Here is a 54,937-nt window from a genome sequence, read left to right as displayed (position 1 = left end):
TACGTGGTCACGGTGCTGGTGCTGGCCGTGCTCGCGTTCCTCACGCTTCGGTCGCTCGTGTTCCACCCAGCTGAGGGATGAGGGCGGCCTCGGCGGCAGGGTCGACGCCGTCGCGGTGGCGCATGGCCAGCAGCCAGCGTCCGAAGGCGTACAGGTAGTCGCCGAGCACGCGGTCATACAGCGGCGCCATGTTGATCCAGATCAGCGCATCGACCGTTCCGATCGCGCGCAGGTCGAAGTCCCGTTCGGCGCACCAGACCCAGAGCGCGGCGCGGCCGTCGGCGCGCAGCGCCGTGTCCGGATGGCCAATCGCCAGCGCGCCGTCGGCGTGGTCGACGCGCTCGAACGTGCGCGCGTGCATCACCGACTCCGGCAGCTCGAGCGAGTGCAGGAGCTTGGCGAGGTCGTAGAGCTGGTCGCCGCGGTCGGCGAGGCCGCCGAACTCGTCGCGCCAGTCGATCAGGCGGTAGCCGCCGTCGCCGGCGATGATGTTGCCCTCGTGCAGGTCGCCGTGAAAGACGGTCGGGATCGCGGCGGCGACCATGCCGTCGAGCTCGCGCTCCAGCGCCTCGGCGACGGTGGCGGTCGGCACGCCGTTGATCTCGGTGCCGCTCGACGGCTCGGCGGTGTCGCGGTCGTCGAGGTAGGCGCTCAGGCGTGCGAGCGTCTTGTCGCCGTAGAAGCGGCGGGCCGCGTCGCGGAAGGCCTGGCCGTCGGCCCGGTCGCGCCACAGGGCGGTCGAGACCCAGTCCAGGACGCCGACGACCTCGGGCCCGTCGAGGCGGTCGCAGAGCACCGAGCCGCGCGCCTTCTCATAGGCCAACCAGCCGGACGGCGACGCGACGATGGGCGGGATCGCGCCCGTCAGCTCGGCGGCGCGCGCGGTGCGGCGGTCGGCGCCCTGCGGATCGCGAAACCACTTCACGACGCGGTCGGGCAGCAGGTAGGTGACGTCGATCGCGGCGCGGCCCGCGGTGTCGTACTCGGCAAACGCGCGCCGGGCGGCCGCGTAGGTCTCGGTCGTGCCGGCGTCGGTCCAGTCACAGGGCGCGCTGCGAACGCGCGCGCCCGCGTCGAGCAGCGCCTGGAAGCCCTGGGTGACCTGCAGTTCGCCGGAGACGACGCCGCGCCGCAGGCCCGCGAAGAACGTCGCCGGGTCTGCGATCCACGCGACGCCGTTGTAGGCCAGCCGCGACGGACCGGTCCGCTCCTGCAGGCCGCGCACGTCGCCGTCGGCGTCGGTCTCCAGCGTCAGGTAGGAGGTCGGGTCCTCGACCAGGGTCGCGCCCATCCACGTCTCGCCGGCCAGCGGCGGCATCGTGTGGACGATGCCGTCGGCGGCGGCCAGCGCGAACGGCTCGTCGGACCCGAGCGCTTCGGCGCACGCGAACACCGACAGACCCGGACCGGAGCCTGGGCCGTCGTAGTTGTCCACCGTGACGAACGTGATCTCGCGATCGGGATGGGCGAGGGCGACATAGGCGCGCAGCTGATCGGCGCGGTGGCCGACGGCCATGACGAAGCGCGCGTCGGACGGGAAGCTCTCGAGCACGTGGGTCAGCACGGCGCGGTTGCTCAGCGGTGCGAGCGCCTTGTGCAGCTCACCGTCGGCGAAGCCCATCCGCGTGCCGCGCCCGGCGGCGATGATGCAGACCAGCGGGCCGCTCACCAGATCTCCACCTCGGGTGCGAGCGCGCGCAACTGCTCGGTGATCTCCGCCGTGTAATGCGTGGCGCGCACGATCACCGCGGCGGGGCCGGCGTCGGCGATCACCGCGGGCGATCGCACGGTCAGCGGTGTGCCGTAGAGCCGCAGACCCTGCTTGGCCGGATCGTTGTCCAGGACGGCCGTCGCGCGCTGCGCCGGGAAGCCGCAGCCAACCAGGAACTGAGAGAAGACATGCGCGCCGAAGAGGTAGACGGGCCGGTCATAGGCCTCGGTCCGCGCCATCAACTCCTTGGCGTCGGCGCGCGCGGTCTCCACGAAGCGGACGAACGCACGGGTGCCGTCACCGGCGTCGGGCGGCGGCCCAGCGGCGCCCGGCTCGGTGTCGGGCCGGGCCTCCACGAAGAAGCTGTGGTGCTCGAAGCGCTGGGGCTCGATCACCGTGTACCCGGCGTCGCGGAGCATCCACACCAACAACTCGATGCTGAAGAAGTAGGTGTGCTCGAAGTTCAGCGCGTTGGCGCCCGACTGAGCCAGCAGCGAGGCGAGGTCGGGGACCGACAGCAACATCGGCGCGTCGCGGCGGGCCTGCTCGCGGATCCCGCGCAAGAACGCGCGTGGCTCGTAGAGGTGCTCCAGCAGGTGGCTGTGGACGACCGCGTCGGCCTCGGCGACCACGCCGTCGACCTCCTCGACGTAGGCGGCGACGAGGTTGATCGGCGGCTGTGGCGTGAACGTCGGGTTGGGCTCCACGACGGTCCACGACGCGACGTCGTGCTCGGCGACGTACTCCCGGGCCAGCGCGCCTGAGGCGCCACCGATCTCGACGACGTTCTGCGGCGCGCGCGCTGCGACGAACTCCGCGAGCGCTGTGTGGTGGCGGGCCCAAACGCCGCCGACCGCGCCGTTGTGCTGGGTCTGGTAGACGAGGTCCAACGGCGCGAGCGCCGCGAGCTGCACGCTGCCGCAGCGCCCGCAGGTCGCCCAGCGCTGGTCGAAGAACGCGTCGTCCTGCGCCGGCTGGTCGGTGCAGCCCATGTGCACCGGGACGCCGGCGATCTCCAGGAGTGGATCCAGACCATCCGCGCCGCAGGCCGCACAGCGAAGTCGCTCTTGGAGGGGGACCACCGCTGCCGCGCCGGTCGCCTGCGCACCGCTCACGGACCCGGCACCATGATGCGCTCGTGCTCAGCATCGGGCGGGACCGCGCGCGGTCCGGCGACGTGGTCTTCAGGCAACAACCGGTATTCGGTCAGCCACGGATGCAGGACGAAGAAGCGGTCATACCAGAGGCGCGCGTACTCCTGAAACTGCAGCCGCGTCGTGAACCCGTACTTGCGGCGCATCCACTGAAAGCCCTCGTCGAAGACCTTGCGCGCGTTGACGTCGTAGGGGTCGGTGCGGATCAGATCGGCCCGCGTCTTGAGCAGCTCCGGGTCTTCGCTCAGCGCGCACGCGGTGCTCAGCGCCGTTGCGTAATCGTTGATGTAGCCCTTGACGATCAGCTCCGTGTCGGTGCCGTAGCTGCGGAAGTTCGAGCCGTCGAAGACCGGGCCGTTATCGGCCGTGCCCTGGTGGTCGATGATGCGATCGACGAACGAGCGGCGCAGCATCCACGCGTGGTGGTTGATGTGCCAGACGTAGCGCAATGAGTCGGGGCCGATCAGCTCGCGCTCGGGCCAGGTGTCGCCGCAGGGCGAGATGATCCCAACGCGCGGGTGCTCTTCCAGTTGATCGAGCAAACGGCTGACGACCGGGCCGTCGAAGTGGACCGTCGCACGCATGAGGAAGAGGTAGTCGTACTCGTGCAGGCGCCCGCCGTTGATGAGCTCGCGGATCCCGAGGTTGAAGCCGCGCGCCGGCCGCAGGCCCTCCTGCATCGCCTCCGGCCAGTTGGCCCAGGTGGTGTGGTGCTCTGACAGCTTGTCGCGGTCGGTCCCCGCCTCGATGACGTAGATGTCGGTGTCGTCGAGGTCGAACCGGCGGATGCCGCGCACGAGGCGGTCGACCGCCTCGGGCAGGTTGCGCGACAGGATGATGACGGCGACGCGGCGTCTCATGAGGGGACCACCCGGAAGGCTTGGAGGTGACGGAGCAGGCACGCCTTGATGCGCTTGCGCAGCGCGACGTCGAGCTCTCGCGAGGTCATGTGCACCCGTTGAATGAGATCCGCGCGGATGCGCAGGAACTCGGGTTCGGAGAAGACGTAGTGGCCGGCCCAGATCGCCCGATCGCGGTCGGTCGCGTCGGAGCCGTCGAGCTCCCACTTCTCCCACTTGCGGGTGTCGTAGGCGAGCGTGAGGAAGCGCTCGGCGAGGTCGCTTGCGCCACGCCCTTCCATGACCGACAACAAGCCCAGTGACTCCTCGACGCCGTACTCCGGCGCGATGTTCGCCGCGTGGATGCCCAGCAGTGGGTGCCACTGCAGGATCTCGTCGGGCAGGTAGTCGGTGTTGTGCTGGCGCAGGTGCGTGCCGAAGGCGTTGATCATGGCCATTAACTGCGGCAGGTGGATCTGCGAGGGCATCTGCTCGTCGATGCGATACGGCGCCGAGAGCGAGCCGACGTTGCGGCGCTCCATGACCTTGGTGCCGGTCTGGACGACGACGAACAGCGGCGCGGGCGTGCCCTGGCTCTCGCGCCGCTCGGCCAGCGCCTCCAGCAGCTTGCGCGGCTGCTCGAGCCCCTCGGTGACGCTGCTCTGTTCCTCGTCGCCGACCTCGAAGGCGATCGCGTGGTCGCCGGCGACGGCCTGCTCCCAGCAGTCCTCATAGAGATCCAGCAGCCGCTGCTTGGGCACGTCAGGATCGGTTGCCGACGGGCAGACGCACGTGTCGATGTGCAGGAGGTCGAAGCCCGCGTCGAGGTCGGCGAAGAACGACATCCGCGCCTCCTCCATCGCTCGCTCGGGCGAGGTCTCGGCGCTGTTGTTGGTGCCCTGCCACGGGCCGCCGTGGTCACGGCAGATCACGACGCGGTTGCGGTGGTCGCGCGAGCGCACGCGCTCGGTCAGACCGTGTGGCGTGAGCCCCTCGACGTAGCCGCCGCCGAACTCCGCGGCGTCGATCTGCCGGCGGCTGGCGATGAGCATCAGCGAGACGTCGTGCTCCTGGGCGACCTCGACGGCGGCGTCGACGACATTAAGGCTCACCACCCCGACGCCGATCTGCGTGCTCGGCCAGGCGTTGGCCTGCGCGGCCATCGCGGCCAGCCGCGGGTTCTGGTTGGCACCTTCTGGAAGCTTGATCACACGATCCCCGCCCATTCGGTCCGGCCGAACTGCTCGACCAAGAGGTAGAAGCACGCCTCGGCGACCGCGCGGTCGCCTCCGCGTCGCTGCGTCACGTACGTCGCCGCCTCCCGCACCCCGGGGAGCGCGTCGGCCGTCGTGATCCCGACGCCGACCTCCCGCAGGACCGGGATGTCGGTGAAGCTGTCGCCCATGTAGGCGATGCGTTGAAGTGGCGTGCGCGCGCCCATCCACGCCAGCCGCCGGTCGCTGCTGACGAGCGTGAGCTCATGGCCCATGTCGCCGTCGATGCGCCGCTTGCTGATCGGGAAGCCGCGATGGTCGGCCGAGACGAACACGACCGGCGCGACGGCCGTCAGCAGCCGCAGCGCGTCGGCGTCGTCGGGGCCAAAGGACTTCGTCTGCTTGCCCTCGCGGCCGTAAGCGAAGCGCCCGTCGGTGAGCACGCCGTCGACGTCGAAGACGATCAGATCGATGGGAGTTGTGTCGTTCATCAATGCACGGCCCTGATCAGGTAATCCGCGTTGCGGGCGAGCTGGGGGAAGACATGGCTGCTGGCCAGCGGGATGACGGTCCAGGCGACGAGGACGCTGCCACCGGCCCATGCCGTCACGCGGTTGGGTGAACCTACGAAGGCCACGGCCGCGAAGCCGAGCAGGGCGTAGTAGGGGATCTCGATGAACCGGGTCAGGATCCAGGCGGTGATCTGGTCGGCGCCGGTGAAGTCGACCAGCGCGAAGGAGGCGACCAAGGTTGCCACGGTCACCAGGAACGCCGCCCGGCGCGGGCCGGGGTCTACTGTGGTCTCGCGTAGGCCGAGGGCCAGCCAGGTCGCCAGCGCGAGGATCGTCAGGAAGCCGTAGGCTGCCAGGAAGTAGGGAAAGCTCACGCAGTGACCCGTGAACTGACATTCCTGGCCGGTGAACGTCGGGAAGGCGATGGGGGTGGTCGTGATGTCGCGGGTCTGGAGCGTGCTCCCGTAGCCCGGCAGGATCGACGCAAGCGTCTCGCGAACCTGCCCGTGGGCGAAGCCGCCGACCAGGTTGTTGGACAACAGGAAGCCGACGCCAAGGGCGGCGAGCAAGACACCGACGCGTGGTGCCACGTGTGTGAGCTGCGGCAGCAGCGACGAGTCCGACCCCGACAGGGCCAGCAGCGTCGCCGCGACGATCGCGGCGGCGCTCCCGGCCAGCAGCACCCAGCCAAGGCTGTTCGGTGAGCTGACGTGGTGCAGGTCCCAGAAGACGAACGCGGGCGTCAGGACCGCGATCACGCCAAGCGCGGGGACGAGCCAGGTCCGGACGAGCCCGCGCAGCCGCGCCGGTCCGCGGCCGCGGAGCAGGTGCCAGGAGCCCGCGCAGACCAGCGCCACGCCGATGTAGGCCGTGCCGCTGATGGTCGTGAAGCCCAGCCCCGCGGTCGCCAGCACGATCGTGACCGCCGTCCGCGGCGACAGCCGGCCGATCAACAGGAGTGCCACCCACGGGCCGACGATCCCCATCAGGCGCCCGGGAAGCTCAAGCCACATCGCGGGGTTCTGCCCACCGATGAGCGAGACGTGGTCCCAGGGGTAGATCGTCGCCGAGGACGCGAGCACGGCGCCCATCGCCAGCGTGCCCGAAATCCGGGGGCGACGCACCGCGAAGCTGTGCACGATGCCGAAGACCAGCGCGGCGAAGGACGCGAGCGCGACGAACCCGGTCGCGTAGAAGGCGAACAGGTAGTCCTGGCTCTGGGTCGAGGTGAATATCAGCGGTGCATTGAACACCCACTCGTCAGACTGCTGGTCCCATTGCGCGAGGTGCGAGCCGAAGACCCCGCGCAGCTGCTCTCCGGCCGTGTTGAGGAAGGCCGTGATCGAGTCGGGCACCATGAAGTAGCGCCCCGCCTGGAGGCGATACACCCCGCAGAGCACCAGGATGCTGCTGATGATCGCCGCGGTCCGCAGTAGCTCACGTTGCCGGCCGGGGTCGCTGCGCAGGTCGGTAATGCCGACCGTCAGCGACCGGCGGTGCAGGAGCAGCGCGATGATCGGCAGCGTCACGAGGCTGATCCAGGCTGCCGTCACGAAGTACACCCCGGCGAACAGCACTTGCAGCGGCACCAGCACGATGAGGTATCCGGGCAGGAAGCCGGCGAGCACGCGGACCGTCCGCGGCCAGCCCTCCACGCCACGGATCGTCCCGACGAGCGTTGCGCCGATCGCCGTCACCGAGGTCAGGTAGACGATGGACGCGAGCAGCGTGAGGATGCGGAAGCGATCCTCGACGAAGGGGTTCCAGTCCGGGCTAACCCACCCGGCGACGTAGACCCCGCCGACCTCGTGCAGCATCGTGCCGTCGCCATGGATCTGGCGGAGCGCGCTGACGGACACGTCCGGCGCCTTGGCCACGATCACCGCCGCGAGCGCGAGCCCAGCGACCAGCACGGCGCCGGGCACCCATCCTCCCGGCACCCGCGGACGGGCGGTCTCAGCTGCGCGGTGAGGGGGTGCGAGCGTTGGTGCGCCGCTCACCGACCTCGCCCGTAGTCATCGTCGTACCGCGTGATGTCTTCGTCGCTGGGCGGAGAGGCGACTTCGAAGATGTAGGAGTCCTCGATGGCGTGGACGCGATGGACCACGGTCGGGGCGACGCGGTAGACCGCGCCGGCCGTGAACGTGTGCACCTCGAGCCCGTGGACGTCGGGCCCCATTGTGATCTCGACCGTGCCCTCCTCCACGCGCACCCACTCGCGCTTGAACTCGTGAGACTGCAGGCTCGTGCGGCTGCCCGCGCTGATGAAGATGCGCTTGACCACGAAGAGCTCGTTGCGCTCGAGGATCAGCTCGCTGCCCCAGGGCTTGTCGATGAGGACCGGCTCGGTGATCATGCGCCCGCTCCGGAGAAGGGGAGGACGACGGCGTCGGCAGCGTCCCGTCGCAGGATCCTGCGACGCCAGCCGAAGCGCAGCAGCATGCGCGTCAGCACGAGGCCGTAGCGGACGAGGCTGAAGCGCACGGAGGTCTCGGCGTCACGCCACTCCATCGGCACCTCGGCGATCGTCAGGTCGGGATCGCTGTGGAAGAGCAGGTTGAGCTGCGGATGGAACTGGTAGCCGCTGGTCAGCCGCTCCAGCGGCATGCGCTGCACGGCCTCGGTCCGCGCGAGCATGATGCCCGTCCCCGCGTCGGACATGCTCACGCCGCAGACGATGCGCGTGAAGCCGTTGAAGAAGCGGTTGGCCCAGCTGCGGACGAAGTTGTAGTCGCTGGTGTCGGCGCCGGCGACGAAGCGCGAGGCGAGCACGACGTCAGGCTCCGGGTCGCGGCCGAACATCTCGACCATGTCGAGGATCGTCCCGGCCGCCTCGCACTGAGCATCGCTGTGCATCACGGCGATGTAGGGGGCGATCACCTCGAGATGGCGGAAGCCGCGCTTGATGCTGCCGCCGTAGCCGAGGTTGGTCGGGTTCTCCAGCATCCGGATCCGCTTGGCCATCAAGGGCGATTCGGCGATCAACGCACGCACGACCTCCGGCGTCCCGTCGGTGCTGGCGTTGTCGATCACCAGAACCTCGTCGATGGCGCCCTCGGTCTCCTCCACCAGGGCACGCAGAACAGGCGCGATGACCGTTGAGGTGTTGTAACACGGCACGACGACCGAGACGGCGCCGAGCAGCTCGTCCGGAACGCGTCCCGGCGGCTCGTTGGCCGCTCGCGCGGCCCTTCGGCGACGCACATGGAGGGCAGGGGTGCGCTCGACGGTGCTCATGACCCAACATCTACACCGACCCCCCGCACGGCCGCCAGAGCCAGGGCGGCAAGGGCCGAACTATTGCCGTCCGACGGGCGCGTCTCAGTGGAAGACGCCGACGCGCAGCGTGATGAACAGGATCACGGGCGCAGCGGCGATCGCGATCAGGTAAGCGGGCCGGTCGCCGAGGCCGGCGACGTGGACCAGCAGCGCGGTCGCCGCGGCGATGCAGCCGTACTGCGCGATCGCCACGACGAGGTAACGGCGCAGTTGCTTGCCCACCGCCAGCGTGTAGACGTCGCGATCGGCGAAGACAAAGTACCGCTGCAACGAGAAATGGACGGCCAGGTTCAGGGGGTAGGCGAGCAAGATCGCGAGCTGGATCGCTAGTCTTCCGGGGCCGGTGAGCAGGAAGACGGCGCCTATGCCGACGACCGCGGTGACAACGCCGGCGATCGCGTACCGCGTCATCTGCGCGGTGAGCGGATGCCGAAGCCGTGCGCTCACTACCGACCGGCTCGCGCGCAGGGCGTTCACAGGACGCCGACCAAAGCGTCGGTGTGGGCCGCCATGCGCTGAGCCTAGCCCACCATCTGCGGGCTCTCGGGCGACCCTGCCAATGAGCAACCCCCGGCCGGCCCGGTCAGGCGGCGGTCGGCGCGCCGGCGCTGACGAGCGTGCCCGGCTCGACGATGCGAGCAGTGACGTCGAGCGCCGCGGCCTCGCGCAGGAAGGTGCCGGCCGGGTCCTCGAGCTGGGCGTAGATCGGCGGGTTGTCGATGGTGTCGTAGTGGATCGGGATCGCCTCGCGCGCGCCGAGGAGGTGGGCCGCCGCGGCCGCCTCGGCCGGGGTCATCACCGCGTTGCGCGGCGATGAGGGCTGGCGGTGGGGAAGATCGACGCGCGGCCCGTTGACGGGCAGGAAGGCATAGTCGATGTCGCCGGTCCGCATCCGTGCGCGCCACCACCAGCCGTGAAAGAGCGTGTCGCCGGCGTGGTAGATCCGCGTGCCGGCAGCTTCGACGATCCACGAGACCTGCACGTCGCCGAAGCCGTCGACGGCCGGGACCGCGGTCGCGCGAAACGGGCCGACCTCCACGGTCTCCCAGACCGCGACGGTCTGTTGACGGACTCCGAGCTCGGTCAGGCGCTTCTCAGCACCCTGCTGGGCGGCGACCTCCAGGAACTCGCCGGTGTCGGGCGCGGGACGCAGCAGCACGCCGTCGGGGCCCAGCGCGCCGGCGATCGCCTCGGCGTCGGTGTGGTCCTCGTGCAGATGGGTGACGAGCGCGAGCGCCGCCGTGCCAGGGCGCGTCATCGGCGGCAGCTCGGTGTGCGGCTCGCCCATGAACTGCCGCATCGGCGCGGTGCTGTGCAGCAAGTCGATGGTCGCGATCTCGCCGGCTGCTTGGAGTTCGAGGCCGGCCCATCCCAGACGTGTGATCTTCATGAGGCGGCATTTAACGATCGATCGGTCGCTATGTCAATAGCAACCGACCGGACGCTAAACTTTGCGCACCATGCCCCGCCGCTCCGCCGCCGACGCCGCCCGCACCCGCGCCGCGATCCTCGAGCGCTCCATCGACCTTGCCTCGCTCGAGGGACTGGAAGGCCTGACGATCGGGCGCCTGGCCGCCGACCTGGAGATGAGCAAGGGCGGCGTGCTCGGCCACTTCGGCACCAAGGAGGAGTTGCAGCTGGCGGCGCTGGGCACGGCGCGCGAGGTCTACCGCCGCGAGATCTGGGAGCGGGCGCAGAGCGCCGCCCCGGGCCGTGCGCGGCTGCTGGCCATCGCCGATGCGTGGCTCTCCTACCTTGGCCGCGACGTCTTCCCCGGCGGCTGCTTCGTGGCCGCCGCATCGTGTGAGTTCGATGATCGGCCGGGCCGCGTGCACGATGCCGTCGTCGCGATGCACACTGAGTGGATGGGCGTACTGGCCCGCGAGGCGCGGATCGCCATCAAGAACGGCGAGCTGCCGCGGGCGACGGACGCCGAGGACCTTGCCTTCGGGCTCAACGCCATCGCGATGGGCGTCAACCAGGCACGCCGCCTGCTGGGCGATGCGGCCGCGGCGGACCGCGGTTGGCGCGCCATGCGCGCGCTGCTCGGCGCGCCACGGGCGCGGCGACGGTACCCCGCCGCTGCCACACCCGCGACTGCCTGAGTCTCAGTCGGTCCCTAAACGGGACGAACGCCGACGGCCTTGGGGCCCTTGGCCCCGGCCTCGGTGCTGTACTCCACCCGCGCGCCCTCGGCGAGGGTGCGGAAGCCGTCGGCTTCGATGTCGGAGTGGTGGACGAAGAGATCCTTGCCCGACTCGTCGGGGGTGATGAAACCGAACCCCTTCTCGTCGCTGAACCACTTCACAACGCCCTGCGCCATAGGTCTTGCTCTCCCACGTACTTGTAGCTGTTGGCCTGGTTGGCGGGCACCGTAGCAACCTCCCGCGCCGGTGGGAAGGGTTTCCCCACCGGCGCGGGAGGTATGTGCACTCAGGCTGCGAGAAGCTGCTCGGCCACGCGATCGGTCGCGTCGCCGTGGCCGCCGATGAGGCGGCGGGTCAGCTGGGCGCGGCGGAAGTACAGCGGGGCGTCGTGCTCCCACGTCGCGCCGATGCCGCCGTGCACGTTGATGTTCGAGCGCGCGGCGAAGTCCAGCGCGCCGCCGGCGGCCGAGCGTGCGGCGCTTGCCGCGAGCGGGAACTCGTCGGGTGCGTCGGCCCGTGACCACCCGGCGTAGAAGAGCAGCGAGCGGCCGTTCTCCAGCCGTCGCAGCACCTCGGTGAGCTCGTGCTTGACCGCCTGGTAGGAGCCGATGGCACGCCCGAAGGTGAACCGCTCCTTGGCGTATTGCACGCTCATCTCCAGCGTGGTCTGGACCGTGCCGACGGCTTCGGCGGCGATGAGCGCCTGGGCCACGTACCACGCATCGGCAGCGACAGCCGCCATGGAAGCGGGAGCGCCTGCCGCCGATGTGGCCGCATCGGCAGCGACAGCCGGGTCAACGGCCAGCCGCGTGCCGGGTGCGTTGTCCAGCGTCACGTGCGCGAGCGAACGCGTGACGTCGTAGCGCACGATCTGCTCGACCTTGACGCCTGCGGCGCCCGCGTCGACCACCGCGACCGTTCCGTCCACACCGGTGACGACCAGCAGATCGGCGCCCGGCGCGTCCACCACATAAGCGGCGTGGCCGGTCACCGTGACGCCGTCGCCCTCGCCCGTGATCGTCGGGGCCGCCGGCCGCGCTGCGCCCGGACCGTCGACGGTCCAGTTCGGCTCGAGGTCCCCTGGCGGCCGGGTCGGGATCCAGACCGGGCGGACCTCGCCGGAGGCGATCGCCGCCAGCCCGTCATAGCCCGCGGCGTCGAGGATGGCCGTGGCCGGCACCAGGCCCAGGAACGGCACCGGCGCCAACACGCGGCCCGTCTCCTCGGCGACCAGCATGGCGTCGAAGACGTCCAGGCCCGCGCCGCCGTGCTCCTCGGAAATCAGCAGCCCCGCCCAGCCGGCCTCGCGCGCGGCGGGCCAGAGGTCGGGCAGCTCGGACAAACCCTTGTCCTGTGCCTCACGTGCGGCCTCGATGATCTTGAACCGCGACAGCGTGCCGCGGGCGGCCTCGCGCAGGAACTCCTGCTCCTCGGTCAATGAGAGGTCCATTAGACGGCCGCCCCTTCCTTCTCCTTGGCACGCAACTCACTGAACGGGATGCCCTTGTCCAACCGCGGCTCGGGCGGCAGCCCCAGAACGCGCTCGCCGATCGTGTTGCGCAGGATCTGCTCGGTGCCGCCGGCCGACTTCAGGCCCGGCAGGAACGAGATCATGTAGGCCCACTCGTTGGCCTCGTTCAGCGCGTCGGGGCCGACGACGTCGGCGATCAGGTCGCCGGCCGCGATCGCCGCGTTGACCGTCGTCACCTTCGCCAGGCCCGACTCGGGGCCCGGGATCTGCCCTTGGGAGAGCGCCGACAGCGTCCGGTAGGAGGCAAAGCGCAACGCCAGCAAGTCGGTGCCGATCTCGCCCAGCGACTTGCGGACGGCCTTGTCCTTGGCGGCCACGGGGTCGCTCGCCAGCGCCGCGGCAAAGCGCGCGGCGTTGTAGCCAAAGCCTTCGGAGCCCAGCCCGATCGTCAGGCGCTCGAACATCAGGACGGTCAGCGCCGTGCCCCAGCCGTTGTCGACACCGCCGACCACGTTCTCGGCGCCGATGCGGACGTCGTCGAGGAAGACCTCGTTGAACTCCGCCTCACCGGAGATCTGGCGCAGGCCGCGTGTCGTGACGCCCGCTGCATCCATCGGGACGATGAACATGGTCATGCCCTTGTGCTTGGGCACGTCGACGTTGGTGCGCGCGAGCACCAGGCCGTAGGAGGAGAACTGCGCGTTGGTCGTCCAGACCTTCTGTCCGTTGAGGACGAAGGAGCCGTCGTCCTGCACAACCGCGCGCATCTGCACGGCGGCCAGGTCCGAGCCGGCGGCCGGCTCGCTGAACATCTGACACCAGACCTCGTCGCCGTGCAGCATCGGGCCGAGGTAGCGCGTCTTCTGCTCATCGCTGCCGTGGGCGATCAGGCACGGGCCGAGCATGCCGAGGCCGATGACGTCGAGGATGCCGGGAACGCCGGCGCGGCCGAGCTCCTGGTTGACGATGACCTGCTCGATCGGCCCGAGGCCCTGCCCGCCGAACTCCTGCGGCCAGGTGACCCCGGCCAGCCCGCCTTCGGCGAGCTTGCCTTGCCACGCGCGGCGCGCGGCCAGGTACCCGGCGTCTTCGGCGCCGGCGCGCGTCGAACGAACGGCGGGCGCCTCGGCGCTGTGGGCCTCAAGCCAGCTGCGGACCTTCTCGCGGTACGCGGCCTGCTCGGGCGTGTCGTTGAGATCCACGCGGAGCCTCCAATTTGGCTGACCAGCCAGTCGATGAGGCGTCGACTTTACGTCACCGAGCAGCTCAAGGCGAAACCGATGGCTACGTCCGACATCTCCGCCGTCAAGGGATATGTACGGACAAATTACGATCGGCGCGACTTATCAATTGTCGTATCGCGCCTTGCCGTTCCGGCTCTGGCAACTAACAGTGGTCCGGTGTAGACCAGCTTTGTCCGACGTACCGCAACCTTGATCAAGGCATTCCACTTTGACCACGTCGCCTGCAAACCGACCTTCCCGTCGAACGCCGCTGGATAGCGCTGAACAGATGGCAAATCCCGGAGATCCGTCCGTCGGAATACCGCACCCCGACCACCCCACCGCCTATGGCTTCGATCGTCTGCCCGGTCTGGCGGCACTCGGGATGCACCTCCGTCACCGCCCGGTCGTCAACCACGTGCGGCGCCATAGGCCGGCGGGCATGCTGGACCTCGGCTGCGGCTATCGCGCGGATCTGCTCACACTCGTACACAAGGAAGTGCAAATGGCCGTGGGTGTCGATCTTGAGGTCGACCACGACCACGGCGCAACTCACGGACTCACCCTTGTGGACGGCGAGATCGTCGCGATCCTCGACACGTTCGACGCCGACTCGTTCGACTACATCACGATGATGTCTGTGCTTGAGCATCTGCCGGATCCCCAGGATGTGCTCAATGGCATCCACCGCGTGCTCGCCCCCGGCGGCATGGCGGTTGTCCACGTACCGACCTGGCTGGGCAAGCCCGTGCTCGAGGCCGTGGCCTTCCGACGCGGAATCAGTACCGAGAGCATCGACGACCACCGCACCTATTACCGCATCGCCGAGCTGTGGCCGATGGTGATCCACGCCGGCTTCCGTCCGATGAACACCAAGATGCGATACAGCATGCTCGGCTTCGCGCTACGCGCCGAACTCCGAAAGCCCGCTGCCTGACTCGACGTTAGGCGATCGACCGGAAGCCGCGGTCAAAGAGCTTCTCGGCCTGCCCGCCGGGGTCGGGCGAGTGCAGCAGGACGACCCCGAGGCGATGGCCGTTGCGCTTGACCGCGGCGACGAGGCAGCGGCCGGCAGCGTCGGTGAAGCCGGTCTTGATGCCGAGCGTGCCGGGATAGCGGGCCTTCAGCAGCGGGTTGTGGTTGTAGAGGTAGAGCCGGCCGCCCTTGATCGGGAACGGCAGGATCGCCTGGCGGCGGGCGACGATCTTCGCCAGCCGCGGCTCGTCCAGCAGCGCGCGCGCCTCCACGGCGAGATCGGCGGCGCACGAGTGGTTGCCGCGGTCGGTGAAGCCGCTGGGGGTGGAGTAGCGCGTGCAGGTCAGGCCCATGGCGCCGGCGCGCGCGTTCATCATCGCCACGAAGTCCGGCACGGTCTTGCCGGCGCGCTGGGCCAGCGCGATCGCCGCGTCGTTGCCCGACGGCAGCAGCAGCCCGTAGAGCATCGCCGAGACCCCGACCCACTTGTTCTTGGGCAGCACGCCGACGCCGGAGCCCTGGTAGGCCAGCGCCTGCTTGGTGATACGGACCTTCGAGCCCTCCGGCACGCGGTCGGCGACGACCAGCGCGGTCATGATCTTCGTGACGCTGGCGATCGGCAGGATCCGCGTCGGGTCCTTGCGCCACAGCACGCGGCCGGTGTCGAGGTCGAAGAGCAGCCCAGCACGTGGCTGATGGCCGAAGCGGATCTGCACAGGGTCGGGCGCGCCGTGGAGCGCCAGCGTCAGCGGTGACGTGGCGGCGGCAGGCGCGACCGGCCCGTTGGCTGCCTGGAGTGGGATGCTGTCCCCGCCCACCCCGCCGTCGGCCTGGCCGGTCGGTGTGGCGTCGCCACTGGTCCCGCATCCGACGGCGCCGCCCAGCAGCGCCAGCGCGGCGGCCGTCGCCACCAGCGCGCGCCTCATCGAGGCGGCTCCTTCAGCGCTCCGAAGATGCCGAGTCCGAGCATCGCGAGGATCATCAACGACAAGACGGTCAACACATCCGGTCCGTTGCGGATCGCGACATAAATGGTCAGGCCGGCGAGGACGGCGACGAGCAGGAATGCTCCGAGCAGAACGGGGCGCGGGTCCACGCCGTCAGGCCGCCATCGTGCTCGCCGGGCGCGGCGGGTAGTTGGGGTTCTTGTTGCGCGCGAAGGCGCGGATCAGCAACAGCCCGAAGAAGAAGCCGCCGATGTGGGCGAAATACGCGACGCCACCACCACCGCCGGTCGGGTCGCTCAACCCCCAGACACCGAAGAGCAGTTGCTGCAGGAACCAGATGCCCAGGACGATCGTGGCCGGGATCTCGATGATCGTGAAGAACAAGATGATGAAGAACAGCGTCAGGACCCGGGCACGGGGATAGAGCACGATGTAGCCGCCGAGCACGGCAGCGATCGCACCCGAGGCGCCGACGAGCGGGACCGCGTTGCCGCTGCCGCTGGCCACCAGCGTCTGGCCCGCCAGCGCTGCCAGGCCACCGAGCAGGTAGAAGATGATGAACTTGGGCTTGCCCATGCTGTCTTCGACGTTGTTGCCGAAGATCCAGAGGAAGAGCATGTTGCCGGCCAGGTGCAGGATCGAGCCGTGCATGAACATCGAGGTGAACGCGGTGACGAGCACCGACGGCTGCCCGCTGACGTCGCCGCAGGCGATCCCGCCGCCTTGGGCCACGCACTGCTGCCCGGGGTGCTTGATCTCGTAGGGGATCCAGCCGTAGTCGATGACGTTTGCGTCGGACGGGCCGTGCAGGATCCCGCCCTTCTGCCAGAGGAAATAGGCGAGCACGTTGGCCACGATCAGCACGATCGTGACCGCCGGGAACCGCAGCGTCGGGATGTTGTCGCGGAGCGGGATCAAGGGCCCGCGTTGACCCTAGTGGGCCGACCCACTAGCTCGCGGACGCGGCCGCAAGCGGCCCGACGCCCGGCTCGGGCTGCGGCACGTGCTCGTCGGCGTGGTAGGAGCTGCGCACCAGTGGCCCGGCGGCTACATGGTCGAAGCCCATCGCCATGCCGGCGGCCGCGAGCGCGTCGAACTCTTCGGGATGCCAGTAGCGCACCAGCGGCAGGTGGCGCTCGGTGGGGCGCAGGTACTGGCCGATCGTGATGACCTGGACGTCGTGCGCGCGCAGCTGGCCGAGCGCGTCGACCATCTCCTCGAAGGACTCGCCGAGGCCCACCATCAGCCCGGACTTGGTGACGACCTCGTGGCCGCCCATCTCCTTCGCGGTCTGCAGGACGCGCAGCGAGCGCTCCCAGGTCGAGCCGCGGCGGGCGATCGAGTACAGCCGCGGGGCGACCTCGACGTTGTGGTTGAACACGTCGGGGCGCTCGGCGATGACCTTGGCCAGCGGCATGTCGAGCCCCTGGAAGTCGGGCGTCAGCACCTCGATCTTGCACTTGGGCGCCTGGCGGCGGATCTGGCGGATGACCCCGACGAAGGCGTGCGCGCCCTTGTCGGGCATGTCGTCGCGGTCGACGCTGGTGATCACGGCGTGGCGCAGGCCCATGCGCGCGACCTGGCGGGCGACGCGGGCGGGCTCCAGCGGGTCGTTCCAGGTCGGCTTGCCGGTCTTGACGTGGCAGAAGCCGCAGCGTCGCGTGCACGTGTCGCCGAGGATCATGAACGTCGCGGTGCCGCGCTCCCAGCACTCGCCGATGTTCGGGCAGGCGGCCTCCTGGCACACGGTGTGCAGGTTGTCGTCGGCGATCTTGGCCTTGAGCTCGCGGTACTTCGGGCCGCCGGGCATCGGGACCTTGAACCACTTCGGCTTGCGCTCGCGGATGTCGAGGACGTCGGGTCCGAGGACCTTCAGGACATCCATCCCGCCGGGGTTGGCGCGCGAGCGGGTCTTGTGCTCGCGCTGCTGCGTCGTCGGTTCGGCGGCCATCGCCGACCGTAGGCTACCGAGCGGCTGAGACCAGCTTCGGGGCTGGTCGGTGGCCGTGGGCGCGCACGAGGTCGGCGCTGGAGCGCACCAGGGCGACGAGGGCGAACACGAAGAGCGCGAGCTGCAGCGTGGCGTGCTCGTTGGGCCCGCCGCGCCAGGTGATCGCCGCGGCGCAGGCGGCGAGGAAGCAGAGGTCGCCGGCCAGCGGGCCGGTCAGCAGGATCGCGGTCTGGCGGCGCCGCGAGGTCGTGGGCGCGTGGAGGCACTCGCCGCCCCAGAGCCAGGTCCGGGTCGGGCCGATCAGCAGCCGGCCGAGGCGCACGCTGAACAGTGGGCGGCCGGAGCCGAGCAGGACGCAGACGCGGCCCTTGGTCAGCGCCAGCGCGACCGCCGCGCGGCCGAACTCATGGATGAGCGCCGCGGGGATCGTGGCCGCGACGATGACGAGGAGAATGCGCAAGGTGCCGTCCATGGCGGAGTGCGCATCGGCACGTCCGCGCGCGGACTTGACTATCTGACGCAGAACTCAGCCGACGGGCGAGGGCACGGCGTCCAGCGCGCGCTCCAGGGCCTGCGGTGCGACGAGCCGTTGTCGGGCATTCAGCGCTTGCGCCAGGCCGTGGGCGACGCGTTTGCGGAGGCAGGCAAGGCGGTCGCTTTTGCCGGTTTCGTTGTAGACGGAGGTCATCGCGACACCGCCCAGCCCGCACGGGACGATCCACTCGAAGGGCGCCAAGTCGCCGTCGACGTTGAGGCTCAGCCCGTGCGTCGTCACCCCGTGGGAGATGTGCAGGCCGATCGAGCCGATCTTGCGCTCGCCGACCCAGACGCCGGTGAAGTCGCGGCCGTCGGCGGCGCGGCCGCGCGCCGCGATGCCTTCCTCGCTGAGGGCGTCCACCATCACCTGCTCGAGCTGGGAGACGAAGGCCATCACGTCGGTCACGCCGACGATCGGGTAGGCGACGAGCTGGCCGGGCCCGTGGTAGGTGACCTTGCCGCCGCGGTCGACGTCGACGATCTCGATCCCCTGCTGTGTGTAGTACTCCTCACCGAAGGGCAGCTCGCCTGCGACGCTGCGGCGTCCGCGCGTGTAGACGGGCGGATGCTCGAGCAGCAGGACGGTGTCGGGGATCGCGCCCGCTTGGCGGGCCGCGCGCACGCGGTGCTGGAGCGCCAGCGCCTCGGCGTAGGGCACGCGGCCCAGGTGCACGGTCCAGAGGTCCACCTGGCAGATGGTAGGCCGCGACAGGGCGCTCGGGAATCGGACCCGCCCGCCCGCGTGCGACACTCGCCCTCGTGGCCGAACGCCCGGCGATGGCCGTATGGCGCACCCGCCTGCGCTGGCGGTTGAGCGGCGCGTGGCAGTGGCCGACCTTCGCGGTCCTGACGGCGGTCGACGCGGTGGTCCTCGCGCGACTCCCGTTCTCCGGCGGGCGCGCCAACCTGCTCGGCTGCCTGTTGGCGGCGGGGCTGCTCAACCTGATGGTGATCGCGGTGATCTCGCGGCTAGGCGGCTGGCTCGTGCGGCGCCGTCGGCCGGATTTGCCACGCGAGATCGCGGCCGACCAGGCGGGAACGATCGGGCTGGTCGCGTTGTGCGTGCTCTTGGTCGTGGGCGGCCTGCTGCACCGGCCGGCGCTCACAGCCAACGATGCGCTGGCGGCGACCGTCATGCGCGAGGCGCGCGTCTTTGCCGCCCACCGGGCGCCGGCGCGGTACCTGCCGCTGCACGGCTCCGACACCGTCCAGCAGGGGCCAGATGTCTTTCGCACCTGCTTCTCGGGGCCCGACCCGCGCCGCGACTTCTGCGTCTTCATCCGCACCGACGAGCCGACGCTGATCAAGCGCGTCGACCCGGATCAGCGGCCCAACGCGACGATCGCGGGGCTCGATAATCCGGGTCGTGTCGACCACTGAGCCGCCGTATGTCGGCCTGCGGACATCAAGGATCGTTCGGGGCCGACCGATGCGGAGACGGGAATGCGCTTCTTGCGGGCATTTGTCGGGGTCGTGGGAGCTTCAGGCTCCATCATCGGCGCGGGCGGGCTCATCATCGCGATCTTCTCGATGGCCTTTGCGTTCCACAGCTGGCCAGATGTCCGATCGGCGCGCGGGCCCGGGATCGGCGTGATCGACCTGGCTGATGGTTCCCCCGCGCACGCGGGCGGTGGAGCGGCCGCGATGCGCCACGTGACCACGCTGCCGGCGGTGCCTGTGGCCATGGTGAGCCGTTCGGCGCGCGGGGCGGGGCGTCAGCAGCGGCGCAGGCGGTCGCTGCGACGTGTGCCGTCCACCGTCGCACGGCCCACGCAGGGGCACGGCGGTGACGGTGCGCCGGCGGCGGGCGACCCGGCGCCCGCGGCGACGGCGCCCAGTGCTGGCGGCGGCACGCCCTCAAGCTCGAGTGGCGGCGACGGCACGCGGCCCACGTCGGGCGGATCTGGCGGGTCGGGCGCGGGCGTGTCCGGCCCAGCCGCGCCATCCTCCACGCCGGCGCCGGCATCAGCGGCACCCGCGACCCCTCCTCCGGTCGGATCTCCTCCCGCGGCGGGCGTGACCGACACCGCGGCCCAGGCCGTGCAGGACACCACCCAGGCGGCCGGCGGCGTGGTCGCCGGCGCCACGAGCGGCGCTGCACAGGCCCTCGGCCCGGTCGCACCATCGGTGGCGACCACCGTGACGCAGGCCGGGCAGACGGTCGATCAGACCCTCACCGGTGTCGGTCAGGCGGTCGGCGGGATTCTCGGCGGCCTCGGCCACCGCCCGCGCTGAACGCCCTGCAGGCGGGATCGTTCACGTCGCGTCTCTGTGTCGAGCTATGGGTGTCATGGACCCTTTGCTCGACACGGACGGTCGATGACGGCTTACGTCGTGCCCTCTAGCCGCGCGCGGAGCGCGGTGAAGAGGGTCTCGGCGTCGGTGGGTGTTGCGGTGATGCGGACGGTGAGGGGTGCGAGGTGGCGGATGGTCACGGCGCCGGCGCGCGCGGTGGGGCGGGTGGTGGTGGGGCCGAAGGTGAGGGTGGCCGTGGGGTGGGGTGTGCGTGGGGTGCCCATGAGGGTGACGGTGCCGTCGGGGAGGACGATGGCGGCGTCGGTGAGGAGCGGTGCGATCGCGGTGGAGATCGCGTCTGCGAGTGGCGTGCCGGTGCGGCGCGCGGCGAGCAATGCCTCCATGTCGATCTCGGTCGACATGGTGTGGTCGGTCGCGCCGTCGCTGGACCGCGGGCCAAGGAGCTTGAGCACGGCCGCGACGATCGCCGCCTCGTCGGGGATAGCGAGCTGTTCGAGCGTGCGCGCGTAGGGCATCGGGATGTCGGCGCCGGTGACGCGGGCAACGGGTCGGGCAGACGTGGCGGCTGCCACGCGGGCCGCGAGCGTGGCGCCGATGCCGCCATCGGGCCAGCCCTCCTCGACGATGACGGCGCGGCCGGTCCGTCGCACCGACGCCGCGATCGTGGCGTGGTCGAGCGGGCGGACCGCACGCAGGTCGATCACCTCGGCGTCGACGCCGTGCTCGTCGGCTAGGCGCGCGGCGGCCGCGGCGGCCACGACAGCCATGCGCGAGCTCGCGACGATGCTGACGTCGCTGCCGGCACGTCGCACGACCGCCCGGCCAAGCGGTGCGACGTCGTCCTCGCCGACGGTCCCGCGTGTGTCGTAGAGGGCCGTGTGCTCAAGCACGACGACGGGATCGTCAGAGTGGATCGCCGCGGCCAGCAGCCCCTTGGCGTCGGCCGCTGTCGCCGGCACCGCGACGACCAGGCCCGGGATGTGATGCAACAACGCCTCTAGCGTCTGCGAGTGGATCGGCCCGAGGCGCGCACCGCCGCCCTGGGGCGTCCGCACCACGAGCGGTGCCGTCAGCCGGTCGCCCGAGAGCGCGCGCAGCGGCGCTGCGTGGTGGATCAACTGGTCGAGCGCAAGGACGCCGTAGCTCGCCGTCGTCAGCTCCACCACGGGTCGCAGACCCGCCAGCGCGGCGCCGATGCCGATGCCGACCAGCGCCGCCTCCGAGCTCGGCGCATCGCGCACACGCGTCGGGCCGAAGGCCTCCAACAACCCGGCCGTCACCCCGAACGCGCCGCCGCGGATGCCGATGTCCTGGCCCATGAGGACCACGCGCTCGTCGCGCTCCAGCGCCTCACGCAGCGCCTCGCCGAGCGCCTCGCGATAGGTGATCTCGCGGTCGCTCACGGCGCGACGGTGTGCTCGTGCAGCGTGCTGGCCTCCGGCTCCGGCGACGCCTCGGCCAGCGCCACCGCCAGGCCGATGCGGTCGCGTACGCCGGCATCGATCGCGTCGCGCTGGTCGTCGACCAACACGCCCTCGCGCTCCAGGCGGTCACCGAAGGCTGCGACCGGATCCGCGGGCCGACTGATCACCGCCTCCACGAGCGTCGGGCGCCGCTCTTCTCGCGCGCGACGCACCGCCTCGCCGACCACGTGATGCGTGTCGATCACGTCGGTCCCGTCGCAGCGCAGGCCCGCCACCCCGAACGCGGCGCTGCGCTGGAACAGCGCGGTCAGGGCCGGTGCGACGTCCAGCTCGCCGTGGTTGGTCACGAGGAACACCACCGGCAGCTCCCACATCGCCGCGAGGCCCAGCGTCTCGGCGAAGACGCCCTCGGCCGTCGCGCCGAGCGTCAGTTGACACAGCGTCACCGCGCCGGTCGACCGTGCAGCAGCGCTCAGCGCGACGCCCGCCGCGATCGGCGCATGGCCGGCCGGGATGCCGAAGCCGCCGAGCACACCGCGCTCGGGGTCGACGATGTGCGTCGACCCGCCACGACCGCCCGACGTCCCGCCAACCCGACCCATCAGCTCGGCCAGCACGAGGTCCGGCGGCGTGCCGCGCACCAGCGCGTGGGCATGCGCACGGAACGTCGACAGCACCGCGTCGCGCTCCTCCAACGCCCGCAGCGCGCCGACGATCACGGCCTCCTCGCTGCGCGCCGAATGCAGGAACCCGCCGATCGCACCCTTGGCGTACAACTCGGTCGAACGCTCCTCGAACCGGCGTATCAGGAGCATCGCCGTCCACCACTCCTTGGCCACGGCGGCGTCGGGGAGCGGATGGTCGGGCATCGCCGCGCGAGCCTACCGATTGTGTGCCCGCCCGCCCCGCAGCCGTCCGTCCGTAGCGGCTGCGGCGGACGGGCCCACATCGTCACCAGGGGTCAGAGGGTCTAGAGGAGCGTCACAACCGACTTGACCTCCGTGTACAGCTCGAGCGCCTCGGCGCCCATCTCGCGGCCCCACCCGGATTCCTTGTAGCCGCCGAACGGCAGGGCGGCGTCGAACACGTTGTAGCAGTTGATCCACACGGTGCCGGCCCGCAGGCGCTTGGCGGTGCGGTGGGCCTTGCTGAGGTCCTTCGTCCACACGCCTGACGCAAGGCCGAACGCGGTGCCGTTGGCCTGCCCGACGAGCTCGGACGGGTCCTTGAACGGCCGCACGGTGACGACCGGCCCAAAGATCTCCTCGGCCTCGACCTTCATCTGCGGGTTGGTGCCCGCGAGCACCGTCGGCTCCACGAAGTAGCCGCGGTCGCCGTGGCGCTTGCCGCCCGCGAGCGTCTCGGCGCCCTCGGTCTCACCGGAGGCCAGAAAGCCACAGACGCGGTCCAACTGCTCCTGGGAGACGAGCGGGCCCATCTCGGTGGCTGGGTCGAGGCCCGGCCCCACGTTGATGGACTTGGCATGGTCGGAGACGCCGCTGACGACCTCGTCGTAGACCGACTGCTCGACGAACAGCCGCGACCCGGCCGCGCAGCATTGGCCGTGGTTGAAGAAGATCGCGTTGGCCGCGCCCGGGATCGCCGTCTCCAGATCCGCGTCGGCGTAGACCACGTTGGGGGACTTGCCGCCGAGCTCCAACGACACCTTCTTGAGGTTGCCGGCGGCCGCCTGGAGGATGAGCCGGCCAACCTCGGTGGAGCCCGTGAAGGCGACCTTGTCGACGTCGGGATGCGCGGCCAGCGGCGCGCCGGTCTCCTCACCGAAGCCCGTGACGACGTTGACCACGCCTGGCGGGATGCCGGCCTCGAGGCACAGCTCGCCGAGGCGCAGCGCGCTCAGCGGGGTCTGCTCGGCGGGCTTGAGGATCACCGTGCAGCCGGTCGCCAGCGCGGGCCCGAGCTTCCACGCGGCCATCAGCAGTGGGAAGTTCCACGGGATGATCTGGCCGACGACGCCGACGGGATCGTGCAACGTGTAGGCATGCCACTCGGCGCCTGGCATGTAGGGCACCGAGATCTGCAGCGTCGAGCCGCCGCTCTTGGTCGTCCAACCCGACATGTAGTGGAACAGGTCGGCGGCGAGCGGGACGTCGGCGGCCTTGGCGATCGTCAGCGGCTTGCCGTTGTCCAGGGTCTCCAGCGTGGCGAGCTCGTCGCCATGCTCGAGGATCAGGTCGCCGAGGCGATGGATGGCGCGCCCGCGTTCGCTGGGCGACATGCGGCGCCACGGGCCGTCCGGGTCAAACGCCGCGCGGGCGGTCTTGACGGCACGGTCGATGTCTTCGGATGAGCCCCGCGGCACCGTTGCGAGGACATCGCCCGTCGCCGGGTCGTAGGTCTCGAAGGTCTGGCCGGACGCGGCCTGCACCCAGTCGCCACCGATGAGCATCCGGTGGTCGCGGGTCACGAAGTCGCGGGCGTGCTGGTCGATCTGGGCGTCAAGCGCCATGGTCTCTCCTCCGGGTTCGGACAGTTGGCACGACGCTACGCGCCAAGGGGTTGCAACTGGGTTGCGTGAGGCGTACAACCGAGGGTGGGTTTGATGAATTCCTGGGTTGCGATCCCCTCGACGGGCGATCGGCGCGGGCGCGCGCTGCGGTTGGCGCGAGCACACGACGCCGTGCTGTCGGGCGCGCCGCCGCCGGCCGAGCTGCGCGGCGTCATCGCCGATTCCTGGCGCCGCTGCACTGCTGCCGGCTTCGACGCGCAGCGCGGCTTGGCACCGCTGGCGCTGGCGGGCGACGAGGCGTCGGAGCGCTGGGCGCGTTCGCCGCTGGCGGCAGCCGAAGGCGTCCTGCGCGAGCTGCTCGACGACGTGCGCGCCGAGGGCGAGCAGGTGCTGCTGGTCTGCGACGCCGACGGGACGCTGCTGTGGATCGACGGCGACGAGCAGATGCTGCACGATGCGACCAGCGTGCACCTGATGCGCGGCGCGCGCTGGAGCGAGGCCGACGCGGGCACCAACGCGATGGGCACCGCGCTGGCCGTCGACCACTCCCTGCAGGTGTTCAGCGCCGAGCACTTCGCGACGCCCGTCCACGGCTGGACCTGCAGCGCGGCGCCGCTGCACGATCCGGTCAGCGGACAGTTGCTCGGCGTCCTCGATCTTTCCGGTCCGCTGCAGACCGCGCATCCGCACTCGCTCGCGCTGGTGACCGCGGCCGCGCGGATGGTCGAGGCGGTGCTGCTGCGCGAGGCGGCACAGCGCGCGGCGCGGGAGGCCGAGCTGGCCCGCACCTTCGCGCTGGCCCCACGGCCGCGCGCGGCCTCCGCCGGCCTCGCGCTCCGGGTGCTCGGGCGCGACCGCGCCGAGGTCGACCTCGGCGATCAGACCGTCACCCTCTCGCGGCGTCACAGCGAGTTGATGGTCTTGCTCGCGCTGCGGCCGGAGGGCATGTCGGCCGAGGAGGTCGCGATCGCCACGCACGGCGACTTCGGCAAGCCGGTGACCGCACGCGCGGAGCTCTCGCGCCTGCGGCGCATCCTCGGCCCGCGGCTGCTGGCCGAGCCCTACCGCCTGGACACCTCCCCGCATGCGGACTTCCTGACCGCGGGAGAGCTTGCCGGCGCAGGCGCGCTGCACGCCGCGCTGGATGCCTACCCCGGCCCGCTGCTGCCGCGCTCCGAGCTGCCGCTGGTCGTCGAAGCGCGCGAGAGCCTCGACCACCGCGTGCGCTCGGCGATCCTGCGCTCCGGCACCCCGGACCTCCTACACCGCTGGGTCCATTCCGTCGCCGGCCGCGACGACCTCCAGGCCTGCCGTCACCTGGTCGCGACACTGGGCGAGGACGACGACCGCCGCCCTGCAGCGCTCTCACACCTGCGCCAGCTGGTCCTGATCGACTGAACGCGTCAGTCGAACTGCCGCGGCTCGGCGACGGCCCACTCATACAAGAAGTCCTCGGGGCTGAGGCGGTCGAGGTCGCGGATCAGCGCCTCGACCATCCGGCGGCGCTGGCGCGAGGTGCAGTCCCAGAAGAGCACGCCCTCGCCCTGGTCGCGGTCGACGACCTCGATCGTGTCGCGGACGACGAGCACCTCATAGCGGGAGCGGGCTCTCACGGGGCACTCACCGTATCCAGCGCGGCGTCTCCTTCCAGCAAGGTCTCCTGCGGCGTCCAGACGGTCGGACACGACACGACCCCGCGCGCCACCGCCAGCGCGGTCGCCTCGTCCAGCACGCGGCCCACCGCGTCGCGCTCGATCGCCTGCAGCACCGCTCGCGGATGCATCTCGCACGCCGACGCGGCGATCAGCACCACGTCGGTGTCGCCGAGGTCGGCGCCGCCTGCGTAGGCCTGGCGGAAGGCGGCCAGCCCGAAGGCCACGACGCGCCCGATCTGCTTGGCGTAGGTCGCGGCGCGCAGTGCCAGCTCGCTGTCGAAGGGCGGCGGCCAGCGCAGGTTCTGCAGCGTCCGCGCCGCCGCAACCCGCTCGATCTCCAACCGCGCGATGTCGCGCTCCTGCGCGCACCGGAAGCCGTCATCCCACGCGCGCGACGCGCGAATCGGGATCCACTCCGCGGCGAACGGCAGCGTCTGGATCACTCGCTCGGCGGCGAGGTACGCGTCGGGCGAGGAGAAGTCGAAGTAGAAGGCCGCCCGCTCTTCCGGCGGCGTCGGTTCGGCGCCGGCGTGCTGGGTGACGTCGAAGCCCATGGGCTTGCTACCGCCGCGATCAGCCGTGGATGAGCCAGCCGTCGGCGGCCCGCGCGGCCTCCATCACGCCCTCCGACAGGGTCGGGTGGCCGTGGATGATGCGCGCCACCTCGGGGTAGCCGCCCTCAAGCAGCCGCACGTTGACGAGCTCCTGGATCAGCTCGGTGGCGCGGGTGCCGACGATGTGGCCGCCGAGCATCTCGCCGTACTGCTTGTCGCCGATGATCTTGATGACGCCGGTGCGGTCGCCGTAGACCGTGCCCGCGCCGACCGCGCCGTACTGGACCTTGCCGACGGTCACGTCGTAGCCCTGCTCGCGCGCCTGCTCCTCGGTCAGCCCGAACGAGCCGACGTTGGGCGTGCAGAACGTCGCGCGCGGGATGTCGAGGTAGGCGATCGGGTGCGTCTTCAGCCCGGCCGCGTCCTCGACGGCGATGACGCCCTCGTCGCTGGCCTTGTGCGCCAGCGCGGGGCCGGGGACGAGGTCGCCGATGGCATACACCTTGGGTCGCGAGGTGCGCAGCGCGCCGTCGACCTTGATGAGGCCGGCCTCGGTCAGCTCGATCCCCGCCGCGTCCAGACCAAGTGCTGCAACATCCGGTCCGCGGCCGGCGGCGATGACGACCCAGTCGGCCTCCTGGCCTTCGTAGAAGGTGCCGACCTTGACCTCGATGCCCTGCTTCTTGAAGCCGCGCGCGGCGGCCTTGGAGATGTCGGCGTCCTCGGTCGGTAGCACGCGGTCCAGGCCCTCATACAAGGTGACCTGCGTGCCGAGGCGCTGGTAGGCGCTGGCGATCTCGGTGCCTGACGCGCCCGCGCCGATGACCACCATGGTGGCCGGCAGCTCGGTGAGCGCCCAGGCCTCCTCGGTGCCGATGACGTTGCCGCCGAAGTCCAGTCCGGGCAGCGGCTTCTTCACGCTGCCGGTCGCGAGGATGACGGCCTTCTCGGCCTTGTACACCGTGTCGCCGACCTTGACGTCGCCGTCGGCGGTCAGCGACGCCTCGCCGGAGATGACCTCGATGTTGTTCTTCTTGAACAACCCGGCGACGCCGCCGGTGAGCGTGCCGATGACCTTCTTGCGCCGCTCGCCGATCGCGCCGAAGTCGACGGTCGGCTCGGTGCCGTTCAAGTTGATGCCGTACTCGCCCGCCTCGCGGACCTCGGACAGGATGTCGGCGCTGCGCAGCACCGCCTTGGCCGGGATGCACGCGTAGTTCAGGCAGCGGCCGCCGACCACGTCGTCGCGTTCGATCACCACCGTGCGCAACCCGAGCTGCGCCGAGCGGATCGCGGCGACATAGCCCCCGGGACCCGAGCCGATGACGATGGTGTCGAAGCTTTCTGCCATACCTCGGAATGTAGCGAACGGGTGGTAGGACCCTACCTACGGTCAGACGGGGTCATCGAGCGGCACCTGGAGCCGCGCGAGGACGCGCACCAACTTCCAGAACAACCACCCGGCCGGGACGATCACGGCGAAGCTCAACGCGACGTCGCCGACCGACGACGCGCGCAGCAGGAACAGGAAGAAGAAGACCACCAGGATCGCCAGCAGGATCTGGAAGAGCAGGACCGCGATGTAGTGCTTGGTCCACATGCCCCAGGCCGCGGCGAACATCAGCGCGCAGTAGACGAGCAGCGTGCCGGCGCCGCCCTTGCCGCTGTAGCCGGTCGCGGCGAGCACGAGGTTGATGGTGCCGAGCAGGAGCGCGGTCGCGACCGCGACGACCAGCGGCGTGGGGCGCTCTCCGGGCCCGATCGGATCGAGCGCAGCGCGCAGCTCGGCGTTGCGCTCTTCGGAGGACTTGCGCGGACGACGGACGCCCGGAGGTCCTTCGTCGAGCGCGTGGGCGAGGCGGCGCGTCGCGGCCTCGGGATCCTCGGCCTCGGCGATCGCTCGTACGATCGCGGCGCGGTTGGCGCCCGCGGCCATCACCGTGTTGATCGTCGCCTCGTCGACCCCGCCGATTGCAAACCACGGCACCTTGGCGTTGCGCGCCGCGTAGGTGACGAGCTCCAGGCCGACGGCGGGTCGACCGGGCTTGGTCGGCGTCGTGTGGACCGGGCCGACGCCGATGTAGTCGGCCTCGGCACCCGCTTCGACCTGCTCGGGGCTGTGGGTGGACTGGCCGACGAGCGCGTCGGGGCCGGCGATCGCGCGCGCCTGGGCGACCGACGCGTCGTCCTGGCCCACATGCACGCCGTCGGCGCCGGTGGCGGCGACGAGGTCGGGCCGGTCGTTGAGGATGAAGAGCGCGCCGGCGACCTCGCACCACTCGCGCGCGACGGCGGCTGCGGCGAGGATCTCCTCGTCGGAGGCGTCTTTGCAGCGCAGCTGGAAGATGTCGACGCCGCCGCGCAGCGCGGGCGCGAGCACCGACTCCAGCGGGCGCCCGCCGGGCGTGGCGTCGCAGATCAGGTACAGGCGCGCGGCCGACAGCCGCGCACGCCGGCGCTCCAGGAGGGACATCGGCGGCGAAGTGTGCCAGCGCGGGCGTCGAGGGACGACTGATGGTCGCTATCCGGCCATGAGTCGTCCCTCGATGGTGCGGCCGTCGCGGTACGCTCGATGTCGGGTGAGCACCCAGCTTCCGCACGCAGACGTGGCCGTGGTCGGTGGCGGCGTCATCGGCCTCGCGGCCGCGTGGCGCGCGCGCCAGCGCGGGCTGGAGGTCGTCGTGCTCGATCGCGCCGACTTCGGCGCCGGCGCCTCGCGCGCGGCCGCCGGGATGCTGGCGCCGGTCGCCGAGGCCGACGCCCAGGAGCGCGCGCTGCTCGTGCACAACCTGGAGAGCGCGCGGCGCTGGCCGGCGTTCGCCGCCGAGCTGGCCGATGTCACGGGCCTGGACGTCGGCTACCGCGCCTGCGGCTCGCTGCTGCTCGCGCGCGATCGCGACGAGGCCGAGCACGTCGAGCGCGAGCGCGCGCTGCGGGAGCGGATGGGCTTGGCCGTCGAGCGTCTGCTGGGCTCCGAGGCGCGGCGGCGCGAGCCGGCGCTGGCGCCGTCGTTGCGGCTGGCACTTGCGCTGCCCGACGACCACGCGGTCGAGCCGGCGCGGCTGGTCGCGGCGCTGCTGGAGGCGTGCTCGCGCGCGGGCGTGCACCTGTACCCGCACTCAGTTGTTGAGGACATTGCCACGCTGGACGCGGAGCGGATCGTCATCGCCGCCGGCGCGTGGTCGGGGTCGTTGGGCGCCGTCCCCGTCCGTCCGGTCAAGGGCCAGGCGCTGCGCCTGCGCGACCCGTCCGGTCCCGGGCTCTGCGACCATGTCCTGCGCTTCGAAGGCGGTTATCTCGTCCCGCGCGGCGACGGCCGCTACTACCTCGGCGCGACGATGGAGGAGCGCGGCTTCGACACCGCGGTCACCGCGCTCGGCGTCTACGAGCTGTTGCGGGATGCCGCCGAGGTGCTGCCCGGGATCCTCGAGCTGGAGATCGACGAGGCCTTCGCGGGCCTGCGCCCCGGGACGCCCGACAACGCGCCGATCGTCGGGACCGATCCCGTCGATGAACGCATCGTCTGGGCGACCGGCCACTTTCGCAACGGCATCCTGCTCTGCCCGATCACCGCTGAGCTGGTTGCCGATGAGCTGACCGGCGGCCGCCCCGACCACGCGTTTCGTCCGGAGCGCTTCGCGGCCACCACGGAGGCCACCCCAGCATGATCATCATCAACGGCGAGCCGTCTGACATCGTGCCCGGAGCGACCGTCGCGGCGCTCCTGGCCCATCTCGACGTCCCGGAGCGCGGTGTCGCCGTCGCCGTTGACGCCGAGGTCGTCCCGCGCGGAGAGTGGCCGACGTTCGCCGTCGTCGACGGCGCGCGGGTGGAAGTCCTGATCGCGGTCCAGGGAGGATGAACGACGCCATGCGCATCGCCGGCCAGCAGTTCTCATCGCGGTTGATCCTCGGCACGGGCGGCTTCCCGCGGCTGGAGACGCTGGCCGAGGCGATTCGCGAGTCGGGCACCGAGATGGTGACCGTGGCGCTGCGGAGAATTGATCCGGGGGCCCGTGGTTCGCTTGTTGATGTTCTTGATGCGTGCGGCGTCCGGATCCTGCCGAACACCGCCGGCTGTTACACGGCGCGGGATGCGGTGCTCACCGCCAAGCTCGCCCGCGACGCGTTCGCCACCGAGTGGATCAAGTTGGAGGTCATCGGCGACGAGCGCACGCTGCTGCCCGATGCGGTCGAGCTCGTCGCGGCGGCCGAAGAGCTGGTCGATGCGGGCTTCGTCGTGCTGCCGTACACGACCGACGACCCGGTGCTCGCGCGGCGGCTGGAGGACGTCGGCTGCGCGGCGATCATGCCGCTGGGCTCGCCGATCGGCTCGGGCATGGGCATCAACAACGTCTACAACCTGCGGTTGATCCGTGAGCAGACCGCGCTGCCGGTGATCCTCGACGCCGGCGTGGGGACCGCGAGCGACGCGGCGCTGGCGCTGGAGCTCGGCTGCGACGCCGTGCTATGCGCCAGCGCGATCTCGCGCGCGGAGGATCCCGTCGCGATGGCGCGCGCGATGCGCCTGGCCGTCGAGGCCGGCCTGCTCGCGCGCGGCGCCGGCCGGATTCCGCAGCGGCTGCACGCGACCGCGAGCACCGCTGAGGCCGGGACCGCCGAGTTCGTGCATCCGAGCGACCCCGCGGCGCCGATCCCTGCGAGCGACCCCGCGGAGACGGCTCCCACCGACCCCGCGCAGGCGATCCCACCATCCTCGTGATCGACCCGCTCGTCGACAGCTTCCAGGCCGCGCTCGTCGGCCGGGACCGCTCGGCCTTCGCCGCCTGCTGCGCGCTCGACGTCCATTACGAGGATCCGCTGACCGGGCCGGCGCTCCGCGGCTGCGACGCGCTCGGCGATCACGCGGCGCGCCTCTGGGTCGCCTCGCCCAACGCGAAGATCGAGCAGGCCGGCGAGCGCTTGGGCAATGGGCGCTACCTCGCGGCGCCGATTCGTCTGACCGGCACCCACACCGGCGAGCTGCCCGGCATGCCGCCGACGCGCAAGGCGTACTCGGTCCACGCCGTCCTGTACTGCGAGCTCGACCCGCCGCGCGAGCGCCTCTGGCGCATCCGCGCCTTCTTCGACCTCTACGACGCCTCGGTCCAACTTGGTGTGCTTCCCGCGCACGGCGGCGTCGGCGAGCGGGCGCTGATGCTCCTGCGCGGCTTCGGGCTGCGCGCGCGGTCCTAGCTCGTCGCCTCCTTGGCGACGACGTCGATGGTGCCCTCCATGCCGGGGTGCAGCGTGCACTCGTACTTGACGGTGCCCGCCTTGTCCGGGGTCCAGGTGTAGGACTTGTCCTTGCCGAAGGTCTCCGAGCTGAACGAGGCGCCGCTGTCGGCCTTGACGTCGTGGGGGACGGACTCGTCGTTGTGCCAGGTGATCTGCTGGCCGACCGCGACCTGGACGTGGTCGGGCTTGAAGTGCAAGGACTTCATCTCGATCGGGTCGCCGGCCTTCAACACCTCCGCCTTGCCGCCTCCACCGCCATCGGAGCTGCCGCATCCCGCGAGCAGAACGGCGAGGGCGAGGGTGGGGAGGAGGCGGCGCATGGCCTGGCGCAGCCTACGACGTGCGGAGCTCGATCAGCACCGGCGCGTGGTCGGAGAGACCGCCGCGCTCGAGTGTCCTCGGCGACACCGTGACGGTCAGTGCCCCGCGGGTGAAGAAGCGGTCGATGTGGTGGCCGCCGGCGTCGGTGAAGCCGGGCACGGTCGGGTCTGGCACGTTGGCGTCGCCGCCCAGCAGCGCGGGCGCGCCGGCGGCCCAGCGGCCGAGCGTCTCGCCGCAGCGCACCATGTCCGCGCGCGCGAGCGGCTTCGGGTTGGCGGTGGCGTGGACGTTGGCCACCCAGATCCCGGCCGCCGCGAGGTGCACGGCGTGGAGCATCCGGCGCTCGGGGCGCCAGCGCAGGCGCAGCGCGGCGTGGGCGGCGATCCGGTCGCCGCGGACGAGGATCGCGTTGGAACCGCCGCCGTTGGACTTGATCAGGTCCGGGCGCCGCTCTGCGATCCAGCGGCGGATCGGCAGGAGCGCGTTGCGCGACGTCAACACCGTGCGCTCGTCGGCGCCCGCGGCGCGCGCCAGGACCGGCGGCCACCACGGCGGGACCTCCTGCAGCAGCGCGACGTCCCAATCCCATCCCGAGATCTTGTCCGTGAACTCGTCGAGCAGCGCGTGCTCGGTCTCCGGGACCGACCGCCCGTGGAAGAGATTCCAGGTGAGGACCTTCATCACGGCTTATGATGCCGCGCTTCCCATGCGCCACTTGCTGACCGGCACCGAGCTCACCTCCGACGACCTCCACGCGATCCTCGATCGCGCCGCCGCGCTGAAGCTCGCGCCGCGCTCGAGCAATGTCCTGGAGGGCCGCACGGTCGCGCTCGTCTTCCAGAAGCCGAGCACCCGGACGCGCGTGAGCTTCGAGGCAGGCATCGTCGAGATGGGCGGCCACCCGATGGTCCTGCGCCCGGGCGAGACGCAGCTCGGGCGGGGCGAGTCGCTGCGCGACACCGCACGCGTCCTCGGTCGCCACGTCGCCGCGGTCGGGGTCCGGACGCATGCCGACAGCGAGCTGGAGGGGCTCGCGGCCGAGGACCAGCTGCCGGTCTTCAACATGCTCACCCAGAACGCGCATCCCTGCCAGGTGCTGGCCGACCTGTTGACGCTGCGCGAGGCGTTCGGCGCGTTGGAGGGCCTGAAGCTGACCTACGTCGGCGACGGCAACAACATGGCGCGGTCGCTGCTGGACATGGGGACGATCGCTGGCGTCGAGGTCGTGCTGAGCACCCCGCCGGAGTTCTCGCTGCCGGGCGTGGCGAGCGTCACCGATCCGCACGAGGCCGTCGCCGGCGCCAACGCGATCTCCACCGACGTGTGGGTGTCGATGGGCGACGAGGACACCGCCGACGCACGCCGCGCGGCGCTGGGCCCGTACCGGATCGACGACGCGCTGCTGGACGCCGCGGCGCCGGGGGCGATCGCTTTGCACTGCCTGCCTGCGCATCAGGGTGAGGAGATCACCGATTCGGTGCTCTACGGCCATCGCCAGCGCATCTGGGATGAGGCGGAGAACCGCCGCCACGCCCAGAAGGCGATGCTCGAGTGGCTGCTGGCCGGCTGAGCACCTGCTGAAGTCCCGGAGCGAGCCGCCGCCGGATGGGTCGGTGTGTGGGTTCCGGCGGCGGCGTCGCATTCCGGGGGGCTGGACCCGGTGTGGGGATGTGGCATCGGCTGGAACGTCGCCTGCCGCAAGAACTTGCGGCGATCTGAGCGGGTAGGGTCGCGGCGAGGACCTTGCCCCACCCCTGAAGGGATCTCTCTCCGCCATGCCGCAGCCCAAGAAGACCTCCGCGTCGGCGCGCAAGCCGGCGGCCCCCAAGAAGCCGGCGGTGGCGCGAAAGCCTGCGACGAAGAAGGCCAAGGCGACGAGGAAGCCCGCGGCGGCCAAGGCCAAGCCCGCGGCGGCCGCGGCGGTCCCTTCCACCGATGAGCTCACCGCCCACCTCGGCGCGCTGCGCGAGCGGCTCGTCTCCTCGCTGACGCTCACCAGCGACCGCCTGCAGGAGACCGTCGACGACGCGGTGCGCCGCGGGCGGATGACGCGCAAGGACGCCGAGGAGCTGCTGTCGACTTTGGTCACCGCGGGCCGCGCGCAGACCGACGCGCTGCTGGCCGACGTCGAGCAGCTGCTCGGCCGGGGCGCCGGCGACGCGGTCCTGCGCACCGTCGACCGGGCGCGCCGCCGTGTGGGCGCGGGCGTCGGCGGCAGCTTCCCGATCCTCGGCTACGACGACCTCACCGCGGCGCAGATCACCAAGCGCTTGACCGACCTCACGCCTGCGCAGCTGCGCAAGGTCCGCGACCACGAGCGCCGCCACGGGGCGCGCAAGTCGGTGTTGAACGCGATTGAGCGCAAGCTCGGGTGAGCGACACCTATACCTTGGTTCCGATCGGCCACGTGGTCGGCGGCCGCGACGTGGTGCGCGACGACGACTGGGGCGCCGAGCGGGCGACGATCCGCCTCGACGGTGAGCGCTTCACGCCTGACTCCGTCGCGGGCCTCGACGCTTTCTCACACCTCGAGGTCGTCTACCTCTTTGACCGCGTCGACCCCGACGCCGTCGAGCTCGGCGCCCGCCACCCACGCCGCAACACCGACTGGCCCCGCGTCGGGATCTTCGCCCAGCGCGCCAAGGACCGTCCGAACCGCCTCGGCGTCTCCCGCTGCGCGCTGCTGGCCATCGACGGACTCGACCTCGCCGTCGCCGGCCTCGACGCGGTCGCCGGCACGCCCGTCCTCGACATCAAGCCCTACATGAACGAGTTCGGCCCGCAGGGGCCGGTCCGTCAGCCGGCTTGGGCAAGCGAGCTGATGGCGGGGTACTGGTAGCTGTCGCTCAGGTGGTCAGCGCCGCGACCAGCGCGTCGGGATCGCTGAGCGTCCGTGCGCGGGCGAGCGCCCGGAGGTAGTCGGCGCTGGAGAGCAGCGGGTCGGCCACGGTGAGCCATGGTGCTGAGGGCCAGGTCAGGCCGGTCGCGGAGGCCATGCGGCGGGCGTAGCGCTCGCGCAGCGCTTGATCGGGCCCGTGGTCGAGCAGGTCGAGGTCGTGCAGGAGTGAGGCCGCGACCTGGCGCAGGCGCAGCCGCGCCATCGCGGCACGATGGTTCGCGAGGCGCTCGTCGGTGATCCCGTCGGTCGCCCGCGCCTCCAGCGCGAAGGCCAGCGCCTCGGCGTGCGCGCGGTCGGTCAGATGGCGATCCTCGAAGGGGGCGCGCGGATCGCGATGGCTGAGGTGGATCGCGTGGCCGGCCTCGTGGAAGAGCGCTTCGAGATCGGCCAGCCCGCCGCGCGGGGCGACGACGAGATGGACATCGTCGGGCACGGCGACCGCGGCGCAGAAGGCGCGCGGCGACTTGCCGGTGCGCGGTGCGGCGTCGAGGGTGAAGCGCTCCTCGATTCCCAGCACGGCCAGCTCGGCACGCAGGTGGGCGACGGGATCGGCCGGCAGCAGCGCGTCGGCCCACGCGGCGCGATGCACGCGCGGGAGGTCGAAGCGCGCGGTGACCGGGCCGCCGTCGCCGCCGTCCAGCGCGGGCGCTTGCGTCGCGCGCAGCAGCGCCTCGGCCTCAGCTGCCAGCGCGCCAGGATCGCGGCCATGCAAGGCGGCGAGCAGCGCACGCGTCGACGGCCAGCCCAGCGCCCGAGTCTCGGCGCGGACGCGCTCCAGGCCCTCGGCGGCCAAGGGCGTGAGTCGCCGGGTGACGATGTCCAGGCGCTGCTCCTCCAGCTCGACGCGCCGCGCGACGGTGGGCTCGACGGCCAGCGCGATGGTCAGGTCGGCCAGCCCCTCCTGGGCCTCGGCCTGCGCTCGGGCGGCGTCGGTCAGCGCGGTCGCGTTGCCCAGTCGCGCCTCGACGGCGAAGCGCAGCAGCCGCCGCGCCGGCTGGGTGCCGGTGACACCATCGCCACCCGTCCCCTCCGTCGTGCTCTCCGCGGCGGCCGCCTCGCGCAGCGCATCGATCGCCGCTTCGTCGTAGGCGGCGGCGTGGTGGCCGTAGAGCGAGTCCGGGTCCCAGGCGCCGTCGTGGCCCGCGAAGCGCCGGTGGTGGGCGCGGTTGAGGTCGGTGGCGAAGGCCTGCGCCCGGGCCCGGTAGGCGTCGAGGTCCATGGCGGTGCCATCCTAAGCGCGTGACCCCCGACGCTCCCGCCCCCACGACCAGCCCCGCCGAGGTTGCCAACCAGCCCAAGGGCGACCCGAGCATGCGCCCGCCACGGCCCGAGCGCGGCGATGAGGTGGAGTTGCGCATCGACTCGCTTGCCTTCGGCGGCGCCGGCGTCGCCCGCTACGGCGACGGCCACGGCTGGGTCGTCTTCGTCCGCGATGCGCTGCCCGGCGACACCGTCCGCGCGGTGATCACCAAGCGCAAGCGCCACTACGGCGAGGCGCGGGTGGTGGAGATCGTCACGCCGTCGCCCGATCGCGTCGCGCCGCTGGCTGACCACCCGGGCGCGCCCTGGCAGGTCATCCCCTACGAGCAGCAGTTGGAGATCAAGAGCCGGCAGGTCGACGATGCACTGCGTCGCCTCGGCCATCTCGACGGCTTCGAGCTGCTGCCGATCGTGCCCGCCGAGCAGCAGTGGCGCTACCGCAACAAGTTGGAGTTCTCGTTCGGGACCGATGCCGAGGGCCAGCTCATCTGCGGCTTCCACGCCCCGGGGTCGTGGGAGGACATCGTGCACGTCGAGGATTGCCTCTTGCAGTCCGAGCGTGGCAACCAGGCGCGGCGCGACGTGCTGGCGTGGGCGCGCGCGGCGGGGTACACGGCGTATGACCGCCGCTCGCAGTTGGGTGCCTTGCGCAACCTGGTCATCCGCGAGGGCCGTCGCACCGGTGAGATCCAGGTGCGGCTGGTTGTCAGCGATGGCGTCGAGGTCGACGCCGGCACGCTGCACGCGGCGGTGGCCGCCGACAGCCTGTTGGTGACGAGCATCGAGACGGTCGGCGAGACGACCGCGGGCGGCTCGACCGAGCTGGTGGCCGGCAACGCCAAGATCGGCGAGGAGCTCGGCGGTCTGCAGTTCCAGCTCTCGGCCCAGGCGTTCTTTCAGACCAACACCGAGATGGCCGAGAAGCTCTACGCGGTCGCGGCCGAGGTCGCGGGCCTGCAGGGCTGGGAGCGGGTCTATGACCTCTTCTGCGGTATCGGCACGATCGGGTTGTCGTTGGCCTCGAAGTCCGGCGAGGTCTGGGGTTTGGAGATCGTCGAGACGGCGATCTCCGACGCCATCAACAACGCCAAGGCCAACAACATCTCCAACACCAACTTCTTTGCGGGCGACGTGCGGTTGGCGCTGCGCGAGCTGGTCGAGAAGGCGGGCCGCCCGGATGTGATCGTGGTTGACCCTCCGCGCGCTGGCCTGTCACAGAAGGTCGTCCGCCGCGTGCTCGAGGCCTCGCCGAAGCGCATCGTCTACGTCTCCTGCAATCCGACGACGCTCGCGCCCAACGCCGCGCAGATGGTCGAGGCCGGTTACCTCCTCAAGACCGTCCGGCCCGTCGACATGTTCCCCCAGACCCCGCACATCGAGTGCGTGGCCCTGCTCGAGCGCGGTCCCGAGGCCAACCAGATCGCAGCCGGGGACTGAGCAACACCGCTCAGCGGTTACGGGATCGCGTCGATCTCGCGACGAAGCTGCGCCGATCGCTTGGGTGTGTGCCGGTGGGTGAGACGCTGGCGGCGTGCCGCGCCTGCTCGCCGAGATCGCCTACCAGAGTGCTGTGCACGCGCTTGGTCAGCAGGAGGCGGCGCTCAACGAGCTTCGCGGCCGTACAGGGACCCTGCTGGCCGCCGAAGCGTTGACGACGTCGTTCCTAGGGGCCGCTGCGATCCAGCATGGTGCGCTTGCGCTCCCGGGTCGCCTGGCGATCGCATGCTTCGGGATCTCGCTGTGTGCCGCGCTCTTCGTCCTGCTGCCCTGGCGCGGATTGCAGTTCTCGCTCGCAGGCTCACTGCTCTACGAGAGCTTGCACGCCTGCGAAGAGGACGAAGAAGAGATCCATCGCCGAGCGGCGTATTGGCTCGAGGAGCTCTGGCGCGAGAACGAGCTCGTGATCGCTCGTCTCTATCCATTGTTCACCAGCTCGGCCGCGGCGCTTGCGCTCGAACTGGTGCTCTGGGCAGTCGCGCTCAAGGGCATCTTATGACAGACGAGGCTGTATTATGACAGCAATGGAACCCAAGTCGACGCTTCCACCGCCTCCTGGACCTCCGCCTCCGGGCCTCGGGCATCCGGAGGTCATCTGGCCCTGGGTGAAGTTCATCGAGCGCCGGCGCGCAGCGCGGCAGGCGGCGAAGGAGGCAGGGGCTCACGAAAAGGACGCCGACGAAGCCGACGTTTCGCGAGGCCATGCCCAGCGATGATGCTGCCTGAGCCGCCCTAGCAGCCGGCTACTTGCGCAGCCAGTCCGCGAGCTGCTCGGTCGCCGAGCCCACCGCCTCGCCCGCGTCGCGAAACGCGCTGCGGAAGCGATCGGCGTAGTGCTCGGCCGCGTCGCCGGCCTCGTCGCGCACGCCGGCCTCCTCGCCGCGGCGGAGGTACTCGCCGCCGACGATGCGGTCGTACTCGCCCGAGCGCACCCACGCCATGAGCTCTTGGGCACGGCGCACCGGCATCGGGTGGGTGATGTTGAGATCGATGAACATCCGTGACAGCCGCTCCAGCCCGGTGCCGCCGCTGTCGTAATCGTGGGCCTGGGCCATGAACTGCGAGAGGTCGAGCTCGTCGGCCTCGGCGCCCGCGGCGAGGACCATGAGCGTCCGGCAGACGACCTCGGGGTCGCGGGTCACGAGCGCCGCGGCGCGGTCGCAGGAGAGCTCGGCCGCGCGCGACCACTCCAGCAGCGCGGTGCGGACCGCCATCAGCGGCAGGCCCGCGATGATCGGCACGCGGATCGAGGTGCCCATCCGCAGCAGGATCGTGAGCGCCGTGAAGTAGAGGACGTGGTCGGCGAGGACGTGGCCGGCCTCATGGGCCAGGACCGCGCGGCGCTCCTCGGGGCGCAGCAGCCGCACCAACTCGGAGTTGACCACCACGATCGGCCGCCCCGCGCCGATCGTGCTGGCGTTGGCCACTGGGATCTGCGTGATGTACAGCTCCGGCGCGTCGTCGAGATCCAGGGTCCGGAAGACCTGGTTGTGCAGGTTCCACGTCTCGGGCAGCTGCGCGGGCCCGAGGCGCACTGACGAGCCGAGGTAGTACGCGCGCAGCGCCCGCTCATACCCCAGCTCGATCAGCTTGCGCACCACCTGATCGAGCCCCGGGATCGACGCGAGCGCCGCGGTGGCCGCGCGATCGGCCGGGTGCTCGAAGGCGCGCGGCGAGATGTCCTTGAGCTGGTAGCCGTCGACGGGAAGCGTCACGCGGCGATGGTGCCAGGCGCCTCCGTCGGCTGCGCTGCACCGTTGACCAGTGTGGCGGAAGCAACTGCCGCCTCCGCGCGTGCCAGCGCGAGCACGAAGCCCACGCCCGCCAGGCTCAGCGCGCCGCAGCCGACCGCCACGAGCTCGAACGCGCTGCCGGTCTCCGCCGCGGTCGGCGCGCCGACGGCCGAGAGGAACACGCTGCCCAGCGTCGCGACACCGAGCGCGAAGCCGAGCATGTTGATGGTGTTGAAGAGCCCGCTGGCGTCATGGGCCTGCTCGGGTGCGACGCCCGCGATCGAGCGCGTGATCACCTGGCTGTAGCCCGCACCGAACCCGGCGCCCGCCAACGCGAGCAGCGGCAGCGCCTCGGCGTCGCTCCACGTCCCGCCGCCGGTCACCGCGCCCAGCCCGAGGTAGCCCAGGGCCGACAGCGCGAGGCCCAAGGGCGCCAAGCGCCGCCCGATCGCCGGCGCCAGCGTCGGCACCGTGAGGCTCGTGATCGCGAAGCCGACCGCGTAGGGCGCGAACGTCAACCCGGCGCGCAGCGGGCTGTCGCCCAGCCCCTGCTGGAGGTGCAGCGTCAAGGTGAACAGGAAGCCGCCGTAGGCGATCATGATCGCGGTCGTGCTGGCCATGCCGAGGCCGAAGCGCGGCGCCGCCAGCAGTCGAACATCCGCGACCGGCGTGCCGCCCTGCGCCCGCAGACGGCGCATGTGCAAGGCCAACACCATCGCCGTCGGGATCGCCGCAGCCAACGACGCCCACGTCCACCACGCCCAATCGACCTGATGGCCGAAGACCAGCGGGACCATGACCAAGGTGATGGTGTCGGTCAGCAGTGCGACGCCGAGCCAATCCATTCGGCGGCCCGACGGCCGTCGCGTGACCGGCAGCAGCCGCGGTCCGATCGCCAGCAGCGCGAGGCCGACCGGCACGTTGATGAGGAACACCGGCCGCCAGGAGGCACCAAGGACATCAAGATCGACCAGCGCCCCACCAAGGACCTGTCCGACGACGACCCCCGCGCTCACGACCGTCGCAAGCAAGGCCATGGCCTTCATCCGCGCCGCACCGTCATATTGGAGCTGGATCACCGTCATCACCTGCGGGCCCATCGCCGCGGCGGCGACCCCTTGGCCGATGCGCGCGACGATCAGCACGGGCGTCGTCCACGCCAGCCCGGCGAGCAAGGACATCACCGTGAATCCGGCGAGTCCCGACAGGAACAGCCGCCGATGGCCGTGATCGTCGCCCAACCGCGCGCCGGTGATCAGCAGCGCGGCGTAAGCGAGCGCGTAGCCCGAGATCACCAGCTGCAAGGCGGCGCCCGAGACGCCGACGTCGGACTGGATCGCCGGCCCGGCGACGTTGACGATCGCCGTGTCGAGGCTGGCCATGAACGTCCCGGTGAGCAGGACGGCCAGCGCGGCTCGGCTCGGGGCTTGGGTGCGAAGGGGGAGAGCGGTCATGTCCACCAATCTCCCGCCGCGGCGGCGTCCGGTCGATTCCCTCGGAGGTAACGACGGCGCGCCGCCGTTGGGTAGGTTGCCGTGCATGCGCGCCGCGACCGTCCGCGACGGCGAGATCGTCGTCGAAGACCATCCCGAGCCCACGCCCGGCCACGGCGAGGTGCTGATCGCGGTCCGGGCCGCGGCGCTGAACGGCGCCGACATGATGCAGAAGCGCGGCCTCTACCCGGCGCCGCCCGGCTGGCCGCAGGACATTCCGGGGCTCGACGTCGCCGGTGAGGTCGCGGCGGTCGGGGAAGGCGCGACCCGTTTCGAACAAGGCGACCGCGTCATGGGCTTCGTCGGCGGCGGCGGCCAGGGTGAGCGGCTCGTCGTTCACGAACGGCTGCTCATGCCGGTCCCCGACGAGCTCGACTGGCCGCAGGCCGGCGGCTTCAGCGAGGTCTTCACCACCGCCCGCGACGCCCTCTTCACGCAGGGCGGCCTCCAGTCCGGCGAGCGCCTGCTGATCCACGGCGCGGCCGGAGGGGTCGGGACGGCTGCGATCCAGCTCGGCGCTGCGACGGGCGCCGAGGTCGTCGCCAGCGTCCGCAACCCCGATCACCACGCGGCCTGCGCCGCGCTCGGCGCCCACACCGTCATCGGCGCCGAGGACTTCGCCGACCACGGACCCTTCGACGTCATCCTCGAGCTCGTCGGCGCGCCCAACCTCCCCGCCAACGTCAAGGCGCTCAACACGCTCGGGCGGATCGTCGTCATCGGCATCGCCGGCGGCGCGAAGGGTGAGCTGAACCTCGGCGCGCTGATGGGCAAGCGCGGTCGGATCAGCGCCTCGATGCTGCGCGGCCGGTCGTTCGAGGACAAGGCGCTGGTCGCCCGCGAGGTCGAGCGCCACGTCCTGCCACTGGTCCGGCGCGGCGTGATCTCGGTCCCCATCGCCGAGACCTACGCGCTCGAAGACGCGCCCGCCGCCTACGGGCGCTTCGCCGCCGGCGGCAAGCTCGGCAAGATCGTCCTGACGATGGGCTCGTGAACGCCGTCGAGCGCCTCTGGCGCGCCATCCGCAAGGAGGACTGGCCGGCCGCCCAAGCCCAGTTGCACGAGCACGCCGTCATCCGCTGGCCGCACACCGACGACCGCTTCGACCGCGCGATCGACTACATCACCGCGCACCGCCTGCACGGCGGCCGCACACGCGTCGACGTGCGCCGCGTCATCAGCGAGGGCAAGCACGTCTCGGTCTACGCGGTCATCGACGACGCCGGCGAGGTCTGGTACTGCGGGGGCATCTACGAGCTGCAGGACGGCCACATCGCCTCCGGGACCGAGATCTACACCCGCGAGGGCGCGCTCGGGCGCATCGCCGACCGGCGCTAGAAACGTCTACGCGTTCGCCGCGCGCAGCAGCGCCGGCAGCTTGTCCGCCCGATCGCCCTAGCTGGCGTTCGCTTGCCGCAGCAAGGCCGGCAGGCGATCGGCGTTGACCAAGAAGTACGCCGCCGCCAGCAGCGGCAGCACCGGGATCGCCGTATCCAGCGCGACCTTCAGCACGATCGCCAAGACGGTCGCTAGCCACAGCGCCACCGCGGTTGCCCGCGGCCGCAGGTCATAGCGGCGCGCGAAGACCAAGAAGACGCCGGCGAAGACGACGTCGGAGATCCCCAGCCGGCCGGCCGGCAGCCCGTTGCCCCAGTCGGGCATCTCCAGCGACAGCGGGTCGCCCGGCTGGGTCTGGCCGGCGTTGGCCAAGATCTCGCTCGGCCCGCCCGCGAAGGTCGAGATCACATCGATCGCGGCGACGAAGACCGGCAGCGCCAGCGCCAGCGACGGCGCCAGCAGGCCGACCGCGAAGATCCCGCCGAAGGCCGCGTAGGCGATCGCCTCGATCGGCGTCGCCGCCGCGCCGAAGTTCGCGACGTTGAAGCCCGCGACCAGCCCGAACGCACCGATGGTCAGCACCATCAACAACGGCGGCGAGTCCGTCACCGGGATCACGCACGCGATGCAGATGAAGATGAACGCCGAGCCGACCGTGCAGGCCACGAGGATCGACGTGTCGACGTCCCCGATGACCGGCAGCGCAGGAGCGGCGAGGAAATAGGCCTGCGCCGCCGCCAGCAGGGCTAGTACGGCGGCAGGTCCGCGTACCACTCGCCCAGGACCCGGAAGGCAGACCAGAAGGCGCGCTTGGCGTCCTCCTCGTCGAGGCACTCGTCGATGTTCGGCGTCACGATCGCGTCGATCGACGCCGTGAGCTGCTGGCGGGCGCCGGGGACATACTCCAGCGGCTTGGCCAGCGGGACGTCGAGGTCGTTGAGCGCGGTCAGCGCGTCCTCGCCCATCACGACGACGACCTTGGGCTGCACGATCGCCAGCTCCTCGACGACGCGCGCCATGCACGCGGGGTCGGCCAGCGACGGGTCGCCGACCGGGCACTTCACGCAGAGCGTGCCGTAGACCGCGAGCGGATCGACCTGCAGCCGCTTGAGCGCCTTCATCAGCGCCGTGCCGGACCGTCCGTAGAAGGCGACGCCCTCCTCGACCTCTGAGGGCATCGGCGCGTGCTTGAGCAGGAAGACGTCAGCCTGGGGATGCCCCGAGCCGAGCACGGGCATGATCCCGCCGCGCGGACAGGAGTCGCAGTCCTGCAACTCCCGGGTCAGGCTGTTGAGCTCGCGGATGGCGCGCTCGAGGTACTTCTCACGGATCTCGTCGTCAGTCGCTGGCATGGACGATCCGAGATTCGACGGTCCCGGAGTCGGCCCCTGCGGCTGCATCAGCCCTTGCGCGCCGCTCGACGAATACGACGGTCGCGACGCGCACGCCGCGCGGCCCTCGGCGTGGCCTTCGTCTCCAGGAACTTCAGCGCCTGGACGTAGAGCAGCGTGCCCGACTTCGTCGAGATCTCCGCATGGCGCAGCGACTCCAGGAACTCCTGCGGGCCGTCGAAGTCGCGCATGCGAATGCGCACCGAGCCGAGGCCCGCGGCCACGTGCGAGTCGCTACCCGCGCCGCGCACGATCTGGTACTTGGCCGCGAAGCGCTCGGCCTCCTCGTTGAAGGAGCCGATCGCGACGCGCGGGTTGTAGACCTCGATCGCGTCGACGTCGTCGAGGATCTTGAGCAGATGCTCGTAGTCGGGGACCGCGTGCATGCGGTCAAACGGGTGCGGCACGTAGACCAGCCCGCCCTGGCGCTTGATCTCGGCGACGGTCTCCTCGAGCGTCAGGCCGCGCGGGATCTTCTCCTTCAGGAAGAGACCGATCACCTCGCCCTGCGCCGCGGTCTTGACCTCCTCGGCGATGATGATCTTGACCCCGAACTCCGCGGCCTTCTCGGCGGCCTCGAAGGCGCCGGAGACCTCGTTGTGGTCGGTGACGGCGATCGCGCCGAGACCCTGCTCACGCGCCGTGGCCAGCAGATGCTCGACCGGCGTGGCGCAGTCGCCGCTGTGGTCGGTGTGCATGTGCAGGTCGACGTCGATGAGCTTGCGGTTGGCCATCGAGGCCCACAGCTCGGGGTCGCCGGTCGGATCGTGGCGGCGGGCCACGACTCCTCTATACGAGGCCTCGACCTCGTCGGCCAGCGCCGACCACGAGCGCGCGGTCGGCGCCCCGTCGCGCAGCCGCGCGCGCAGCGCCGGGTCGGTGATCAGCCGGCGCAACTGGCCGGCGAGCACCTCGGTGTCGGCCGGCTCGAAGAGCAGGCCGTCTCCATCGGCGAGCTCCTCGTAGACCGGCAGCCGCGAGAGGACCGGGATCGCGCCTGCGGCGATCGCGCGCATGACCAGCGCGGGGGCGGGGCGGGGGCCTGCGGAAGCGGCGACGAGGATGTCGGCGTGGGCGACCGCCTCGTCCTCGCCGTCGGTGGCGAAGCGCACACGCTCGCGCAGCTCGGCGCGTAGCGGCGTCGAGGACGAGGGACCCTGGGCGCTGACGACCGTCGCCTCCCACGGCAGGTCGAGATCGAGGCGGCGCAGCGCGCGCAGGAACACCCGCAGCGCCTGGCGCTCCTCGACGTCGACGAACGCGATCCGCACGGGCGCGTCGGGCGCGCGCTGCACGTGCTCGGGCGGCGTGCCGGTGCCGGGCGGAGCGAGCTCGTAGGCCGCCGGGAAGAAGCGCTGCATGAGGTCTGCGGTCGCGCCGAACGCGGCGTGGCGGGCGTCGAGGCGGCCGAAGACGAGCGTGACGAGCTTGCGCGCGACCTGCGTGGCCACGACCCGCTCGGCGGGCGCGTGGAAGGTCCCGACGTTCAGCGCGCGCGAGTGGCGCAGCGCGACCGAGGCCACCGACGGCGCGAACGGCTCGTGGACGTGGCAGATGTCGAAGGGCGCGGCGGTCAGCAACTCCTCGACCGTGCGGGCGACGTCGATCGGAACCGCAGGCCGCCGCCGCCCGGCACCCTCGCCGTTGCTCGCGCCGCCGCCGACCGGCAGCACCTCGCCGACCGCCAGGACCCGTACCTCGCCGGGCTCGCCGAGCACGTCCCCGCTCCGGATCGCGCGGCGCGCCGTCCTGACCGCCTCCTCGTCGCGCGACGGCGCGGCGACGACGACGCGATGGCCGCGACCGGCGAGCTCCTCGCTCAGCCGGGCGACGTAGGTGTTCACCTCGTGCCGGTCCTCCCAGGGATAGGGAGAGACCTGGACGATGGACAGCGGATCCACCGGCTCAGCATAGGCCAGCAGCGAGGGTGGGCCTGTTGAGCGCGATCACGCCGCGTCGTACGGGCTCACCCGCTCCGAGATGCTCATCCGGGTCGGGGTGGGCCTGTTGAGCGCGAGCAGATCGCGTCAGGCAGGCCCACCCCACCGGGCGGTGGCGCTAGGCCTTGGCGGCCGCGCGCTTGCGCGCCGGCTTGGCCGCGCCCTTGGGCGAGGTCAGCGACTTGCCGCGGTGGTACTTGGCGATGAACTTCTCGGTGTTGTCGCGCGCGATGTCGTCGGGCACCTGGTTGTGCGGTGACTTCATCAGGTAGGACGACGGGCCGTCGAGCTGGCCGCCGACGCCGTTGTTGAGCGCCAGCTTGGCCAACCGCACCGCGTCGATCACGATGCCGGCGGAGTTCGGCGAGTCCCAGACCTCGAGCTTGAGCTCGGCCGTCAGCGGCACGCCGCCGAACGCCTCGCCCTCGAGGCGGATGTGGGCCCACTTGCGGTCGGTGAGCCACGGCACGTAGTCCGACGGGCCGACATGGACGTCGTCGGCGGGGATGTCCAGACCGGCGACCGAGGTGACGGCGTTGGTCTTGGAGATCTTCTTGGACTCCAGGCGCTCACGCTCGAGCATGTTGAAGAAGTCCATGTTGCCGCCGACGTTGAGCTGCGACGTGCGCTTGAGCTTGACGCCGCGCTCGTGGAACAGACGGGCCAGCACGCGGTGCGTGATCGTGGCACCGACCTGCGACTTGATGTCGTCGCCGATGATCGGGAGACCGGCCTTCTTGAAGCGCTTGTCCCAGTAGTCCTCGCGGGCGATGAAGACCGGGATGCAGTTCACGAAGCCGCAGCCGGCCTCGAGGATCTGCTCGACGTACCACTTGGTCGCCTGCTCGGAGCCCACCGGGAGGTAGGACACGACGACGTCGGTGCGCGTCTCCTTGAGGATCGAGACGATGTCGGCCGTCTCGCCCGGAGCCTTGGTGATCTTCTGCGACAGGTACTTGCCGAGGCCGTCGTGCGTCATCCCGCGGTAGACGGGGACACCGAGCTTCTTGGGGACCTTGTTGGTGAACTTGATCGTGTCGTTCGGCGCGGCCCAGATGGCCTGCGCGAGGTCCTTGCCGACCTTCGTCTTGTTGATGTCGAAGGCGCACGTGAACTCGATGTCGCGCGGGTGGTAGCCGCCGAGGTCGTTGTGCATGAGACCGGGGATGGTCTCGTTGTTCTTGTCGTCGGCGTAGTGGTAGACGCCCTGGACGAGGGAGTTCGCGCAGTTGCCCACGCCGATGATCGCGACGCGGACCTTGTCGCGCTGGTAGCGCGCCGAGCCGTTGGTCGCCGGAGCGGCCGCCGTCTTCTTGGGGGCCGTGATGCCGTTGGTGCCGATGGTGCTCAAGGGGGAGTTGCCTTTCTCGAAGTCTCGGGATCAACTATCCCGCCGTCGCGTCGCGGTTACAGCGGCGCGGGCTCCGTCAGGGCCTTCCGGACGTGGAAGATGCGCTGCAGGACGGTGATGGTGCTGAGCCCCGCGAGGACGTACACAGCGGGCGCCAGCAGCTCGAAGTCTGCCAGACCGGCGCCTTTGGCGAACAGCAGGCCGATGCTGAGGATGACGACCCGCACGGCGCGGGTCGCGATGCCGACCTTGCACTCGACGCCGAGCGCCTCGGCCCGGGCCCGCGTGTAGGACACCATCAAGGACGCCAGGACGGCGACGACGCAGGCCGCGACGGCGAACTCCATGTGGCGCGAGGCGAAGTACGCGGCGACCGTCGTGAGGACGACGCCCTCCTCGATCCGGTCCAGCGTCGAGTCCAGGAACGCGCCGAACGGCGAGCCCTTGCCCGACATCCGCGAGTAGCGACCGTCGAGCGTGTCGCAGACCGAGCCGACGATGAAGACCACACCGGCGAGGAAGAAGAGGCGCTCGGCGACGAGCACGGCGGCGATGACGCAGAGCGCGAAGCCGGTCAGCGAGATCGCATTGGGCGTGAGGCGCGACTCGATGAGCCGGTTGCGCACGAGCTCGCGGCGCTCGCGCGAAGAGGGTGACGTGGACATGTGGAGGGAGCGGTTCTAAGCCGTGGCTTTGGCGGGCGAGAAGGCCCACGCTTCAGGGCGCTTCTGCGCGAGCCACCGCGCAGCGTAGAAGCTCACGGCCGCGGTCGCTGCGCCGAGCACGGCGTCGAGCACCCAGTGGTTGCCCGTGGAGACGACCACCCAGAAGAGGATCAGGGGGTAGACGGCCCAGAAGAGCTTGGCCGGACGCCACGTGCACATCTGCGCCAGCGACCACCCGATCAGCAGCGCGTTGCAGCAGTGCATCGACGGGACGGCGGCGTAGGGGTTGAAGAGCGCGTTGACCTTGACGTCGTTGTGGTCGACGCCGGTGAAGTTCGAGACGGTGTCCTGGAAGCCGAGCTCCGGGAAGAAGCGCGGCGGGGCGACCGGGTAGATCAGGTAGCCGACCAGCGCGATGCCCATCGCGACGATGAACATGTTGCGCACGAAGTAGAAGCGCTCGTTGTGGAACAGGTAGATGTAGATCAACGCGGCCAGGCAGATCGTGGTCTGCGCGTTGATGTAGATCCAGCTGGCGACATCGGTGGCAAAGCCCCAGCCGCTGGTCCACGACTGGACGGTCGGCTCAATGAAGAGCCCGGTGGCCTGCTCGATGTTGATCAGGTGCCGCGCGTGCTGGAAGGCCGTCGTCGCGCCCTGGGGATCATCGATCGCGCCGCGCGTGAGCCGGTAGGCGTAGTACGCCGACGCGAAGAGCGCGATCTGGCGCAAGACGTCGAGCGGACCGTGTGGGAAGACCTTCCCCATGAGTCGTGTGAGACCGACCGGCATGGAACGGGCGATGTTATCGACCTGATACCGCGGCACGCAGTAGAGCTGGCCGCACCTAACAGCCCCTAACCGGGCACGGCGGCGCTCACCCGCTGCAGCGCGCTGAGGTGGCGCGGATGCGGCGCAGCGAGAAGCGGGTCGACAGCCGGATGCGGCCGGGCCGGCGGGCGTCGATGGCCGTCGATGCCGTGTCCACCGCGCCATCGGGCATCACGCAGCCGGCCCCGCGCGTGATCTTCCAGTAGGGGGTGAAGCGCACCTTGAGGTGGACGCGTCCCGCGCGCGGGACGTCGAGGTCGACGCTGTCGTGGCCGAGCGCGACGACGCGTGCGCCGGTGGCCAGCGGCGTCGGGTTAGGCACGGCGAAGACGCGCCAGTGCGCGTCGTGGAAGACCTCGCGCAGCCCGGGCACGTCGCCGTTGCGAACGCGCTTGGCCTCGGCGGCGGCGGAGTAATCGATCGGAGCGTCGGCGAGCGCGACGTAGCGCACGGCGTTGGCGTGCAGCCAGTTCAGATAGCGCTGCCCGGTGAGTCGCCGGCCGTCGTAGAAGAGCGGGTTGACCTTGCGATCCAGCTGGCGCTCCCAGCCGCGCGCCAGCGGCACGGTCGGTGCGACCCGCGCCGACTCCCAGTGGTTGTCGGTGAATGGGATCTCGATCCGGAACGGACCCTCGGCCGCCTGGCGGCCGTGCAGGAAGGCGAGCATCCCGTCGTAGTAGGAGGCGTGGACCGAGGCGTCGCCGCTGGCGCGCACCACGTCGTCGACCGGCGATGACCACTGCCAGTACAGCAGCGGAAGCAGGAGCAGAAAGAGCGCACGCCGGCGGTCGGGCCACAGGGTCAGCGCCGCCAGCGGCCCGGCGAAGAGCGCACCGAGGCGCACGGCATTGCCGCCCATCGGCGTGCTCAGCGCGGCGCTGATCACGAGCAGCACCGCGTAGAGGCCAAGCCCGATCCGCAGCCCCGGCGCGGCCGAGCGCCACAGCACCGCGATGACCAGCAGCGTGCCGGCCAGCGTCGGCCAGAACGCGCTGGCGACGAACGGAAAGCTGCCGCCTTCGGGGAAGAGGACCGACAGCAGGAGCGCGGGCGCCAGGGTCGCGGCCAGCAGGGCGGCCGTGGCGACGGTGCGCCGCCGCGGAATCCCCCAGGCGAGCAGCGCGAGGGCCAGGAACGCCGCGGCGACCGGGCTGGCCAGCGCGGCGCCGGCACCTGCGATCGCGCACCACCACAGCCGCCCACGGGCCAGCGCGAGGACCGCGAGGAGCGCAAAGGCGACGCCGAGCGCGAAGGTCAGCCGGCCGGTGACCAGCGAGACCTGCGTCGCAATGGCAAACCAATACGCCGCCGGCCGGCCGCCCGGCTTTTCCGCGACGAGCCGCTCGAACGCCCACGCCGAGACGACCGCCGCGACCGCGCCCACCAGCTGCGGCGAGGTCAGCGCCGCCAGCGGCGGAAAGAGGATCGAGTACGCCGGGTTGTGATGGCCGCCGTACCAGCCGTTGTCCCACAGCACGAAGCCGTGGTGCTCGAAGAGCCACGTCCGATAGGTCTGGGCCGCGAGGTCGGCGCTCGGCGGGTCGACGATCAGGTAGACCGCCGCCAGGACGGCGGCGACCAGCCACGCTGGAATTGTGCGGCGGCGCGTCAAGCGCCGCCGAGCGTACGACCTAGGAGCTGAAGTCCGCGGTGATCGCGTTGCCGCGCTGCGCGCCCAGCGTGCCGTAGACGCGGCCGACGCCGACGCGGCGCAGGCGGCCGTTCATCAGCACGTGGCGGTGCGGGGCGGAGTTGAGCCAGAGCCGGAGCAGGGACTTGGCGTTCACGCCGGCGCCGGTGGGCGCCCAGGCCAGCGTCTCGCCGTACTGGCGGCGCTTGCCGGCGCGTTGGAGGCGCGTGGAGAAGGTGGAGCCGTCGAAGGACGAGTGGCTCAAGGCGTTGTACTTGAGCATCAGCGACGAGTGGCGGCGGGCGACACGCGCCAGCGGCGCGGTCAGCTTGACCGTGGGCAGGCGATGCGCGCGGCGGATGCGGTTGATCTCGCGGACGATCGCGATCTCGGCGGCCGAGGAGGCGGCGTAGGCGGGCGGGGGTGCGGCGACGGGCATGGGCATGGGTCTCCTGGTCCGGGTGATCGGATTCGGGGATCGGGCTTGTCCATGCCCGGCGAACATCCACGGCCGCTGAACGACGGCCCTTCCGGGTTCGGGACGTGGAGGACATCCCCTGCCGGAGCCGGGGACCCTATCCACACACTCAGATCGACCTCGTGTCCAAGCCGTGAAGCCCTGCAACGCGCCAACCGTGCGAACCGTGGGTACGCTGGGGCGCGGATGCGGATCCTCTGCGTGGGAGAGGCGCTCGTCGACCTGGTCTGCGAGCGCCCGGTGGCCTCGATCTCGGAAGCCGAGGCTTTCGTGCCGCGCTTCGGCGGCGCGATCGCCAACGTGGCCGTGACGGCGGCGCGGCGGGGTGCCGACGTCGCGTTGGCCGGCGGTGTGGGGACCGACGCGTGGGGCACGTGGCTGCAGGAGCGCCTCGCGGCCGAGGGCGTCGACCTCACCTGGTTTGACCGCCGCGACGAGATCGCCACGCCGGTCGCGTTCGTCACGCTCGACGCCGAGGCCCAGCCGTCGTTTGCGATCTACGGCGACGGGCTGCGGGCGGCGATCACCGGACTGGGAGATCGCTTGCTGGAGGCCGTCGACGCATGCGACGCGCTCTTCTTCTCCTCCAACACGCTGGTCGGCGAGGACGAGCGCGCGGCGACGCTCGCCGCCCGCAGCCGCGCGCTGGCCACCGGCAAGCCCGTGATCGTCGACCCCAACCTGCGGCTGGAGCGCTGGCGTTCGCGGTCGGCCGCCGTCGAGATCGTCGGGCCGTGCGTCGAAGGCGCCTTCTTGGTCAAGTGCAACGAGGACGAGGCGCTGGCGCTGACCGGCGAGTTGGAGCTCGAGCACGCGGCAGCGTCGCTGCTGGCCGCCGGTGCGCAGCACGTCGTCGTCACGCGCGGCGCCGACGGCGCGCTGCTGCGCGGCGGTGGCTTGGACCGGACGGTGCCGGGCGTGCCGGCGCGGCCGGTCGACGCGACCGGCGCCGGCGACGCGGTCACCGGCGTCCTGCTGGCGGCCTTGGCGCGCACCGGCTTTTACCCCGCGGCCCTGGCGGCGATGCTGCCCGACGCGGTCGCCGAGGGGGCACGGGCGGTCGAGCGCTACGGGGCGCTTTCTTGAGCACCGAGAAGCTTGCGACCATCCCGCGTGACACGTGGCACGTGCCGACACGCGCCCGCACGGCACGGCTGCGCGACAAGCTGCGCGACGTCTACGGCGTCCCGATCGCGCCGCCGCACGAGGACCCGCTGGCCGAGTTGGTCCTGACCGTCCTGTCGCAGTCGACCAACGACCGCAACCGCGACGTGGCGTTTCTGCGATTGCGCGACCGCTTCGACACCTGGGACGCGGTGCGCGACGCGCCGGTCGCCGAGGTCGAGGAGGCGATCCGGCCGGGCGGGATCTCCAAGGTGAAGTCCCAGCGGATCCACGACATCTTGGTCGCGATCGAGGAGGCCAACCGTGTTGATGGCCTTGATCTGGGATGGATGCGCGACGCGCCGGTCGCGGAGTCGCGCGACTTCCTCTGCGCCCTGCCCGGTGTAGGACGCAAGACCGCGGCGTGTGTCTTGTTGTTCTCCTATGGGTTGCGCGACGTGCCGGTCGACACGCACGTCTCGCGCGTCGCCATGCGCCTGCACCTGCTGCGTCCGGGCGCGCCGTTCGAGGAGCTTCACGACGAGATGCTGGCACTGACACCGCCGGGCGCCGAGCTCGAGTTCCACGTCAACTTGCTGCGCCACGGTCGGCGGACCTGCCACGCGCAGCGGCCATCATGTAGCACTTGCATCTTGCGATCGTCATGTCCGGAACGGCGCGCGTAGCCCTTGCCACCTGCTCGTTCTTCCCGGACGGGGACGCCGATGACGCCGGGCTGCCCGCGGCGATCGACGGCGACGTGACGTTCGCGATCTGGGACGACCCGGCGGTCGATTGGGCCGCGTTCGACCTCGTCGTCGTGCGCTCGACCTGGGACTACCAGGAGCGCCGCGACGCCTTCCTGGCCTGGGCGCGCGGGATCGGCGAGCGGCTGGTCAACCCGCCCGGCGTGTTGGCCTGGAACACCGACAAGCGCTACCTGCACGAGCTGGCCGCAGCCGGGCTGCCGGTTGTGCCGACGACTTTGGTCGCCCCCGGCGAGCTGTTCACGGCGCCCGCGGGCGAGTACGTGGTCAAGCCGACGGTCAGCGCCGGCTCACGCGACACCGCACGCTTCACCGCCGACGAGGGCGAGCGCGCCGCCGCGCTGGTCGCGGCGATCCACGCCGGCGGGCGCACGGCGATGGTCCAGCCCTACGTCGCCTCGGTCGACGCGCGCGGCGAGACCGCGCTGCTGTTCTTCGACGGCGCCTTCTCGCACGCGATCCACAAGGGCCCGCTGCTGCGCCCGGGCGCCGAGCCAACCTCCGAGGTCTTCGCTGCGGAGACGATCGCGCCGCGGACGCCGAGCGCCGCCGAGCTGGCGGTGGCGCAGCGGATCCTCGAGGACGTCGCGCAGCGGCTCGGCACCGGGTCGCCGCTCTACGCGCGCGTCGACCTCGTCGAGGACGCCGGCGGCGCCCCGCTGCTGCTGGAGCTCGAGCTCACCGAGCCCTCGCTCTTCTTCGCCGGCGACGCCGCGCGGCTCGCGCGCTACGGCGCCGCTGTCCAGCGGCGCCTCGCCGCGCTCTGAGATCTACTACAGTGTGGCTAAGATTTTCGATCGCTACTCGTAGTAGGCAGAAAAGGAGCCACTCCCCACATGGGCAAGACCATCGGCATCGACCTCGGCACGACGAACTCGTGCATGGCCGTCCTCGAGGGCGGCGAGCCGACCGTCATCGAGAACGCTGAAGGCGGTCGCACCACCCCCTCGGTCGTCGCCTTCGCACAGAGCGGTGAGCGCCTCGTCGGCACCGTCGCCAAGCGCCAGGCCGTCACCAACCCGCAGAACACCGTCTTCTCCGTCAAGCGCTTCATGGGCCGCAAGGAGGCCGAGGTGCGCGAGGAGGAGTCGATCGTCCCGTACAAGGTCGTCTCCGGCCCCAACGGCGACGCGCGCATCGACGCCGGCGGCAAGCAGTACAGCCCGCCGGAGATCAGCGCGATGATCCTCGCCAAGCTCAAGGCCGACGCTGAGGCCTACCTCGGCGAGTCCGTCGACGGCGCCGTCATCACGGTCCCGGCGTACTTCAACGACGACCAGCGCCAGGCGACCAAGGACGCCGGCAAGATCGCCGGCCTCGACGTCAAGCGCATCATCAACGAGCCGACGGCCGCCTCGCTGGCCTACGGCCTCGACAAGGACACCGACCAGACGATCCTCGTCTTCGACCTCGGCGGCGGCACGTTCGACGTGTCGGTGCTGGAGATCGGCGATGGCGTCTTTGAGGTCAAGTCGACCGCGGGTGACAACCACCTGGGCGGCGACAACTGGGACAAGGCCATCGTCGACTGGCTCGCCGGCGAGTTCAAGAAGGACCAGGCCATCGACCTCACGCAGGATCCCATGGCGCTGCAGCGGCTTTACGAGGCGGCTGAGAAGGCCAAGATCGAGCTGTCCACCGCGCAGGAGTCCCAGATCAACCTGCCGTTCATCACGGCTGACGGCTCGGGCCCCAAGCACCTCGACGTTCGCATCACCCGCGCGAAGTTCAACGAGCTGACCGCGACGCTGCTGGATCGCGTCGTCGCGCCGGTCCGCCAGGCGCTGGATGACGCGAAGGCCAAGGGCGCCGACAAGATCGACCACGTGGTCTTGGTCGGCGGCATGACGCGCAACCCGGCCGTGCAGGAGAAGGTCAAGGACCTCACCGGTCAGGAGCCGCACCGCGGTGTGAACCCCGACGAGGTCGTGGCCGTTGGCGCCGCGATCCAGGCTGGCGTGCTCGGCGGTGACGTCAAGGACGTCCTGCTGCTCGACGTCACCCCGCTCACCCTCGGCATCGAGACCAAGGGCGGCGTGATGACCAAGCTGATCGAGCGCAACACCACGATCCCGACCCGCAAGGGCGAGGTCTTTTCGACGGCCGAGGACAACCAGCCGTCGGTTGAGATCCACGTGCTCCAGGGCGAGCGCGAGATGGCTCAGTACAACAAGTCGCTCGGCAAGTTCCAGCTCACGGGGATTCCGCCGGCGCCGCGAGGCATTCCCCAGGTCGAGGTCGCGTTCGACATCGACGCGAACGGAATCCTCAACGTCTCGGCCAAGGACCTCGGCACCAGCAAGGAGCAGAAGATCGAGATCAAGGCCGGCTCGGGCCTGTCCGAGGACGAAATCAAGAACATGGTCTCGGACGCCGAGTCCCACGCGGAGGAGGACCGCCGCGCCCGGGAGCTGGCCGAGGCTCGTAACAACGCCGAGAACGCCGCCTACCAGGCCGAGCGCCAGCTCGCCGAGCTGGGCGACCAGGTCGACGCGGACTCCAAGTCACGGATCGAGGCGGCCATCAAGGACGTCCGCGACGTGCTCGAGTCCGACGACGCCGCCGTCATCAACGAGAAGGCAGAGGCGCTGCAGACCGCGTTCCACGCCGTCTCCGAGGCGATGTACCAGCGGGCGCAGGAGCAGGCCGCCGCGTCAGGCAATGGCGCGGCTGCCGAGGGTGA

General features: G+C 71.0%; 60 protein-coding genes (1 of these 60 cut by a window edge). 21 read left to right on the top strand and 39 right to left on the bottom strand.

All coding sequences use genetic code 11. The features are described from left to right. On the top strand, nucleotides 1–81 hold the end of the coding sequence (locus tag VGO10_RS21550; protein WP_327472069.1) for a GtrA family protein. It extends 348 nt beyond the left edge of the window; only the last 81 of its 429 coding nucleotides appear in the window; its start codon lies beyond the left edge, outside the window; its stop codon occupies nucleotides 79–81. Here VGO10_RS21550 and VGO10_RS21545 read toward each other — a convergent pair. The 10 genes from VGO10_RS21545 to VGO10_RS21500 all read right to left on the bottom strand — a co-directional run bounded on the left by VGO10_RS21545 (nucleotide 41) and on the right by VGO10_RS21500 (nucleotide 10,099). Then, nucleotides 41–1,669: an NTP transferase domain-containing protein gene (locus VGO10_RS21545; RefSeq protein WP_327472068.1), complete on the bottom strand. Its 1,629-nt coding sequence runs from the start codon at nucleotides 1,667–1,669 to the stop codon at nucleotides 41–43. The genes VGO10_RS21550 and VGO10_RS21545 overlap by 41 nt on opposite strands. Further along, nucleotides 1,666–2,826, bottom strand: coding sequence for a class I SAM-dependent methyltransferase (locus VGO10_RS21540; protein WP_327472067.1), 1,161 nt, complete (start codon nucleotides 2,824–2,826; stop codon nucleotides 1,666–1,668). Before VGO10_RS21540 ends, VGO10_RS21545 begins: the two co-directional genes overlap by 4 nt. After that, complete coding sequence (locus VGO10_RS21535; RefSeq protein WP_327472066.1) at nucleotides 2,823–3,725, bottom strand: hypothetical protein; 903 nt, start codon at nucleotides 3,723–3,725, stop codon at nucleotides 2,823–2,825. Before VGO10_RS21535 ends, VGO10_RS21540 begins: the two co-directional genes overlap by 4 nt. Beyond that, on the bottom strand, nucleotides 3,722–4,915 hold the full coding sequence (locus VGO10_RS21530; protein WP_327472065.1) for a class II D-tagatose-bisphosphate aldolase non-catalytic subunit: 1,194 nt from the start codon (nucleotides 4,913–4,915) through the stop codon (nucleotides 3,722–3,724). The genes VGO10_RS21535 and VGO10_RS21530 overlap by 4 nt, the downstream gene beginning before the upstream one ends. Continuing rightward, nucleotides 4,912–5,409 (bottom strand): HAD hydrolase family protein, encoded by a 498-nt coding sequence (locus VGO10_RS21525; RefSeq protein WP_327472064.1) that lies wholly within the window; start codon nucleotides 5,407–5,409, stop codon nucleotides 4,912–4,914. Before VGO10_RS21525 ends, VGO10_RS21530 begins: the two co-directional genes overlap by 4 nt. Next, a complete protein-coding gene (locus VGO10_RS21520) occupies nucleotides 5,409–7,355 on the bottom strand; it encodes a hypothetical protein (protein WP_327472063.1) in 1,947 nt (648 codons plus the stop codon). Before VGO10_RS21520 ends, VGO10_RS21525 begins: the two co-directional genes overlap by 1 nt. A gap of 71 nt (nucleotides 7,356–7,426) precedes the next feature. After that, a complete protein-coding gene (locus VGO10_RS21515) occupies nucleotides 7,427–7,786 on the bottom strand; it encodes a hypothetical protein (protein WP_327472062.1) in 360 nt (119 codons plus the stop codon). After that, nucleotides 7,783–8,667 carry a glycosyltransferase family 2 protein gene (locus tag VGO10_RS21510; RefSeq protein ID WP_327472061.1) on the bottom strand — a complete coding sequence of 295 codons (885 nt, stop codon included), beginning with the start codon at nucleotides 8,665–8,667 and terminating at the stop codon, nucleotides 7,783–7,785. Before VGO10_RS21510 ends, VGO10_RS21515 begins: the two co-directional genes overlap by 4 nt. A gap of 84 nt (nucleotides 8,668–8,751) precedes the next feature. Beyond that, complete coding sequence (locus VGO10_RS21505; protein WP_327472060.1) at nucleotides 8,752–9,156, bottom strand: GtrA family protein; 405 nt, start codon at nucleotides 9,154–9,156, stop codon at nucleotides 8,752–8,754. A 136-nt stretch (nucleotides 9,157–9,292) separates the two neighbouring features. After that, nucleotides 9,293–10,099, bottom strand: coding sequence for an MBL fold metallo-hydrolase (locus VGO10_RS21500; RefSeq protein WP_327472059.1), 807 nt, complete (start codon nucleotides 10,097–10,099; stop codon nucleotides 9,293–9,295). A 70-nt stretch (nucleotides 10,100–10,169) separates the two neighbouring features. Between VGO10_RS21500 and VGO10_RS21495 the strand changes: the two genes are divergently transcribed. Then, on the top strand, nucleotides 10,170–10,814 hold the full coding sequence (locus tag VGO10_RS21495) for a TetR/AcrR family transcriptional regulator (protein ID WP_327472058.1): 645 nt from the start codon (nucleotides 10,170–10,172) through the stop codon (nucleotides 10,812–10,814). Between the two features lie 14 nt (nucleotides 10,815–10,828). Here VGO10_RS21495 and VGO10_RS21490 read toward each other — a convergent pair whose 3' ends face one another. The 3 genes from VGO10_RS21490 to VGO10_RS21480 all read right to left on the bottom strand — a co-directional run bounded on the left by VGO10_RS21490 (nucleotide 10,829) and on the right by VGO10_RS21480 (nucleotide 13,529). Next, complete coding sequence (locus tag VGO10_RS21490; RefSeq protein ID WP_272475494.1) at nucleotides 10,829–11,032, bottom strand: cold-shock protein; 204 nt, start codon at nucleotides 11,030–11,032, stop codon at nucleotides 10,829–10,831. Nucleotides 11,033–11,142: 110 nt separating this feature from the next. After that, nucleotides 11,143–12,306 (bottom strand): acyl-CoA dehydrogenase family protein, encoded by a 1,164-nt coding sequence (locus VGO10_RS21485; RefSeq protein ID WP_327472057.1) that lies wholly within the window; start codon nucleotides 12,304–12,306, stop codon nucleotides 11,143–11,145. Beyond that, on the bottom strand, nucleotides 12,306–13,529 hold the full coding sequence (locus tag VGO10_RS21480; RefSeq protein ID WP_327472056.1) for an acyl-CoA dehydrogenase family protein: 1,224 nt from the start codon (nucleotides 13,527–13,529) through the stop codon (nucleotides 12,306–12,308). Before VGO10_RS21480 ends, VGO10_RS21485 begins: the two co-directional genes overlap by 1 nt. 310 nt (nucleotides 13,530–13,839) lie before the next feature. Between VGO10_RS21480 and VGO10_RS21475 the strand changes: the two genes are divergently transcribed. Next, nucleotides 13,840–14,487 (top strand): class I SAM-dependent methyltransferase, encoded by a 648-nt coding sequence (locus VGO10_RS21475; RefSeq protein ID WP_327472055.1) that lies wholly within the window; start codon nucleotides 13,840–13,842, stop codon nucleotides 14,485–14,487. 7 nt (nucleotides 14,488–14,494) lie between these two features. Here VGO10_RS21475 and VGO10_RS21470 read toward each other — a convergent pair whose 3' ends face one another. The 6 genes from VGO10_RS21470 to lipB are packed head-to-tail and all read right to left on the bottom strand — an operon-like array spanning nucleotide 14,495 to nucleotide 18,648. Further along, nucleotides 14,495–15,451, bottom strand: a complete 957-nt coding sequence (locus tag VGO10_RS21470) for a D-alanyl-D-alanine carboxypeptidase family protein (RefSeq protein ID WP_327472054.1) — start codon at nucleotides 15,449–15,451, stop codon at nucleotides 14,495–14,497. Beyond that, the gene (locus VGO10_RS21465) at nucleotides 15,448–15,621 is read right to left on the bottom strand and encodes a hypothetical protein (protein WP_327472053.1); all 174 of its coding nucleotides are present in this window, start codon (nucleotides 15,619–15,621) and stop codon (nucleotides 15,448–15,450) included. The genes VGO10_RS21470 and VGO10_RS21465 overlap by 4 nt, the downstream gene beginning before the upstream one ends. A 4-nt stretch (nucleotides 15,622–15,625) precedes the next feature. Beyond that, nucleotides 15,626–16,390, bottom strand: coding sequence for a rhomboid family intramembrane serine protease (locus VGO10_RS21460; protein WP_327472052.1), 765 nt, complete (start codon nucleotides 16,388–16,390; stop codon nucleotides 15,626–15,628). Nucleotides 16,391–16,421: 31 nt separating this feature from the next. After that, the gene (gene lipA / locus VGO10_RS21455) at nucleotides 16,422–17,423 is read right to left on the bottom strand and encodes a lipoyl synthase (RefSeq protein WP_327472051.1); all 1,002 of its coding nucleotides are present in this window, start codon (nucleotides 17,421–17,423) and stop codon (nucleotides 16,422–16,424) included. A 13-nt stretch (nucleotides 17,424–17,436) separates the two neighbouring features. After that, nucleotides 17,437–17,895 carry a hypothetical protein gene (locus VGO10_RS21450; RefSeq protein ID WP_327472050.1) on the bottom strand — a complete coding sequence of 153 codons (459 nt, stop codon included), beginning with the start codon at nucleotides 17,893–17,895 and terminating at the stop codon, nucleotides 17,437–17,439. A 54-nt stretch (nucleotides 17,896–17,949) separates the two neighbouring features. Then, on the bottom strand, nucleotides 17,950–18,648 hold the full coding sequence (gene lipB / locus VGO10_RS21445; RefSeq protein WP_327472049.1) for a lipoyl(octanoyl) transferase LipB: 699 nt from the start codon (nucleotides 18,646–18,648) through the stop codon (nucleotides 17,950–17,952). 71 nt (nucleotides 18,649–18,719) lie between these two features. Here lipB and VGO10_RS21440 point away from each other — a divergent pair, with 71 nt between their 5' ends. Together VGO10_RS21440 and VGO10_RS21435 are read left to right on the top strand one after the other, a co-directional pair. After that, on the top strand, nucleotides 18,720–19,340 hold the full coding sequence (locus VGO10_RS21440; RefSeq protein ID WP_327472048.1) for a hypothetical protein: 621 nt from the start codon (nucleotides 18,720–18,722) through the stop codon (nucleotides 19,338–19,340). Nucleotides 19,341–19,433: 93 nt separating this feature from the next. After that, complete coding sequence (locus tag VGO10_RS21435) at nucleotides 19,434–20,195, top strand: hypothetical protein (protein ID WP_327472047.1); 762 nt, start codon at nucleotides 19,434–19,436, stop codon at nucleotides 20,193–20,195. A gap of 92 nt (nucleotides 20,196–20,287) precedes the next feature. Here VGO10_RS21435 and VGO10_RS21430 read toward each other — a convergent pair whose 3' ends face one another. The 3 genes from VGO10_RS21430 to VGO10_RS21420 all read right to left on the bottom strand — a co-directional run bounded on the left by VGO10_RS21430 (nucleotide 20,288) and on the right by VGO10_RS21420 (nucleotide 24,110). Next, nucleotides 20,288–21,619: a pyruvate dehydrogenase complex E1 component subunit beta gene (locus VGO10_RS21430; protein WP_327472046.1), complete on the bottom strand. Its 1,332-nt coding sequence runs from the start codon at nucleotides 21,617–21,619 to the stop codon at nucleotides 20,288–20,290. Next, a complete protein-coding gene (locus VGO10_RS21425) occupies nucleotides 21,616–22,509 on the bottom strand; it encodes a thiamine pyrophosphate-dependent enzyme (protein ID WP_327472045.1) in 894 nt (297 codons plus the stop codon). Before VGO10_RS21425 ends, VGO10_RS21430 begins: the two co-directional genes overlap by 4 nt. A gap of 101 nt (nucleotides 22,510–22,610) precedes the next feature. After that, a complete protein-coding gene (locus tag VGO10_RS21420; RefSeq protein WP_327472044.1) occupies nucleotides 22,611–24,110 on the bottom strand; it encodes an aldehyde dehydrogenase family protein in 1,500 nt (499 codons plus the stop codon). A 93-nt stretch (nucleotides 24,111–24,203) separates the two neighbouring features. Between VGO10_RS21420 and VGO10_RS21415 the strand changes: the two genes are divergently transcribed. Further along, entirely contained in the window at nucleotides 24,204–25,508 is a 1,305-nt protein-coding gene (locus VGO10_RS21415; protein ID WP_327472043.1) for a GAF domain-containing protein, read from the top strand. A 5-nt stretch (nucleotides 25,509–25,513) separates the two neighbouring features. On the opposite strand, the gene VGO10_RS21410 is transcribed toward VGO10_RS21415, so the two are convergent. From VGO10_RS21410 to thiE, 4 genes are read right to left on the bottom strand one after another with little or no spacing between them, the layout of a single operon-like run. Continuing rightward, a complete protein-coding gene (locus VGO10_RS21410) occupies nucleotides 25,514–25,723 on the bottom strand; it encodes a hypothetical protein (RefSeq protein ID WP_327472042.1) in 210 nt (69 codons plus the stop codon). Next, nucleotides 25,720–26,319 (bottom strand): DsbA family protein, encoded by a 600-nt coding sequence (locus VGO10_RS21405; RefSeq protein ID WP_327472041.1) that lies wholly within the window; start codon nucleotides 26,317–26,319, stop codon nucleotides 25,720–25,722. The genes VGO10_RS21410 and VGO10_RS21405 overlap by 4 nt, the downstream gene beginning before the upstream one ends. A gap of 19 nt (nucleotides 26,320–26,338) precedes the next feature. Next, entirely contained in the window at nucleotides 26,339–27,670 is a 1,332-nt protein-coding gene (gene lpdA / locus VGO10_RS21400) for a dihydrolipoyl dehydrogenase (protein WP_327472040.1), read from the bottom strand. A gap of 42 nt (nucleotides 27,671–27,712) precedes the next feature. After that, nucleotides 27,713–28,792: a thiamine phosphate synthase gene (thiE, locus tag VGO10_RS21395; protein WP_327472039.1), complete on the bottom strand. Its 1,080-nt coding sequence runs from the start codon at nucleotides 28,790–28,792 to the stop codon at nucleotides 27,713–27,715. Nucleotides 28,793–28,898: 106 nt separating this feature from the next. On the opposite strand from thiE, the gene thiO reads away from it, so the two are divergent. Genes thiO through VGO10_RS21375 form a run of 4 tightly spaced genes read left to right on the top strand, consistent with a single transcriptional unit; the run spans nucleotide 28,899 to nucleotide 31,514 of the window. Beyond that, nucleotides 28,899–29,987, top strand: a complete 1,089-nt coding sequence (thiO, locus tag VGO10_RS21390; RefSeq protein WP_327472038.1) for a glycine oxidase ThiO — start codon at nucleotides 28,899–28,901, stop codon at nucleotides 29,985–29,987. After that, a complete protein-coding gene (gene thiS, locus VGO10_RS21385; RefSeq protein WP_327472037.1) occupies nucleotides 29,984–30,181 on the top strand; it encodes a sulfur carrier protein ThiS in 198 nt (65 codons plus the stop codon). The genes thiO and thiS overlap by 4 nt, the downstream gene beginning before the upstream one ends. Nucleotides 30,182–30,189: 8 nt before the next feature. Beyond that, a complete protein-coding gene (locus tag VGO10_RS21380) occupies nucleotides 30,190–31,041 on the top strand; it encodes a thiazole synthase (RefSeq protein ID WP_327472036.1) in 852 nt (283 codons plus the stop codon). Further along, a complete protein-coding gene (locus VGO10_RS21375; protein ID WP_327472035.1) occupies nucleotides 31,038–31,514 on the top strand; it encodes an ester cyclase in 477 nt (158 codons plus the stop codon). The genes VGO10_RS21380 and VGO10_RS21375 overlap by 4 nt, the downstream gene beginning before the upstream one ends. Here VGO10_RS21375 and VGO10_RS21370 read toward each other — a convergent pair. Continuing rightward, nucleotides 31,511–31,876 (bottom strand): cupredoxin domain-containing protein, encoded by a 366-nt coding sequence (locus VGO10_RS21370; RefSeq protein ID WP_327472034.1) that lies wholly within the window; start codon nucleotides 31,874–31,876, stop codon nucleotides 31,511–31,513. The genes VGO10_RS21375 and VGO10_RS21370 overlap by 4 nt on opposite strands. 13 nt (nucleotides 31,877–31,889) lie before the next feature. Then, the gene (locus tag VGO10_RS21365; protein WP_327472033.1) at nucleotides 31,890–32,558 is read right to left on the bottom strand and encodes an endonuclease/exonuclease/phosphatase family protein; all 669 of its coding nucleotides are present in this window, start codon (nucleotides 32,556–32,558) and stop codon (nucleotides 31,890–31,892) included. Nucleotides 32,559–32,583: 25 nt separating this feature from the next. Between VGO10_RS21365 and argF the strand changes: the two genes are divergently transcribed. From argF to VGO10_RS21350, 3 genes are all read left to right on the top strand, one after another. Next, nucleotides 32,584–33,447: an ornithine carbamoyltransferase gene (gene argF / locus VGO10_RS21360; protein ID WP_327472032.1), complete on the top strand. Its 864-nt coding sequence runs from the start codon at nucleotides 32,584–32,586 to the stop codon at nucleotides 33,445–33,447. A 205-nt stretch (nucleotides 33,448–33,652) separates the two neighbouring features. Beyond that, entirely contained in the window at nucleotides 33,653–34,252 is a 600-nt protein-coding gene (locus VGO10_RS21355) for a hypothetical protein (protein ID WP_327472031.1), read from the top strand. Continuing rightward, on the top strand, nucleotides 34,249–34,716 hold the full coding sequence (locus VGO10_RS21350) for an SAM-dependent methyltransferase (RefSeq protein ID WP_327472030.1): 468 nt from the start codon (nucleotides 34,249–34,251) through the stop codon (nucleotides 34,714–34,716). Before VGO10_RS21355 ends, VGO10_RS21350 begins: the two co-directional genes overlap by 4 nt. 7 nt (nucleotides 34,717–34,723) lie before the next feature. On the opposite strand, the gene VGO10_RS21345 is transcribed toward VGO10_RS21350, so the two are convergent. Next, nucleotides 34,724–35,995 (bottom strand): hypothetical protein, encoded by a 1,272-nt coding sequence (locus VGO10_RS21345; protein WP_327472029.1) that lies wholly within the window; start codon nucleotides 35,993–35,995, stop codon nucleotides 34,724–34,726. A 20-nt stretch (nucleotides 35,996–36,015) separates the two neighbouring features. Here VGO10_RS21345 and rlmD point away from each other — a divergent pair, with 20 nt between their 5' ends. Together rlmD and VGO10_RS21335 are read left to right on the top strand one after the other, a co-directional pair. Next, nucleotides 36,016–37,473, top strand: coding sequence for a 23S rRNA (uracil(1939)-C(5))-methyltransferase RlmD (rlmD, locus tag VGO10_RS21340; protein WP_327472028.1), 1,458 nt, complete (start codon nucleotides 36,016–36,018; stop codon nucleotides 37,471–37,473). Between the two features lie 94 nt (nucleotides 37,474–37,567). Next, a complete protein-coding gene (locus VGO10_RS21335; RefSeq protein ID WP_327472027.1) occupies nucleotides 37,568–38,032 on the top strand; it encodes a hypothetical protein in 465 nt (154 codons plus the stop codon). Nucleotides 38,033–38,276: 244 nt separating this feature from the next. Here VGO10_RS21335 and VGO10_RS21330 read toward each other — a convergent pair whose 3' ends face one another. Both VGO10_RS21330 and VGO10_RS21325 read right to left on the bottom strand, forming a co-directional pair. Then, entirely contained in the window at nucleotides 38,277–39,248 is a 972-nt protein-coding gene (locus tag VGO10_RS21330) for a M48 family metallopeptidase (RefSeq protein WP_327472026.1), read from the bottom strand. Next, entirely contained in the window at nucleotides 39,245–40,720 is a 1,476-nt protein-coding gene (locus VGO10_RS21325; protein WP_327472025.1) for an MFS transporter, read from the bottom strand. The genes VGO10_RS21330 and VGO10_RS21325 overlap by 4 nt, the downstream gene beginning before the upstream one ends. 85 nt (nucleotides 40,721–40,805) lie before the next feature. Here VGO10_RS21325 and VGO10_RS21320 point away from each other — a divergent pair, with 85 nt between their 5' ends. Together VGO10_RS21320 and VGO10_RS21315 are read left to right on the top strand one after the other, a co-directional pair. Then, nucleotides 40,806–41,753 carry an alcohol dehydrogenase catalytic domain-containing protein gene (locus VGO10_RS21320; RefSeq protein WP_327472024.1) on the top strand — a complete coding sequence of 316 codons (948 nt, stop codon included), beginning with the start codon at nucleotides 40,806–40,808 and terminating at the stop codon, nucleotides 41,751–41,753. Next, nucleotides 41,750–42,097 (top strand): nuclear transport factor 2 family protein, encoded by a 348-nt coding sequence (locus VGO10_RS21315; protein ID WP_327472023.1) that lies wholly within the window; start codon nucleotides 41,750–41,752, stop codon nucleotides 42,095–42,097. Before VGO10_RS21320 ends, VGO10_RS21315 begins: the two co-directional genes overlap by 4 nt. 57 nt (nucleotides 42,098–42,154) lie before the next feature. Here VGO10_RS21315 and VGO10_RS21310 read toward each other — a convergent pair whose 3' ends face one another. The 8 genes from VGO10_RS21310 to VGO10_RS21275 all read right to left on the bottom strand — a co-directional run bounded on the left by VGO10_RS21310 (nucleotide 42,155) and on the right by VGO10_RS21275 (nucleotide 50,350). Further along, complete coding sequence (locus tag VGO10_RS21310) at nucleotides 42,155–42,871, bottom strand: hypothetical protein (RefSeq protein WP_327472022.1); 717 nt, start codon at nucleotides 42,869–42,871, stop codon at nucleotides 42,155–42,157. Continuing rightward, nucleotides 42,844–43,449: a uracil-DNA glycosylase family protein gene (locus VGO10_RS21305; protein WP_327472021.1), complete on the bottom strand. Its 606-nt coding sequence runs from the start codon at nucleotides 43,447–43,449 to the stop codon at nucleotides 42,844–42,846. The genes VGO10_RS21310 and VGO10_RS21305 overlap by 28 nt, the downstream gene beginning before the upstream one ends. A 47-nt stretch (nucleotides 43,450–43,496) precedes the next feature. Beyond that, the gene (locus VGO10_RS21300) at nucleotides 43,497–45,389 is read right to left on the bottom strand and encodes a PHP domain-containing protein (RefSeq protein ID WP_327472020.1); all 1,893 of its coding nucleotides are present in this window, start codon (nucleotides 45,387–45,389) and stop codon (nucleotides 43,497–43,499) included. 157 nt (nucleotides 45,390–45,546) lie between these two features. Next, complete coding sequence (locus VGO10_RS21295; protein ID WP_349258977.1) at nucleotides 45,547–46,674, bottom strand: inositol-3-phosphate synthase; 1,128 nt, start codon at nucleotides 46,672–46,674, stop codon at nucleotides 45,547–45,549. Nucleotides 46,675–46,835: 161 nt separating this feature from the next. Then, nucleotides 46,836–47,444: a CDP-alcohol phosphatidyltransferase family protein gene (locus tag VGO10_RS21290; protein ID WP_327472018.1), complete on the bottom strand. Its 609-nt coding sequence runs from the start codon at nucleotides 47,442–47,444 to the stop codon at nucleotides 46,836–46,838. 15 nt (nucleotides 47,445–47,459) lie between these two features. After that, nucleotides 47,460–48,236, bottom strand: coding sequence for a phosphatase PAP2 family protein (locus VGO10_RS21285; RefSeq protein ID WP_327472017.1), 777 nt, complete (start codon nucleotides 48,234–48,236; stop codon nucleotides 47,460–47,462). Between the two features lie 85 nt (nucleotides 48,237–48,321). Beyond that, entirely contained in the window at nucleotides 48,322–49,887 is a 1,566-nt protein-coding gene (locus VGO10_RS21280) for a hypothetical protein (protein WP_327472016.1), read from the bottom strand. Nucleotides 49,888–49,906: 19 nt separating this feature from the next. After that, the gene (locus tag VGO10_RS21275) at nucleotides 49,907–50,350 is read right to left on the bottom strand and encodes a CAP domain-containing protein (RefSeq protein ID WP_327472015.1); all 444 of its coding nucleotides are present in this window, start codon (nucleotides 50,348–50,350) and stop codon (nucleotides 49,907–49,909) included. A gap of 219 nt (nucleotides 50,351–50,569) precedes the next feature. On the opposite strand from VGO10_RS21275, the gene VGO10_RS21270 reads away from it, so the two are divergent. From VGO10_RS21270 to dnaK, 4 genes are all read left to right on the top strand, one after another. After that, nucleotides 50,570–51,469: a carbohydrate kinase family protein gene (locus VGO10_RS21270; RefSeq protein WP_327472014.1), complete on the top strand. Its 900-nt coding sequence runs from the start codon at nucleotides 50,570–50,572 to the stop codon at nucleotides 51,467–51,469. Beyond that, entirely contained in the window at nucleotides 51,466–52,173 is a 708-nt protein-coding gene (locus tag VGO10_RS21265) for a DNA lyase (protein ID WP_327472013.1), read from the top strand. Before VGO10_RS21270 ends, VGO10_RS21265 begins: the two co-directional genes overlap by 4 nt. Next, on the top strand, nucleotides 52,152–53,021 hold the full coding sequence (locus VGO10_RS21260) for a hypothetical protein (RefSeq protein WP_327472012.1): 870 nt from the start codon (nucleotides 52,152–52,154) through the stop codon (nucleotides 53,019–53,021). The genes VGO10_RS21265 and VGO10_RS21260 overlap by 22 nt, the downstream gene beginning before the upstream one ends. A gap of 69 nt (nucleotides 53,022–53,090) precedes the next feature. Next, on the top strand, nucleotides 53,091–54,937 hold a 1,847-nt coding region (gene dnaK / locus VGO10_RS21255), incomplete at its 3' end, for a molecular chaperone DnaK (protein WP_327472011.1).

Source organism: Baekduia sp. (assembly GCF_035996765.1).
In the GTDB taxonomy this organism is placed as follows: Bacteria; Actinomycetota; Thermoleophilia; order Solirubrobacterales; family Solirubrobacteraceae; genus Baekduia.
The sequence above is the reverse complement of the archived record's forward strand: the minus strand, read 5'-3'. Positions and strand labels throughout refer to the sequence as shown.

Coding starts and splice junctions, on each gene's coding strand:
- VGO10_RS21535 (WP_327472066.1), bottom strand. CDS start 3,725: ATGAGACGCCGCGTCGCCGTCATCATCCTGTCGCGCAACCTGCCCGAG.
- VGO10_RS21525 (WP_327472064.1), bottom strand. CDS start 5,409: ATGAACGACACAACTCCCATCGATCTGATCGTCTTCGACGTCGACGGC.
- VGO10_RS21515 (WP_327472062.1), bottom strand. CDS start 7,786: ATGATCACCGAGCCGGTCCTCATCGACAAGCCCTGGGGCAGCGAGCTG.
- VGO10_RS21510 (WP_327472061.1), bottom strand. CDS start 8,667: ATGAGCACCGTCGAGCGCACCCCTGCCCTCCATGTGCGTCGCCGAAGG.
- VGO10_RS21500 (WP_327472059.1), bottom strand. CDS start 10,099: ATGAAGATCACACGTCTGGGATGGGCCGGCCTCGAACTCCAAGCAGCC.
- VGO10_RS21495 (WP_327472058.1), top strand. CDS start 10,170: ATGCCCCGCCGCTCCGCCGCCGACGCCGCCCGCACCCGCGCCGCGATC.
- VGO10_RS21490 (WP_272475494.1), bottom strand. CDS start 11,032: ATGGCGCAGGGCGTTGTGAAGTGGTTCAGCGACGAGAAGGGGTTCGGT.
- VGO10_RS21485 (WP_327472057.1), bottom strand. CDS start 12,306: ATGGACCTCTCATTGACCGAGGAGCAGGAGTTCCTGCGCGAGGCCGCC.
- VGO10_RS21475 (WP_327472055.1), top strand. CDS start 13,840: ATGGCAAATCCCGGAGATCCGTCCGTCGGAATACCGCACCCCGACCAC.
- VGO10_RS21470 (WP_327472054.1), bottom strand. CDS start 15,451: ATGAGGCGCGCGCTGGTGGCGACGGCCGCCGCGCTGGCGCTGCTGGGC.
- lipA (WP_327472051.1), bottom strand. CDS start 17,423: ATGGCCGCCGAACCGACGACGCAGCAGCGCGAGCACAAGACCCGCTCG.
- VGO10_RS21450 (WP_327472050.1), bottom strand. CDS start 17,895: ATGGACGGCACCTTGCGCATTCTCCTCGTCATCGTCGCGGCCACGATC.
- VGO10_RS21425 (WP_327472045.1), bottom strand. CDS start 22,509: ATGCCCGACCATCCGCTCCCCGACGCCGCCGTGGCCAAGGAGTGGTGG.
- VGO10_RS21420 (WP_327472044.1), bottom strand. CDS start 24,110: ATGGCGCTTGACGCCCAGATCGACCAGCACGCCCGCGACTTCGTGACC.
- VGO10_RS21415 (WP_327472043.1), top strand. CDS start 24,204: ATGAATTCCTGGGTTGCGATCCCCTCGACGGGCGATCGGCGCGGGCGC.
- VGO10_RS21405 (WP_327472041.1), bottom strand. CDS start 26,319: ATGGGCTTCGACGTCACCCAGCACGCCGGCGCCGAACCGACGCCGCCG.
- lpdA (WP_327472040.1), bottom strand. CDS start 27,670: ATGGCAGAAAGCTTCGACACCATCGTCATCGGCTCGGGTCCCGGGGGC.
- thiE (WP_327472039.1), bottom strand. CDS start 28,792: ATGTCCCTCCTGGAGCGCCGGCGTGCGCGGCTGTCGGCCGCGCGCCTG.
- thiS (WP_327472037.1), top strand. CDS start 29,984: ATGATCATCATCAACGGCGAGCCGTCTGACATCGTGCCCGGAGCGACC.
- VGO10_RS21380 (WP_327472036.1), top strand. CDS start 30,190: ATGCGCATCGCCGGCCAGCAGTTCTCATCGCGGTTGATCCTCGGCACG.
- VGO10_RS21370 (WP_327472034.1), bottom strand. CDS start 31,876: ATGCGCCGCCTCCTCCCCACCCTCGCCCTCGCCGTTCTGCTCGCGGGA.
- VGO10_RS21365 (WP_327472033.1), bottom strand. CDS start 32,558: ATGAAGGTCCTCACCTGGAATCTCTTCCACGGGCGGTCGGTCCCGGAG.
- argF (WP_327472032.1), top strand. CDS start 32,584: ATGCGCCACTTGCTGACCGGCACCGAGCTCACCTCCGACGACCTCCAC.
- VGO10_RS21355 (WP_327472031.1), top strand. CDS start 33,653: ATGCCGCAGCCCAAGAAGACCTCCGCGTCGGCGCGCAAGCCGGCGGCC.
- VGO10_RS21345 (WP_327472029.1), bottom strand. CDS start 35,995: ATGGACCTCGACGCCTACCGGGCCCGGGCGCAGGCCTTCGCCACCGAC.
- VGO10_RS21325 (WP_327472025.1), bottom strand. CDS start 40,720: ATGACCGCTCTCCCCCTTCGCACCCAAGCCCCGAGCCGAGCCGCGCTG.
- VGO10_RS21320 (WP_327472024.1), top strand. CDS start 40,806: ATGCGCGCCGCGACCGTCCGCGACGGCGAGATCGTCGTCGAAGACCAT.
- VGO10_RS21305 (WP_327472021.1), bottom strand. CDS start 43,449: ATGCCAGCGACTGACGACGAGATCCGTGAGAAGTACCTCGAGCGCGCC.
- VGO10_RS21290 (WP_327472018.1), bottom strand. CDS start 47,444: ATGTCCACGTCACCCTCTTCGCGCGAGCGCCGCGAGCTCGTGCGCAAC.
- VGO10_RS21285 (WP_327472017.1), bottom strand. CDS start 48,236: ATGCCGGTCGGTCTCACACGACTCATGGGGAAGGTCTTCCCACACGGT.
- VGO10_RS21275 (WP_327472015.1), bottom strand. CDS start 50,350: ATGCCCATGCCCGTCGCCGCACCCCCGCCCGCCTACGCCGCCTCCTCG.
- VGO10_RS21270 (WP_327472014.1), top strand. CDS start 50,570: ATGCGGATCCTCTGCGTGGGAGAGGCGCTCGTCGACCTGGTCTGCGAG.
- VGO10_RS21260 (WP_327472012.1), top strand. CDS start 52,152: ATGTCCGGAACGGCGCGCGTAGCCCTTGCCACCTGCTCGTTCTTCCCG.